Below are 57,157 nucleotides of genomic sequence, written 5' to 3'. Positions count from 1 at the left end.
TACTTAGATGTTTCAGTTCACTGCGTCTTCCTCCTCACATCCTTAACAGATGTGGGTAACAGGTAGTACCTGTTGGGTTCCCCCATTCGGAAATCCCTGGATCATCGCTTACTTACAGCTACCCAAGGCATATCGTCGTTTGTCACGTCCTTCTTCGGCTCCTAGTGCCAAGGCATCCACCGTGCGCCCTTATTAACTTAACCTTATTTTTTGACCTTTCAGTCATAAACTCTTATTAATACTACAGCGTTTTCGGTTTATTTTCTTGTTACTATTTGATATAGATATTCAATTTTCAATGTGCATTACTTGGTGATCTCTCACCAATGGAGCCTAGCGGGATCGAACCGCTGACCTCCTGCGTGCAAAGCAGGCGCTCTCCCAGCTGAGCTAAGGCCCCACAAGACCTCTCAAGACTAAACAAGACCAATGCGCAGTTCCTTATCCTTAGAAAGGAGGTGATCCAGCCGCACCTTCCGATACGGCTACCTTGTTACGACTTCACCCCAATCATCTATCCCACCTTAGGCGGCTGGCTCCTAAAAGGTTACCTCACCGACTTCGGGTGTTACAAACTCTCGTGGTGTGACGGGCGGTGTGTACAAGGCCCGGGAACGTATTCACCGCGGCGTGCTGATCCGCGATTACTAGCGATTCCGACTTCATGTAGGCGAGTTGCAGCCTACAATCCGAACTGAGACTGGCTTTAAGAGATTAGCTTGCCGTCACCGGCTTGCGACTCGTTGTACCAGCCATTGTAGCACGTGTGTAGCCCAGGTCATAAGGGGCATGATGATTTGACGTCATCCCCACCTTCCTCCGGTTTATTACCGGCAGTCTCGCTAGAGTGCCCAACTAAATGATGGCAACTAACAATAGGGGTTGCGCTCGTTGCGGGACTTAACCCAACATCTCACGACACGAGCTGACGACAACCATGCACCACCTGTCACCTCTGTCCCGAAGGAAAACTCTATCTCTAGAGCGGTCAGAGGGATGTCAAGACCTGGTAAGGTTCTTCGCGTTGCTTCGAATTAAACCACATGCTCCACCGCTTGTGCGGGCCCCCGTCAATTCCTTTGAGTTTCAACCTTGCGGTCGTACTCCCCAGGCGGAGTGCTTAATGCGTTAGCTGCGGCACTAAACCCCGGAAAGGGTCTAACACCTAGCACTCATCGTTTACGGCGTGGACTACCAGGGTATCTAATCCTGTTTGCTCCCCACGCTTTCGAGCCTCAGCGTCAGTTACAAGCCAGAGAGCCGCTTTCGCCACCGGTGTTCCTCCATATATCTACGCATTTCACCGCTACACATGGAATTCCACTCTCCCCTCTTGCACTCAAGTTAAACAGTTTCCAAAGCGTACTATGGTTAAGCCACAGCCTTTAACTTCAGACTTATCTAACCGCCTGCGCTCGCTTTACGCCCAATAAATCCGGACAACGCTCGGGACCTACGTATTACCGCGGCTGCTGGCACGTAGTTAGCCGTCCCTTTCTGGTAAGATACCGTCACAGTGTGAACTTTCCACTCTCACACTCGTTCTTCTCTTACAACAGAGCTTTACGATCCGAAAACCTTCTTCACTCACGCGGCGTTGCTCGGTCAGACTTCCGTCCATTGCCGAAGATTCCCTACTGCTGCCTCCCGTAGGAGTCTGGGCCGTGTCTCAGTCCCAGTGTGGCCGATCACCCTCTCAGGTCGGCTATGTATCGTCGCCTTGGTGAGCCGTTACCCCACCAACTAGCTAATACAACGCAGGTCCATCTGGTAGTGATGCAATTGCACCTTTTAAGCAAATGTCATGCAACATCTACTCTTATGCGGTATTAGCTATCGTTTCCAATAGTTATCCCCCGCTACCAGGCAGGTTACCTACGCGTTACTCACCCGTTCGCAACTCATCCGGAGAAGCAAGCTCCTCCTTCAGCGTTCTACTTGCATGTATTAGGCACGCCGCCAGCGTTCGTCCTGAGCCAGGATCAAACTCTCATTAAAAGTTTGAGTTCTCACTCATTTCTGTCACTGACAGATTTATTGTTTTTTCATTGTTCAGTACTATAACCTTAGTTATAGTGCCCTGCACATTGGTTCGTCTTGTTCAGTTTTCAAAGGTCTTTGTCACTTGCTTCTCTCAAGTGACAACTATATTAGTATATCACAGTCGCTTTCGCTTGTCAACACTTTTTTGAAACTTTTTTAACTTTTTTTCATCAAATGCCTCAACCGCAACATACCATAGTCCGTACGGGATTCGAACCCGTGTTACCGCCGTGAAAAGGCGGTGTCTTAACCCCTTGACCAACGGACCAGAGTTGTTATTTTCAACTCTTACTATTATACAGGCTTTTTCTGACTTGTCAACTACTTTTTCTGTTTTTTTCAAATTAAGTAAAAAGAGCCAGAATTATACTGACTCTTCTATTGATTATTAAACTTAGAAGCACGTTCTTCTCCCCACCAATAGGGCATTAGTTCTGCAACTTTAACCGTCTTTCTTGTATCGTAGTCCATCATGACTTCTGCGTCCTTATTTTCAGCGTTCAACTCTAAGAGGAACTCTCTGCAAGCGCCACAAGGCATACCCGAACTTCCACCATAAGGTGGTTGCTCTCGAAAGGCTAAGACTTTTTTAACCTTAGTTTGTCCCGAAAATTGGTACATATTGAAGAGTGCTGCCCGCTCTGCGCAGAGATGGAAAACACCACAGGTTCCCTCCATACAGAATCCTGTAAATATTTGTCCATCTTCTGCTTCTACTGCGGCAACGACATGATTCGCATAAACAAAATCAGATACTTCATGTGGATTATACAATTTCTGTGCTTCTTCGTACATCTTTTCCCAGATATCCATTGTTGCATCCTTCTTATTTAGAGATTTCTTTTAGCATGTTTTCGATATGCTGGATTGATTTTTCACGGCCTAACAAGAAGATAGTATCTGGCAATTCTGGTCCATGCATTTCACCTGAAACTGCGATGCGAATTGGCATGAAGAGATTTTTCCCTTTGATACCTGTTTCTTTTTGAACAGCTTTGATTTGTGGGAAGATATTCTCTGTTACAAATTCATCATCTGTCATCGCTTCAAGTTTTGCTTTGAAGGCTTCAAGAACTGTTGGGACTGTTTCTCCCGCCATGACTTCGCGCTCTGCTTCTGTCAATTCTGGAAAATCTGAGAAGAAGAGATCTGTCAATGGGATAATCTCATCTACTGATTTCATTTGTGGTTTATAGAGCTCAACTAATTTTTCAGCCTTGTCAGTTAAACGGCCTGCTTCCTCTAAGAATGGTTTTGCCATTTCAAAGATAGTTTCTAGGTCTGCATTCTTGATATAATCATTGCTCATCCAGTCGAGTTTTTTCTGGTCAAAGGCTGCTGGAGACTTGCTCAGGCGGTTTTCATCGAAAAGTTTAATGAGTTCTTCACGAGAGAAGATTTCATCTTCGCCACCTGGGTTCCAACCAAGAAGAGCAATAAAGTTAAAGACTGCTTCTGGTAAATAACCTTTTTTACGGTAGTCTTCGATAAACTGAAGGGTGTTGGTGTCACGTTTAGACAATTTTTTCCCAGTTTCAGAGTTGATAATCAAGGTCATATGACCGAACTCTGGAGCTTCCCAACCAAGTGCTTCATAGACCATAAGCTGTTTTGGTGTATTAGCAATGTGGTCATCTCCACGGATTACGTGAGAAATTTGCATATCATGGTCATCGATGACAACGGCAAAGTTGTAAGTTGGGTAACCGTCTTTCTTTTGGATAACCCAGTCACCACCAATATTGCCACCTTCAAATTCGATATCACCTTTAACCATATCATGCCACTTGTAGATACCTGACTCATTGACCGCCAAACGAACTGTTGGAATGATACCAGCTGCTTCACGTTCTGCGATGTAAGCTGCTTTTTCTTCTTCACTCATACCAAGGTATTCGTTAATGTAGCGAGGTGTTTCACCAGCTGCTTCTTGGCGTTCGCGTTCAGTTGCCAACTCTTCTTCTGTAACGTAAGATTTGTAGGCTTTTCCTTCAACTAGCAATTGATCGATGAATTTTTGATACAAGTCCAAACGCTCAGACTGGCGGTAATTTTCATGTGTTTCTGGGCTTTCATCCCAATCCATACCTAACCAACGAAGGTTTTCAAGTTGTGAACGTTCACCATCTTCGACATGGCGTTTACGGTCAGTATCTTCGATACGGATAATAAAAGTTCCACCATGATGACGTGCGTAAAGGTAGTTGAACAATGCTGTACGGGCATTCCCGATGTGTAGTAGTCCTGTTGGACTTGGTGCGTAACGTACGCGGATATCTTTTGACATAGTTTCTCCTATAAAGTCTCTAGGCGTCTGCCTTTTTGCTCTCTATATTATATCACAAGTCTTGGCTGAGGCCAATTTCTATGGATAAAGAGAGTAAAAAGAGTGGACAAGCCACTCTTTTCTTCTATTATAGACGTGCGTTAAGTTCTTTGCTCAATTCTTCAAATCCTGGTTTTCCAAGAAGGGCAAACATGTTACGTTTGTAAGCTTCAACACCTGGTTGGTCAAATGGGTTGATAGCATTCAAGTAACCTGAAAGAGCGATAGCCAATTCGAAGAAGTAGATTGTGTAACCAAGAGTGAAAGCATCTTGCTCTGGAAGAGTCACGTACATGTTTGGTACATCACCATCTGTGTGGGCAAGAAGAACACCGTCAGTTGCTTTTTTGTTTACAAAGTCAACGTCTTTTCCTTGAAGGTAACCAAGTCCATCAAGGTCTTCTTCCAAGCTAGGGATAATCACGTTTTTACGAGGTTTGTCAACACGGACAACTGTTTCAAACATGATACGAGTTCCTTCTTGGATAAATTGACCAAGTGAGTGCAAGTCAGTTGAGAAGTTGGCTGAAGTTGGGTAGATACCTTTTTGGTCTTTTCCTTCTGATTCACCAGCCAATTGTTTCCACCATTCTGAGAAGTATTGAAGTGATGGCTCGTAGTTTACCAAGATCTCAGTTGCATAGCCTTTACGGTAAAGGATGTTACGAACTGCTGCGTATTGGTAAGCTTCGTTTTCAGAGATTTTATCTGAAGTGTAGTCTTTGCGAGCTGCATTCGCACCTTCCATAAGGGCTTTGATGTCAGCTCCTGATGCTGCGATTGGAAGCAAACCAACGGCTGTCAATACTGAGAAGCGTCCACCGATATCATCTGGAACAACAAATGTTTCCCAACCGTTAGCATCTGCTTCAACCTTAACAGCGCCTTTTTGGCGGTCAGTTGTTGCATAGATACGTTTGTTTGCTTCTTCTTGACCGTATTTCTTAACCAAAAGTTCTTTGAAGACACGGAAAGCGATAGCTGGTTCAGTTGTTGTACCTGATTTAGAAATCACGTTTACCGAGAAGTCTTTGTCAGCTACGTACTCTACCAAGTCAGCAAGGTAAGTAGATGAGATTGAGTTTCCTGCGTAAAGGATTTGTGGAGCCTTGCGTTCTTCTTTTGTTTGCAAGTTTGCAAAGTGGTGGTTCAAGAAGTCGATTGCTGCTTTCGCACCAAGGTAAGATCCACCGATACCGATTACAACCAAAACATCGCTGTCTGATTTGATTTGCTCAGCAGCTTTCAAGATGCGGTCAAATTCTTCGCGGTCATAGTTTTCAGGAAGGTCCAACCATCCCAAGAAGTCGCTACCAGCACCAGTTCCTTTACGGATCAATTCATCTGCTGCTGTTACTTGTGATTGCATGTATTCCACTTCATGTGGTGCAACAAATTTGTCTAAAACTTTTGAATAATCAAATTTAATATGTGACATGTTATTCCTCCAATATTTCTTCTTTTCTATCATAACGCTTACCTTCGTTTTTTTCAAGTTTTTTGTCGAATTTCTCCAATTTTTATCAGAATTCAAACGTTTGCGTAAAAATCCCACATTCCAAAAATTTTGAAAAAATAAAAGAAAGAACGACTAGATGTTCCAGTCGTTACAGTTCATTCAATAAATACTCAAATAATTCTAAATTGCCATCTTCTTCATTAACCAGAAACTCTGGATGCCACTGCAAACCAATAATGCGGTGCTCATCGATAGACTCAATCGCTTCGATGGTCTGGTCTCTTGGGTCAATAGCAGTTACACGGAAATTAGGTGCCAAATCTTTAATACTCTGACGATGAACGGAATTAACTTGACTTTCTTTTCCAAATAACTTAGCCACCACACTTCCTTCTACTGTCTCAATAGAATGAGATGTCCCGAAAGGTAGTCCTTGCCAGTGGCCTTCGATTTCTTGATTGAGAGTTCCCCCAAAGGCAACATTGACAAGTTGGACACCGCGACAGATTGCCATGATTGGTTTATTCTGACGAAGCGCTTCTTTCAAGAGCGCCAATTCAAATTCGTCACGCACTAGGTTGTAATCATCACTCTCGATGGTCTTTTTCTCTCCATAAAACTGAGGATGGACATTTTGACCGCCTGTCAAGATAAGTTTGTCAATCATTTCTACATAATCGCGAACAACTGACTCATCACCAACAGGAATGACTAAAGGGAGACCACCGACTTGACGAATGCTCTCTGCGAATCTACAAGATACAGATGAATGAATGTTTTTGCCCTCTGCGTCTACGGGACATAGATTTGCAGCAACTCCTACAACCGTTCTAGCCATGATGCCTCTCCTTTCGAATGTTAACGATAGTCTTATCATATCACTCAAAATGACTTTCGTCTAATATGTTTTTTTAAGGCTGTGATAAATATTTTTTATGGACAAGAAAAAGCTGCCCAAGGGGACAACTTTTTTCTTATTCAAAAACAAATTGATTGTGATAGAGTTCTGAATAGAAGCCACCCAGTTTCAAGAGTTCATGGTGGCTACCGCGTTCAATGACTTCTCCATCTTTAAGGACAATAATCTGGTCTGCATTGAGGATAGTCTTCAAACGATGGGCAATGACGAAACTAGTTCTGCCTGCTACAACCGCCTCCATGGCATGCTGAATCTTGCTTTCTGTCACAGTATCTACGTTCGAAGTGGCTTCATCGAGAATGAGAACCTCTGGATCTGTCATCAGGGTTCGAGCGATAGAAATCAATTGCTTTTGTCCTGTCGAGAAGATGCTCTGGTCATCATCTATAAGAGTATCGTACTTATCAGGCAAGCTTTCGATGTAGTCGTGAATATGGGTTGCCTTGGCTGCTGCCTCAACCATTTCTTGACTAGCATCTGGCACACCAAAACGGATATTGTCTCGAATCGTTCCGCTAAACAAGACCGAATCTTGCAAGACAATTCCCACCTTGCTTCTGAGACTATCTAAATCATAGTCACGGATGTCTTTACCGTCAAAATAAATCCCACCAGCATTAACATCATAAAAGCGATTGATGAGGTTCATAATAGTCGTTTTCCCTGACCCAGTCGGACCAACAACCGCTGTCATCTGGCCTTTAGGAGCAGAAATGCTGACATCTTTCAAAATGGGTTTATCAGGCAAGTATGAAAAATCAATATGACTAATTTCAACACCTTCTTGCAACTGAGTGAAGGTCGGAGCATTTTTAGGTCGAATTTCTTCCTCTGCATCAAACATTTCCTGAATCCGTTCAGCACCTGTAAAGGCTAACTGAAGGCTTCCCCAACTTGCCGCAACTTGAATAATAGGCTGGTAGTACTGCTGTGAAAATTGGGCAAACATAACAATCAAACCTAGGGCTGTACTTGTTTCAATAGACTTATCATTCAAAAGTACAGCTGAACCAGCAAAGATGACGATGGCTGTGTTGACCAGACTCATCCCATTCATGACAGGGAAAAGAATTCCTGAGAACATTCTTCCTTTAAAGGTTGCCTTGCGCACGCGCTCATTTTGTTCAAGAAATCCTGCCATCATATCCTCTTGAATACCTTGCACAATCACGGCTTTTTGACCTGAGATACTTTCATCCATATAGGCATTGAGCTTCCCTACCTCTTTCTGCTGGAGGTTGGTATATTTCCGTGCCATTTTCACGATAAAAATCAGCATGAGAAAGGCCACTGGTGTACTGGCAATAGTGATGAGGGCCAGCGTCACATTTCTCGAAAACATGACAAGAATCAGACCAATGTATAGAACGATGTTGCTCATGACCTGAATCAAGCTTTCGTTAAAAGCTTGGAGGATATTATCCAAATCACTGGTAAAACGAGACAGGATATCGCCATCTTGTCGGCGGTCAAAGAAAGAAACAGTCAACCGAGCAAGCTTGCCAAAGAGGCCTTTGCGCATCTCGTTGGTCGATTCTGCAATCACGCGCGTCATGAGACACATGTATATCACACTGGAGATAAATAGAACCAAAACTAGCAGACCAAGATTGACCATGATTCCTGATAGGCTTTGCCAAACAAGTTCTGGATTGCCATTTTGATAAGCTTGAACTAAATTAGCTAACTCTGTTACCGCTTGTCCAGAAAATACCGGAAAGAGAGCTTGGGCAAGAGTCGCCAGAACAATCATCAGGATAACAACTACAAATGATAGCTTATAGACTTTAAAATAATTCCAAAAAAATTGAACTGTCTTCATTTTACTCCTCCTTTCCTTTCTGTGTTTCGTAGATTTCACGGTAAACGGAATTGTTGGCAACCAAGTCTGCATGCGTACCTTGACCAATCAATCGTCCTTGATCTAGAACCAAGATTTTATCTGCATGAACAACCGAGCTAATCTTTTGAGCGATGATAATGGTTGTCGTTCCCTTCAAGTCCTTATTCAAGGCTTCCTGAACCAGGCGCTCTGACTTGGCATCCAAGGCTGAGGTCGAATCGTCAAAAATCAGAATACGTGGATTGCTGACAATTCCACGGGCAATCGACATCCTTTGTTTTTGCCCACCTGAAAAGTTGGTTCCCCTTTCTTCAACTGGACTTTCAAAGGTTTTCTCCATACGATGAATGAATTCACTGGCTTGAGCAATATTGGCTGCGCGCTCCATTTCAAATAAAGTAGCATCTCCCTTACCCTGTCTCAAGTTATCTGCAATCGTTCCACTAAAGAGAATGGCACGTTGGAGAACGATAGAAACTGTTTTACGCAGGGTTCCTTCACTCACTTCTCGAATATCCTTGCCTCCAATTTTGATAGCACCCTCCTGTGGGTCAAAGAGACGTGGAATCAATTGAGCCAAGGTTGATTTTCCTGCACCAGTCGCTCCAACGACACCAACCATTTGACCAGGTTCGATAGTAAAGCTCACATCTTTCAGCATCGGTTCCTTGTCCATTGGATAGGTAAAGGTTACATTTTCAAAGCTAAGACTTCCTACCAAGTCTTCATCTGGCACATCCTTGAAGGTCATGGCTGGCTCTGCGTCAAGAATTTCTCGAATACGACGCATAGAAATCATAGCACGACTGACAGAATTTCCCAAAAATCCAACCATGACAATGGTAAAGATAATCTGGCTCAGGTAATTGACAAAGGAAGCAATGGAGCCAACAACTGACGGATCCGACTGAACCATCCCCGCAACTAGCCAAATAGAGAAAAATACCGCCCCATAACCGACCAACATCATGAAAGGTTCCACTACTGAAAAGGCATAACCGATGTAAAGATTTTGACCGAGTAGCTCGTCTGAAACCTCCGTAAACTTAGCAAACTGCTCTTTTTCTTGGACAAAGGACTTGACCACACGAACGCCACGCAAATTTTCCTTTGCAATGGCATTGATGCGTTCAAGAAGGGTTTGAAACTTGGCAAAACGAGGCCCCATCATACCCATCATGACAGCAGTCAAACCAAAAATCAAGACTACCATGAGAACAATCACCCACCACAGAGAAGGTAAGGTTTGAACCGCCAAGATAAACGAACCGATGAACAAGAGGGGGAGCCTGAAAAGAATTTGGAAGGTCATCATGACGACGTTCTGAATCTGGTTGATATCATTTGTCATTCGAACGACTAGATTTCCCGCATTAAATTGTTCAATATTAGCATAAGAAAATGTTTGGATTTTACGGAAGGCATCCTCCCGAAGGTCAGATGAAACTCCTTGGGCAATATAGGCTGCGAGGACAACATTGAGCCCACCAGCAACCAAACCGAGCAGGGCCACACCAATCAACCAAGCCCCGATACTATAAATAGCTTCATAGTTCCCAGCAAGGAGGGCATCTAACACTTCCTGCAGATAACGCGGCTGCAGAAGTGAACTAGCAACCATCAAGCCTGTCATCAGGAGCGAAGCCAAGGCCTGCCACTTGTAGGTTTTTATTTTCTGAATCAGCATACTTTCTCCTTAAAAAATAGACAAAAGGGAGCGACAATGTGTCAGCTCCTTCTCATTCTGTTTGTGTGATGTTATTCTAGCAAAAAAGTGAGAACTTGTCAAAGAAGTCTCCTTGATACAGCTAGAATGACTAGTAATTTTCTCTTTATAGTTTCTGTTTTAACTCGACCAAGACATTCATAGCTTGCATGGGTGTCATATTGTAAACATCCAATTTAGCTAATTCTGCTAGGATAGGATGCTCTTCTGCCGTATCAAAGAGTGAAATCTGTTCAGTGACGGCACTTGTTTGTCTCATGGGAGCAGGACTTTCTGTTCCTTGACTCTCTAGCTGAGTCAAAATCTTATCCGCCCTTGCTAAAAGGTCTGCTGGCAAGCCAGCAATCTTGGCAACATGGATACCGTAGGATTTATCGGCTGGTCCTGGTTCAATCTTGTGAAGGAAGGTGACCTGCCCATCCTGCTCCAAGGTTGCCACGTGGACATTGACCAAGTGTTGTAAACTAGACTCCAGACTAGTCAACTCATGGTAGTGGGTCGCAAAGAGGGTCTTGGCTCCGATATGCTCGTGAATGTATTCGATTATAGACTGAGCAAGAGCCATACCGTCGTAAGTTGCAGTTCCCCGTCCCAATTCATCAAAGAGAATGAGAGAGTCCTTGGTCGCATGCGAAATGGCATTGTTGGCCTCCATCATCTCCACCATGAAGGTTGACTGACCTGAAACCAAGTCATCTGCTGCTCCGATACGGGTAAAGATCGCATCAAAAATAGGTAAATAGGCGCTTTCTGCCGGTACATAGGAACCCATCTGGGCCATTATCGCCGTCATGGCTAACTGACGCATATAGGTTGACTTCCCACTCATGTTTGGCCCTGTAATCAGTTGAATACTGGTATCTTCTGCCATCTGAATCGTATTTGGAATATAGGTCTGAGCCCCCATAACCTTTTCAACGACAGCATGGCGCCCTTTCTGGATATCAATTCGCGAATCATCTCCGAATTCAGGTCGAATCAAATGCTGGGTTTCAGCCACAACCGCCAGACTCTGTAAGACATCAACTGTAGCAATTCCTTGGGCTAGAGCTTGTAAACGCTGGATGTACTTGCTAACCTCTTCACGAATACGCATAAAAATTTCGTACTCTAGGTTAGCTGACTTCTCACGTGCCTCCAACATATCTCCCTCGATACGGGCTAATTCTTCGGTTCCAAAGCGTTCTGAGTTTTTCAGCGTCACCTTGCGGAAAAAGTGAGCAGGCACATTTCCCAGTTGCGAATTGGTCACATGGAAATAGTAGCCATCCTTTTTATTGTAGTCAATCTTAAGCGTGCTGATACCAGAGTTTTCTCGCTCCTTAGCCTCAATTTCAGCAATCCAACTAGTCCCTTCTCTGAGAACGCGACGGTACTTGTCTAAGGTCTCATCAAAGCCAGTCCGGATAATTCCTCCATCTGTAATCACATGAGGAGCTTCAGGAGCAATCGCTGCGCTAATCAAACTCTCCAACTCAGGGATTCCATCCAGTTGTTCGATGAGATAAGCTAGAGCAGGTTGCTCCATTCCTTCTAAAATCGCACGAATCCGTGGCACACTAGACAAGGTGGTCGCTAGCTGCAAGAGATCCTTGGGATTGGTTTTGCCAAAAGAAACACGACTAGCCAAGCGCTCAATGTCATAAACACCCTTGAGACTGTCTGTCAAATCACTACGCTCAAAGAAATGGTCGAGAAAGACCTGCACAACTTCTTGGCGTTGGACAATTCGTTCCTTATCAATCAGGGGGCGATGAATCCAAGACCGCAAGAGACGCATTCCCATAGCTGTTTTGGTTTCATCCAAAAGCCAAAAAAGACTACCTTGCTTCTTGCCTGAACGGGCATTCTCAACCAAATCCAGACTAGCCTTGGTCGCATAATCCATCTGCAAAAAATCTTTGATTTCATAGCGGATAACAGGCTTGAGGTGGTTCAATTCCCTCATCTGAGTCCGATGAACATACTGAAGCAGTTTACTAGATGCCGCTTGCTCCACAGCTGCCAATCGTGAATCCAGTAAATGAAGGTCTTCAAAGCCTTCTTTTTCATAGGAAAGTACCAGATTCATCTGACGACTAAGGATCTGTTCTTCTTCCTCAGACAAGTCATAACCCAGCACCACTTCTCGAGCCTTGAGATTGCGGATTTCCCCACAAACCAGCGTAAAATCCAAAAGACCTGTCACATAAAAAACACCCGTCACTAGGTCCATATAAGCGAGGCCAAATTGACTGCCATCACGGTCTATGGCAACCAAGAAATTGTTCTGACTGTCCGGCTTACTACTGTCGACCACTGTTCCTGGCGTAATGACCTGAACAACCTCTCGTTTCACAACTCCAACAGCTTGTTTAGGATCTTCCATCTGCTCTGCGATAGCTACCTTATAGCCCTGCTCAATCAAGACATCAATGTACTGTTGGGCAGAATGATAGGGAACACCCGCCATAGGAATCGGATTGTCCGCATTCTTGTTGCGACTCGTTAAGGAAATTTCCAGAATCTGCGCAGCATTGACCGCATCCTCATAAAATAATTCATAAAAATCACCCATCCGAAAGAGCAAAAAAGCATCTGGATATTGCTTTTTAATATCCACATACTGTTGCATGCCGGGGGATAGCTTTTCTGTCGCCATTTTCCGTCTCTCCTTGTCAAAAATAAGTCTTGAGAGCAACTCCCAAGACCTTACTTATCTTTCATCAAATCTAGCAAACGATCTTCCATGAGTTTGGCAACGTGCTGGTCTCGACAAATGACCAATAAGGTATTGGCACCAGCAACTGTTCCTAAAATCCATTCATCCTTGTTTGCATCTACAATATTTGCCAAAACAGAGGCTTCTCCCAATTTGGTATGAAGTACCAAGGTAAACTCTGCTCTTGCAACACCTTCTAAATGATGAGACAAAAATTCCACTAAATCAATCTTTTCTGTCTCATTTGCTAGTACATAATACACCATATCATTTTTCTTGACCTTGGTCAAGCCGATTTCGCGCAAATCACGAGACAAGGTTGTCTGCGTCACAAAGACATTGTGCGCCTCCAACCGATCTTGAATTTCTTTTTGTGTACTTAATTTCTCCTCAGTAATCATTTTTTTTATTAACTGATGACGATCTCTTTTTCTCATAAAATCCTCTTATATGCATATTTATAACTAATTTTATAACTATATTATACCAAAAAAATAGGAGATTTCAAAAATTTTTTCTTCTTTCTTTAAAATTGTGATAAAATAGTAGAAAAGTCCAAAAAGGAGCTCTTAATGAATACAAAAGAATTGATTGCTAGCGAATTGGCTAGCGTCATTGATAGCCTGGACCAAGAGGCTATTTTAAATTTACTGGAAACCCCTAAAAACTCAGAAATGGGAGACATCGCTTTCCCTGCTTTTTCTCTTGCAAAAGTCGAACGTAAAGCACCTCAAATGATTGCGGCTGAGCTGGCTGAAAAGATTAACAGCCAAGCCTTTGAAAAGGTTGTCGCAACAGGACCTTACGTTAACTTCTTCCTTGATAAAAATGCCATTTCTGCTCAAGTATTGCAAGCTGTTATCACTGAAAAAGAACACTATGCTGACCAAAATATTGGTAAACAAGAAAATGTTGTTATCGACATGTCTAGTCCCAATATCGCTAAACCATTTTCTATTGGTCACCTACGTTCAACCGTTATCGGAGATAGCTTGTCACATATTTTCCAAAAAATCGGTTATCAAACGGTTAAGGTCAACCATTTGGGAGACTGGGGTAAACAGTTTGGGATGTTGATTGTTGCCTACAAAAAATGGGGCGACGAAGAAGCTGTAAAAGCTCATCCAATCGATGAACTTCTTAAACTCTATGTCCGCATCAATGCTGAGGCTGAAAATGACCCTAGCTTGGATGAAGAAGCACGCGAATGGTTCCGTAAACTTGAAAATGGAGACGAGGAAGCTCTCGCACTTTGGCAATGGTTCCGTGATGAAAGTTTAGTGGAATTTAATCGCCTTTACAATGAACTGAAGGTTGAATTTGACAGCTACAACGGAGAAGCCTTCTACAACGATAAGATGGATGCAGTTGTAGACATTCTTTCTGAAAAAGGTCTTCTTGTTGAATCAGAAGGTGCCCAAGTTGTCAATCTTGAGAAATATGGAATTGAACATCCAGCCCTCATCAAGAAATCTGATGGTGCAACTCTCTACATCACACGTGACTTGGCTGCAGCCCTTTACCGTAAAAACGAATACCAATTTGCTAAATCTATCTACGTTGTTGGTCAAGAACAATCTGCCCACTTTAAACAGCTCAAAGCTGTCTTGAAAGAAATGGGCTACGACTGGAGTGACGACATTACTCACGTTCCTTTTGGTTTGGTTACAAAAGAAGGGAAGAAACTCTCTACTCGTAAAGGGAATGTCATCTTGCTAGAGCCTACTGTTGCAGAGGCTGTTAGCCGTGCCAAGGCCCAAATCGAGGCTAAAAATCCTGGACTTGAAAACAAAGACCAGGTAGCGCATGCTGTTGGGGTTGGAGCCATTAAATTCTATGACCTCAAGACCGACCGTACAAATGGATACGACTTCGACCTAGAAGCTATGGTATCCTTCGAGGGTGAAACTGGTCCTTATGTACAATATGCCTACGCTCGTATCCAATCGATCTTACGTAAAGCAGACTTCAAACCAGAAACAGCTGGCAACTATAGCTTGAATGATGCTGAAAGCTGGGAAATCATCAAACTCATCCAAGACTTCCCACGTATTATCAACCGTGCGGCGGATAACTTTGAACCTTCTATCATTGCTAAATTTGCAATTAGCCTGGCTCAAGCCTTTAACAAATACTATGCACATACGCGCATCTTGGATGAAAGCCCAGAACGCGACAGCCGTCTAGCCCTCAGCTACGCAACCGCAGTCGTTCTAAAAGAAGCCCTTCGCTTGCTTGGAGTAGAAGCGCCAGAGAAGATGTAAATCGCCAAAGTTACTTGATTGCAAAGCAATCTAAGTAACTAACGCCAAATCCTGTCAGGAATTTGGCTAGGCACTTCACTAGTAAAGAAACATAAATATTATCGATTTATGTTTCTTTACGTCGTAACCAGAGACACTTGCCTAAACGCCTCACTAAATTGGTCAACCAAATCTATTAATTGGCTTAGTGGCTGGTGGCAATCTTCAAGTCACTAGAATGCAAGGCAATCTAAGCAACGAATGTCAAACCCTATCAGGGATTTGGTTAGGCGCTTCACTAATTCAATCTACTCACTACTACTTCTTTATCATACAGGGAGATATTCTATGAGCCAATATGCTTATATCCTCGTTGTAATTAGCTTGGTGTTCCTTTTTCTGCTCAATAAGTACGAGAAGGAGAGACTGCAAAAACTCTACCAAGAACAACTTTTGAAGGATGAAACATTTAGGACTGATATCAAAGAGAAAATTCACACGACTGAAAATATCAATGATGTCATTGCTTACATCAATAAAACTTATCATCTGGGAATGTTGCTATCAAAAGACATTACAGATCAATTGAAATAAACCGAGTTATTCTTTAAGGAATATAAAAACCGAGTCTAAGAGTTTAATACTTAGGCTCGGTTTTTATATATTTTTCAAGTAACAAAGCAACCACTCCCCCAGCAATGCAAGTGCAAAATCCTCCAGAATATGATAGAATAAGAGAAAGGACTCTATCAAGGAGGAAAACATGGAAAAACAAACCGTCGCCGTCTTGGGGCCTGGTTCTTGGGGAACTGCCCTTTCACAAGTCTTAAATGACAATGGACACGAGGTACGTATTTGGGGAAACATTCCCGAGCAAATCAATGAAATTAATACACACCATACTAATAAACACTACTTTAAAGATGTCGTTCTAGATGAAAATATCATTGCCTACACCGACTTATCAGAGGCACTGAGAGATGTAGATGCGATTTTGTTTGTTGTCCCAACAAAAGTGACACGACTTGTTGCACAACAAGTTGCACAAACCCTAGACCATAAGGCTATCATCATGCACGCTTCAAAGGGATTAGAACCCGATAGCCATAAACGATTATCAACCATCCTTGAAGAAGAAATTCCTGAACATCTCCGCAGTGATATTGTCGTTGTTTCAGGACCTAGTCATGCGGAAGAAACCATTGTACGTGACCTGACTTTAATCACTGCTGCTTCTAAGAATTTACAAACAGCTCAATACGTTCAAGAACTCTTTAGTAATCACTACTTCCGACTTTATACCAATACGGATGTTATCGGGGTCGAAACCGCTGGTGCTCTTAAAAACATTATCGCTGTCGGTGCTGGAGCCTTACATGGTTTAGGATTTGGTGACAACGCTAAGGCAGCCATCATCGCTCGAGGCTTGGCAGAAATTACCCGCCTAGGGGTAGCACTCGGTGCCAATCCATTGACCTATAGCGGCTTATCTGGTGTGGGAGATTTGATCGTAACGGGAACCTCCATCCACTCTCGTAACTGGAGAGCTGGAGATGCTCTTGGTCGTGGAGAATCTCTAGCTGATATTGAAGCCAATATGGGCATGGTGATTGAAGGAATTTCAACAACTCGAGCAGCCTATGAACTAGCGCAAGAACTTGGAGTCTATATGCCAATTACACAAGCCATTTACCAAGTTATTTACCACGGAACCAATATTAAAGATGCCATTTATGACATCATGAACAATGAATTTAAAGCAGAAAATGAGTGGTCTTAACCCTCTAAAGAAAGGATTCTTATGACATCAAAAGTTAGAAAGGCAGTCATCCCTGCCGCTGGACTCGGGACTCGATTTTTACCAGCAACCAAAGCACTTGCTAAAGAAATGTTGCCAATTGTAGATAAACCAACTATCCAATTTATCGTAGAAGAAGCTCTTAAATCAGGTATTGAAGATATTCTGGTTGTCACTGGTAAATCAAAACGTTCTATTGAAGACCACTTTGACTCAAACTTTGAGCTTGAGTACAACCTCAAAGAAAAAGGCAAACATGACTTACTAAAATTGGTAGACGAAACAACTGGCATTCGCCTTCACTTTATCCGTCAAAGCCATCCTCGTGGTCTTGGCGATGCTGTCTTACAAGCAAAAGCTTTTGTAGGGAATGAGCCCTTCGTTGTCATGCTGGGTGACGACCTAATGGATATCACAGATGACCACGCTGTCCCTTTGACAAAACAATTGATGAACGATTACGAGACGACTCACGCATCAACAATTGCTGTTATGCCTGTCCCTCATGAAGAAGTTTCAGCATATGGAGTTATCGCTCCTCAGGGTGAAGGGATTAATGGTCTCTACAGTGTCGAAACTTTTGTTGAAAAACCAGCTCCAGAGGAGGCTCCAAGTGATCTAGCTATTATCGGTCGTTATCTGCTCACACCAGAAATTTTTGAGATCCTCGAAAATCAAGCTCCTGGCGCTGGAAATGAAATCCAGCTTACCGATGCTATTGATACACTTAATAAAACACAACGTGTTTTCGCCCGTGAATTTACAGGAGCTCGTTACGACGTTGGGGATAAGTTTGGTTTTATGAAAACATCTATTGACTACGCCCTCAAGCACCCACAAGTCAAAGATGACTTGAAAGATTACCTCATCCAACTGGGAAAAGAATTGGCTGAGAAGGAATAACAAAAAAAGATAAGGTTCAAAAATGCCTTATCTTTTTTATTACATAACTATTCTTATAAACCTTCACAACCCCATTCCCTTGTAGAGAAGTAAGACTGCAAGTCCTACAAACAAGACTACCGCTCCTAACCTCTGGCTGGTACTATACATCCGTCTTTCTCCTCGAACTGGAAAGATAATTGCTAGAAATGCTCCACCAACTGCTCCCCCGATATGGCCTGCTAGGCTGATTCCTGGAATCAGAACACTTCCAATAATATTAACCACAAAAAGTGTCAGATAGGATTGCCCCAACTGCTGGATATAAGGATTACGCGTAGCATAGCGAAGAATGATAATCGCGGCAAATAGCCCATAGAGAGAAGTAGAAGCTCCTGCTGCTAAGGATTTTGGACTAAATACAAAAACAAAGAGATTGCCCATCATTCCAGATAAGAGATAGAGAAAGAAAAACTTCTTGGATCCGAAAATTTCCTCTACTTGTCTACCAAGATAATAAAGGGAAAACATATTAACAATGAAATGCTCCCAACCAATATGAACAAAAATGGCAGAAAAGAGACGCCAAATCTGCTCGGGAAAGAGCCGAATAGCAGGCCCATACATGGCTCCAAATCGAAATAAGGTATCCGCCCTGTCAAAGTTTCCACCTGTAGTCACCAACATTAGTAGAAACACCAAGGCCGTCACTAAGAGGAAGAAACTCGTCACAGGGTAACGCCTATCAAAGATTTCTTTCATCAATCAGTACCTCCTGAACAGGAATATCATGCTTTTCAGGGATAAAGTCCTGAATTTGACAAGGATAAACCGTACTCAAAGTATGACCAGAAGAATGTTCCAGATAGCGGTCATAATAGCCTCCACCGTATCCAATCCGATATCCTTCCGTCGTAAAAACCAGACCAGGAACATGAATCAAATCAATCTGAGAGGCATCCACCACTTCCAAATCTCCCTGTGGTTCCAGTAATCCAAAGGAAGTTTTGACCAGTTGTTGCGGACGATATACTACAAACTCCATGCGCCCCTTGGGATAGGTTTTGGGTATCAGAACCTTCTTGCCATCCTTCTGCGCCTGCTCAATCAGTTCCTGCGTTTGAAATTCGTGCGGAAAAGAGAGATAGGTTGCGATGATCTTAGCTTCTTGGTAAAAGGGGTGTTGTAAAAGTCGCTCAGTTAAAGCTTGGTCTATAAACTGTTTTTGCTCTCGAGGGTTAGCCTTCATTTCTTGCAAGACTTGCTTCCGTAATTCCGATTTCATAGACAACCCCTCTACTCTGCTGCCTTCTTTTTCAGGAAACTAGAGACCGCATCCACTCCAATAGCTAATGCTTCTTCCTTAGGACTCATCTGAGGGTGATGAAGGGCATAGGGACTATCAATACCTAGCCAGAACATAACGCCATCAACTTTTGAAAGGAGATAACCAAAGTCTTCACCTGTCATAGCAGGTTCGATATCAATCAACTCAATTCCTTCTTTTTCCTCAAAGAAATCCATCAGTTCACGCGCCAAGGCTGGATGGTTCTCAACAGGCAGGTAACCACCTTGTTTGAGTTCCACTTCGACTTCCATATTGAAGGCAGCTGCAACCCCTTCTGCAACTGTTTTGACCCGCTTTTGCACCAAGAGACTCATATCCTGTGTCAAAGCCCGAATAGTTCCATGTAAAAAGGCTGTGTCTGTGATGACATTGTTTGTTGTTCCGGCTTGGAAAAGACCAAAGGTCACCACTGCTCCCTCGATTGGGTTGACATTGCGGCTGACAACTGACTGCACTTGGGTCACAAAGTAACTAGCCGCCACCAAGGCGTCATTAGCTTCATGTGGAAAGGCTGCATGTCCTCCTTTGCCTTTGAAACGAATCTTCACCTCGCAAGTCCCAGCAAAGAGTGTATGAGTATTGGTCGCAATCTGTCCAACCTTCAAATCTGGCCGAACATGAAGTCCATAAAACTGGTCTGGCAACCAGTCTCCAAAAGCGTCATCCTCATACATGAGCATGCCACCAGCTTCATTTTCTTCAGCAGGTTGAAACAGAAAGAGCAGATTGTTCTTTGGTTGCTCCTCAAGGGCGCGCTCAAGACAGCCCAAGGCAATGGTCATGTGGAAATCATGTCCACAAGCATGCATACGACCTTGGTGCTGAGAAGCGAAAGAAAGGCCTGTTTGTTCGACGATAGGCAGGCCATCAATATCTGTTCGCCAACCAATGGTACGCTCTGGCTGACTTCCCTGCAAATAAACCAAAATCCCTGTCCGCCAAGTACGAACTTGAACAAAATTCTTGCCCGCAGTCAATTTCTCAATCACATCTAGCAAATAAGCATGAGTCTTGAACTCCTCCAAGCCAATCTCTGGAATCTGGTGCAAATCTCGTCTAGTCTGAATCAAATCTAACATCTATCTATCCTCCTATATAGCAGAAAGAGGCTGGAAAAAGGGTTCCGCCTCTATTTTTCTTTTACAATTACAAGGTACGAAGCGCATCCTCTAGCGCTGTTTTTTGTTGGGTTTGAGCATCAATTTCTTTGATAATACGAGCTGGAACACCTGCTACTACCACGTTTTCTGGGACATCTTGGGTAACAATAGCTCCTGCTGCGACAACTGAACCACTACCGATTTGAACTCCTTCGATGACCACTGCATTAGCGCCGATAAGAACATTGTCTCCAACACGGACTGGTTCAGCGCTAGCTGGCTCAATCACACCTGCCAAAACTGCACCTGCACCAACGTGGCTGTTTTTCCCAACGATAGCACGGCCACCAAGGATAGCACCCATATCAATCATGGTCCCTGCACCGATTTCAGCACCGATATTGATGACTGCTCCCATCATGATAACAGCATTGTCACCAATTTCAACCTGGTCACGGATAATGGCACCCGGCTCAATACGAGCATTGATAGTACGTTTGTCTAGCAAAGGAACTGCGGAATTACGAGCATCTTGCTCAACAACATAGTCTTGATTTTCTACCAAACCATCGAGAAGCGGAGCCACATCTTTCCAGTCTCCGAATAGAACATTTCCTAGTTTAACAACAGAGCTAGGTACAGCAGTTGCGAGTTGTCCCTCAAAGGTTACTTTCACACTGGTTTTCTTTTCAGCATTGGCGATAAATTGAATAATTTCTTGTGCGTTCATTTTTGTAGCAGTCATAGGCGCCTCCTAGTTCATTTTAATGATACCTATTCTACCAAAAAAGGCCTCAAATTTGAAGCCTTTTTGTTTGTTTTTAGGTATGATTTTTAGGGATGTGAGATAAAACGTGCTGTCGGTAAAAGCAAGCCCCTACCGATACAACCTAAAAACACTCTTCACAACTATCTCCCCGTGTTTTATTGACTATTCTAGTATAGCACACTTTTAGAATTAAGAAAAGACTTTTTATTTACTTTCTTTCGCTTCTTCTATCGATAGGAAAATCATGGGCAAAATAATCAAGGCCATAGCTAGAAGAAGGGACCAATCCACTACCAAGCCTAAAAATAAAACACTCAAAAGGGCAGAAGAGAGAGGTTCACTGGCACTGATAACGGAAACCACCAAAGGAGAAACCAAGGAAACAGCCTTCATGGAAATAAAAAAAGCAAAAGCCGTCCCAAAAAAAGCGATAATGAGACAAATTAAGATACTCCAAATATCAGGAGTAAAGGAAAGCTGATAAACCGGCGAGAGGACATTGCTAAATAAACCAGCCAAAATCATCCCCCACCCAACGGTGGGTACAAAACCATAACGCTTAGCAAAAGGTTGAGGTAAGATAACATTAAACATGACCCCCATGGCACTCAGCAAACCCGTCACAAGTGCTAGTGGTGTCATGGATAATTGAGAGAGATCTCCCTTTGTCGCCATCAGGCAAACACCCAACATGGCAACCAAAACATAAAGAATAGCACTTTTTGACGCTCGTTTTTGATAAACCAAGCGATTGTAAAAGAGGATAAAGACAGGGCTAATAAACTGTAAAATAGTTGCTGTCGCTGCATTAGAATATTCTACGCAGAGGTAGAAAAAATACTGAACTGAAAAAATCCCCAAAATAGCATAGGCTAAAAAGGGTAGGTAATTTTTCTTATCTCGCCAAATATCTAACACTTGCGATTTTAATTGCACTGCAGACCAAATGAGCACAAGACTCCCTGCCAGTGTCAAACGCATAGAGGTAATCCAGCCCGAAGACACCTGGTAATGAGTAAAGAAATACTCTCCTAAAATCCCACAGATTCCCCATATTAAGCCAGATAGAAGCGAATAAATAGTTCCTTTAACAATCTTTTTCTGATACTGATTCATACCTTTATTGTAACATGAAAGGAAAAAAGAAAAAAGTGGCAATCAATACCACTTTCCTATCTTCTACTATTTGATTGTGTTGAAGATGAACTTGATGCACTGCTAGAACTACTACTTGAGCTACTACTTGAACTTGGTGTAGATGAGAAACTACCAATAATACTTGACCAAGCATTTTGGTAATCTGCTTCACTTCCTCCAATAGCAAAGTGATAGCTTGTCGTAGGAGCTCCCGCCTTATTAGCCCAATAACTCGTTACAGTAGCCCCTGAAAGATCCACCGTTTTTCCATTAACGGATACTTTGCCCGGCTTTTGCCCTGTAGATTTGAGGACCTGAGATTGGGTCACACTAGAATCAAGATTAAAGCGTTCATTGCCCCAAACACCAGGCTCAGCCTGTTGGATAGCATTGACCAAGTAAGCCATATATTTGGCATTTCGATAATGCCCAGCCCCCTTAGCCATCGGGCGGTTGTCATCATGCCCTAGCCAACCACCTAGAGTCAATCTTGGTGTTGACAGCATGAGCCACATATTTTCATCTTCATTAGTTGTACCAGTCTTACCAATCCAGTCTGCACGAGCTAAGCTTGAATTGATAGAAGCCAAATCCGTTTGGAAACTTGAAGTGATCCGAGATGAAATCACCTCACGAAGCAAACTCTGCATAATTGTTGCCGTTGCCTTCGAGTACACTTGAACTGGTTTGTCTTGGAATTCATAGATTACTCTACCGTCAGGTGATTCAATCTTAGCAATCACATGTTTCTGATGATAAACACCGTTATTAGCAATTGTTTGATAACCATTGGTATGCTGGGCAACTGTGACTTCAATACCACCGCCCATAGGCAGACTTTCGATACCGTACTCCGGAATCTCGTAACCCATTTTCTCCATGTAACCCTTGACATCAACACCCTTCTCACGAAGCATGCGATAGGTCCAATAGGCTGGGATATTCCACGAATAGTTCAAGGCTTCACCTAGGGTCATCATGCCTGTACCTGGACTATTTACATACATGATAGGATTTCCATTAGAGAATTTTGTCGGATAATTGGACAAGATACTAGCGCTTCCCATCAAACCTTGGTCAATGGCAATACCGTAGGCCAACAAAGGCTTGGTTGTAGAGGCTGGCGAACGCTTGGTGTCGAAGGCGTGATTGTTTTGGTTAGTCTGGTAATTACGACCACCAACAAAGCCTAGAACAGCCCCCGTTTTATTGTCCATCAAAACATTCCCTACTTCAGGCTGCCCAGTCGAATCATCTACCAAACGACCGTAGTTAGCAACTGCATTTTGCATGGCGTTATGGATTTTTTTATTGATCGTTGTCGTGATTTTATAGCCGCCATTACTTAGTTCCTGCTCAGCTCGCTCATGATAAGCCTTTTGAATCGACTCGTTTTTCAACTCTTGGCTAGAGACATTGTCCTGTTGAACTAAGTAATCATACATGCGATCTGTAGCTTCAGCCATAGCTGTAAAGTAGAGATAATCCCTCGAAACAACATTGATAGATCCTGATGGCAAGAAATCTTGCTTGAGATTATAATCCTTGTACTGGTCGTATTCTTCCTGAGTCAGAGCACCCGTACGGTACATGTTGTAGAGAACATCCTTGGCCCGCTTCAAACCAAGTTCTAAGTCTTCATCACTCTTTAACTCTCCAGTATTTTCATAAGGGGAATAAGTAATCGGACTCTGTGGCAAACCTGCTAGGAAGGCAGCTTGGGGAATACTCAGCTTGTTGGCATCGATACCGAAAATCCCTTCAGCAGCTTGCTGGGCACCTGCAATATTCTGCCCTTTATGATTTCGACCAAAGGGAGCAACATTGAGATAAGTAGTCAAGATTTCATCCTTACTCATGCTGCGTTCCAAGGCAAGGGCATCAACAATTTCTGTAGCCTTACGAGCCAAAGTCGGAGCATCTCCAACCACTTGTTGTTTGATTAACTGTTGGGTCAAGGTCGAGCCCCCGCTAGATGAGCCCAAACCTGCAAAGGTTCCCAAAGTCGCCCGAATCACAGCTTTTGGCACAACCCCATTATGTTCAAGAAAATGTTCGTCCTCAGTTGCAACGATAGCCTTTTTGAGATTGTCCGATATTTCCTCAGATGAGACAGAAGTTCTCAGTAAATCACTCTCGATAGAAGCAATGACACTCCCATCTGCATAAACAATTTCTGAGATAGAAGAAATATTTTTAACCTGCTTGACCAAGTCCTCCGATTGGGGAACCTTAGCCTTGTCAAACAAAGCAACTCCATAACCAAGAGCTACACCAGCACCAAAAAGTCCACCGATAAAGCCTAGAATAAAGAGAGTATTCAAAATTCCCTTGATAGCAGCTAAAATGCTACCTAAGATAGCCAGAACTTTCCCACCTGTCCCATCCGACTTCTTCTCTTCTGAGACTTTCTCTGATTTTTTATGATTTATTTTTGATTTTACTAGCTGGAAAAATTCCAGCATTTTTCGTTTTAATTCATTTAATTGATTTTGCATGGATTTCCTCACTTTATCTATTATACCATAAAAGGTAAACTTTCAATAAAATAGCCACTTTCTTCCTTATTCTACTAGGCTATTGCCCAAGTTTGTGATACAATAGTTAGAAACAATATTTTTAAAAAGGAGAAAAGACACATGCACATTTTTGATGAGCTAAAAGAGCGTGGTTTGATTTTTCAAACGACTGATGAAGAAGCTTTGCGTAAAGCCCTAGAAGAAGGTCAAGTTTCTTATTATACTGGCTACGATCCAACTGCTGACAGCCTTCACCTAGGCCACCTTGTCGCAATCTTGACAAGTCGTCGCTTGCAGCTAGCAGGTCACAAACCCTATGCGCTCGTTGGCGGTGCTACAGGTCTCATCGGAGATCCGTCCTTCAAAGATGCTGAACGTAGTCTCCAAACAAAAGACACAGTAGATGGCTGGGTCAAGTCTATCCAAGGACAACTTTCTCGTTTTCTTGACTTTGAAAATGGGGAAAACAAGGCTGTCATGGTCAACAACTACGACTGGTTTGGCAGCATCAGCTTCATTGATTTCCTCCGTGATATCGGAAAATACTTTACTGTCAACTACATGATGAGCAAGGAGTCTGTGAAAAAACGGATTGAAACAGGAATTTCTTACACTGAGTTCGCTTACCAAATCATGCAAGGTTACGACTTCTTCGTCCTTAACCAAGACCACAACGTAACGCTTCAAATCGGTGGTTCTGACCAGTGGGGAAATATGACAGCTGGTACTGAATTGCTTCGTCGTAAAGCTGATAAGACTGGTCACGTTATCACTGTACCACTGATTACCGATGCAACTGGTAAGAAATTTGGTAAATCAGAAGGAAACGCAGTCTGGCTCAATCCTGAAAAGACTTCTCCATACGAAATGTACCAATTCTGGATGAACGTTATGGACGCTGACGCTGTTCGCTTCTTGAAGATCTTTACTTTCTTGTCACTCGATGAGATTGAAGACATCCGTAAACAATTTGAAGCAGCTCCACACGAACGTTTGGCACAAAAAGTCTTGGCTCGTGAAGTCGTTACTCTTGTTCACGGAGAAGAAGCTTACAAAGAAGCTCTTAACATCACTGAGCAACTCTTTGCAGGAAACATCAAAAATCTTTCTGTTAAAGAGCTCAAACAAGGACTTCGTGGAGTGCCAAACTACCAAGTTCAAGCAGATGAAAATCACAATATTGTGGAACTGCTCGTCTCATCTGGTGTGGTTAACTCAAAACGCCAAGCCCGTGAAGACGTCCAAAACGGAGCTATCTACGTCAACGGCGACCGCATCCAAGACCTTGACTATGTCTTGAGTGACGCAGATAAGTTAGAGAACGAACTGACTGTTATCCGTCGTGGGAAGAAAAAATACTTTGTTTTGACTTACTAAACTATTCAACATTTATCTATAAACAAAGGAGTTATCCTCGAGAAAGGTAACTCCTTTTTGCTGTTAATAAATCTCATCTATCTATTTTTAATAGACAGACTACGCAGTACAATGCGCAAGGTTGTTAGATTATGTAAGATAGAGAGATTTGAAGGACTGAGCCAATTAAACAAGCCAAAGCCAATCAAACTACTATTTACGACAACGGTATCTTGAATATTCTTCTTGATGAGTGTTTGCAAAGATGATGATAGCGAATCCAACTCTTGGAAGAAATCCAAGCGATTATCTAACAATAAGATATCACTCATCTGCTTAGAAATATCTGCACTCTCATTCATCACCACACCGATATCTGATAGGGTTAGAGCCGCTGAGTCATTCAAGCCATCTCCAACCATCAAAATAGTGTGACCTGCTTTCTGCAGTTCCTCTACTAACTCAAATTTCCCATCAGGTTTCAAGTCTGTATGGACCTGATCAAAGGGCAAATCTTTGACTAATTCCTCTGTTCTAACCAGGGTGTCCCCTGTTGCCAGAATCAATTTTTTCCCTTGTGCCTTAAGTTTCTCCAAGGCTGCTTTTGCTTCTTTTCTCAAAGGAGTATGAATGCAGAACATTCCAATCAATTCATTCTGATAAGCCAAGAATAAGAGATTATAGTGACTCTTGTACTCTTCAATTAAAGCATTTTGTTCTGAACTGATATGAATTTGCTCATCCTGCATCAAAACATAATTCCCAATAAGAACTGGTTGCCCATCTATATGAGATTTGATCCCCTTGCTTGCGATATATTGGAGTTTCCCATGCATTTCCTCATGTTCAATTCCCTCTATCTCAGCTTGCTTGACGATAGCATTAGCAATAGGATGATAAATGTGTTCCTCAAGACAGGCACTGATTCTGAGAATATCTTCCTCACTATAGTCCCCAAAAGGTAACACCTTTTCAACTATAGGATAGCTAGTTGTGATTGTTCCCGTCTTATCAAACAAGAAAGTATCAACTTCCAGATATTTCTCCAGAACATCCCCATCCTTAATCACCATTTCACGGTTCAACCCCTCCTTGATAGCTGTCAAATAAGCTACAGGAGTAGAGATTTTCAAAGCGCAGGAGAAATCGACCAATAGGAAAGAAATAGCCTTAGAAAAAGAACCTGTTAATAGGTAAGTCAGACCAGCCCCCAAGAAATTATATTTGACGACCTTATCCGCCATCTTGATGAAATAGCGTTGTTTCGTTTTCTTGTTTTCTTCAGATTTCTTCATCAACTCAATCAGCTGTAAAATCCGGCTGTTCATCTGATTATCGGTTACACGAATGCGTAACTCTCCAGTTTCCAATACTGTATTTGCACAAACCAAATCAGACTCTCTTTTTTCAACTGGAAAACTCTCTCCTGTCAAGGAACTTTCGTTGACCATACCTAAACCTGAAACTACTTGTCCATCAAACAGAATTTCATTTCCTTGAGATAGGACCAAGACATCTCCTATTTGAACATCGGAACTCTTGATACTAACAACCGTATCCCCCTGTACTAGAAATACATCGCTCTCTTTTGCAAGAAGGCTTTGTTCTAAATCTGTTGCAGTTTTTTTCAAGGACCACTGATCTAAATGATTCCCCAAATCAAGCATAAACATGATATTGCTAGCTGTCTTGGATTGGTTCATAAACAAGGACAATAAAATCGCCGAACAGTCCAAGACCTCCATCGTTAGTTCCTTACGCGCTAGTGTTTGATAGGCTTCTCTAATATAGCCAAAAGCCTGATAACAAGTCCATATATAGCGAATAGGAGACGGTACAAAACTACGAAAAAGTATACGCTTAATCGCTGCACCTGAAACAATAGAATAAGCACTCTCTTCTCTACGAATGGGAAGAGTCATCAACTCAGAAACTTTCCCTTTATCAATTCTTTTTAAAAAGGCTTCTGCATTATCTAATACAGAAAAGCCTTCTTTTATGCGTAGAGTAAAGTGCTGTTGATCCATGTAAAACTGGATAGACTCAATCCCCTTTTCATCTCTCGCCAAGGAACGAAGATAGTCTTGAATATCCAAGGTGAGTGAAAAAGAAGATGATAGTCGGATATGTTGGTATCCTCTATGTAGCACTTTAAAAGACATATTATTCCCCTATAAGGCTATCTAATTGCTCTTCTTTTTTCTCTTGCTCGTACAAATATTTGGCATCTTGCAAGACATCGTCTCCATGTTGCTTCACAACAGAAACAGATGCATCTAGCTCGTCTTTTAACTTATAAGCCTTAGCCAAAGCTTTAGAATAACCTTTTTTAGCTTCCTTACTTGCCAAGATTTTCAAACCAAGGGTACCAAATGCGACACCACCCAAAAAGAGTGATGATTTTTTCGCAACTTTTGCGACGGTTAATACTTCTTTTAACATACTTATTTCCTCCTTATCATTATTATATAGCAATTTAGATATAAAAGCAATGTCATTTCATAAATTGGAGAATTATACTCAATGAAAATCAAAGAGCAAACTAGGAAACTAGCCGCAGGCTGTACTTGAGTACGGCAAGGCGACGTTGACGTGGTTTGAATTTGATTTTCGAAGAGTATTAGTTTTATTTCTACTGAATCTCCCATCTACTTATTCCTAAAGTTGCTTTCATTTGCCTCTTTTGATACACTTAAACTATGAATACAAATCTCAAACCCAAACTTCAGCGTTTTGCTTCTGCGACTGCCTTTGCCTGTCCCATCTGTCAAGAAAATCTGACTCTGCTAGAGAGTAGTCTCAAATGTAGCAATCGCCATTCTTTTGACTTGGCGAAATTCGGCTATGTCAATCTAGCACCTCAAATCAAGCAATCTGCTAACTACGACAAGGAAAATTTTCAAAACCGTCAACAAATCCTAGAAGCCGGCTTTTATCAGGCTATCTTAGAGGCTGTATCTGACTTGCTAGCCAGTTCAGAAACTAGCACCACAGTCTTAGATATCGGTTGCGGTGAAGGTTTCTATTCTCGCAAACTCCAAGAAAGGCATCCTGACAAAACCTTCTATGCCTTTGATATTTCCAAAGATTCCGTCCAAATCGCTGCCAAGAGCGAACCCAACTGGGCAGTCAACTGGTTCGTTGGTGACTTGGCTCGTCTTCCTATAAAAGACGCTAGCATGGATATCCTGCTTGATATCTTTTCCCCTGCCAACTATGGAGAATTTCGTCGCGTTTTATCCAAAGACGGTATCTTGATAAAGGTTATTCCAACTAAAAATCACCTCAAGGAAATCCGTCAGAAGGTACAAGACCAGCTGACAAACAAGGACTATTCCAACCAAGATATCAAAAATCATTTCCGAGAACACTTTACCATCCTATCTAGTCAAACTGCCTCTCTGACTAAAACTATCACAGCAGAGCAGCTCCAAGCCCTACTCAGTATGACTCCTCTCCTCTTTCACATTGACCAGAGCAAGATTGACTGGAGCCAACTGACAGAGATTACCATTGAGGCTGAGATTCTGGTTGGGAGAGTACTATAATTGACACAAAAAACCGCATTTCAAGAAGATCTGCGGTTTTAAATTTCAATTTTTAAACTATCTATCCCAAAAGTCTAAAACATTTAAAGCTTTTAGCTTCTCCATTTATTTTCGATTCGAAATAAAAAACTTATCAATAAATAGCAAGTGAAATAAGGCAAGTGTAATTCCCGATAAGCACCCATGATAAGAGATTTCTTGATGGGTAAGGGGGTAAAGATTACTATTACCCGCCAAGAGGCATGTTAAAATAACAAATAGAATCCAAAATAAATCCGTCCATTTATATTTTGAAAAATATTTTTTCCACATAAGAACACCTTCTTTCCTATAATCATATTATAATACTTTATGTAAGCGAACACAAGAAATTTGAGGTAATTTTTAAGTAGATTTCGAGGCTTAAAGGTTGTAAAACCAGCATTTTAAGCGTTCAATGTGTCTATGATTTCTCTCTTTTTAATTCAAGATTGACTCAAATCCACAGCATTCAAAAAAAGCGAATTTCAATCGAAATTCGCTTTATAGGAAAGTGTATTAGTATAAATCTTGTATCTTATACTCAATGAAAATCAAAGAGCAAACTAGGAAGCTAGCCGCAGGCTGTACTTGAGTACGGCAAGGCAACGCTGACGTGGTTTGAATTTGATTTTCGAAGAGTATTAGTTCAAGTGCCAGATATCTTCGTTATACTGAGCGATTGTACGGTCAGATGAGAAGAATCCTGCTTTAGAAATGTTAACGATGACTTTATCCAACCATGCGTCACGGTCTTCGTAGTCAGCCAACATTTGTTCTTTAACCTTGATGTAGTCTTCCAAGTCAAGAAGAGTCATGAACCAGTCTTTGTTGATCAATTCATTGTAAAGACGTTCCAAGCGCTCTTTGTTTCCAGCTGCAAGAACTGCATCGCTAACGATGAAGTCAACCAATGGTTTGATAGCTTCACGAGCGTAGAATTCGCTTGATTTGTAAGCTGCTTTTGCGTAAAGGTCGATAACAGTTTCTGAATCTTCACCAAAGATGTAGATGTTTTCGTCGCCAACCAACTCAGCGATTTCCACGTTAGCACCGTCCATAGTACCAAGTGTCAAAGCTCCGTTCAACATGAATTTCATGTTACCAGTACCTGAAGCTTCTTTAGAAGCAAGTGAGATTTGTTCTGAGATATCACATGCTGGGATAAGGAAGCTTGCTGCAGTAACGTTGTAGTTTTCAACCATAACTACTTGCAAGTGTGGAGCTACTGCTGGATCGTTAGCAATAACTTCTGACATGCAAAGGATCAAGTGGATGATGTCTTGAGCAATTGTGTAGGCTGGAGCTGCTTTACCACCAAAGAAGATTGTGATTGGGCGAGCAGGGATGTTACCAGCTTTGATATCAAGGTATTTGTGGATTACGTACAAAGCGTTCATTTGTTGACGTTTGTACTCGTGAAGACGTTTGATTTGGATATCAAAGATAGAGTTTGTATTGATTTCCACACCTTGGTGTTCTTTCAAGTGACGAGCCAATTTACGTTTGTTGTGAACCTTGATGCTTTCCAATTTTTCTTTGACAGCTGCTTTGTCTTCATAAGACAAGAGTTTTTCAAGCTCATCTGCTTCATGGTGCCAACCTTCTCCAATAATCTCATCCAAGTAGTGAGATAGTCTTGGGTTAGCATGCATGAGCCAACGACGGAAAGTGATACCGTTTGTTTTGTTGTTGAATTTTTCTGGGTAAAGGTCGTAGAAAGCTTTCAACTCAGAGTTCTTCAAGATTTCAGTATGAAGTGCCGCTACTCCGTTAACACTGTATCCGTAGTGGATATCCATGTGAGCCATGTGAACACGTCCGCTCTCATCGATAATTTGAACAGCTGGATCTTTGTATTCTGCTTTCACGCGACGATCCAATTCTTCGATGATTGGTACCAAGTGAGGAACCACTTCTTGCAAGAATTCAAGAGGCCATTTTTCAAGGGCTTCAGCAAGGATTGTGTGGTTAGTGTAGGCAGTCATGCTACGAACAATTGAGATCGCTTCGTCAAGTTCGATACCACGAGCAGTCAAAAGACGGATCAACTCAGGAATAACCATTGATGGGTGAGTATCGTTGATTTGGACAACTGCGTAGTCAGCAAGGTCATGCAAGTTGCTTCCTTTTTCGATTGCTTCGTCGATGATCAATTGCGCACCGTTTGAAACCATGAAGTATTGTTGGAAGATACGGAGCAATTCACCTTGACGGTCACTATCATCTGGGTAAAGGAAAAGAGTCAAGTTGCGAGCGATATCTGTCTTGTCAAAGTTGATACCGTCTTTAATGATTGAAGAATCAACTGAATCCAAGTCAAACAAACGCAAGCGGTTCTTAGTTTCTGTCTTGTAACCAGGTACATCGATATCGTAAAGAGTTGATGTCAATGTGAAGTGAGCAAATGGCACTTGGTAGCTACGGCTTGAGCGAACCAACCAGTTTTGCTCTGTCAGCCATGCGTTTGGAATTGTTTCTTGTTGGTTATTTTTAAGAACTTGTTGGAAAAGACCGTAGTGGTAGTTAAGACCAACACCGTCACCGTTCAAACCAAGAGTAGCAATTGAGTCGATAAAGCAGGCAGCCAAACGTCCCAAACCACCATTACCAAGAGATGGTTCCAATTCAACTTCTTCAACTTCGATCAAGTCTTTACCTGCAGCTGCAAGTTCTTTTTTAACATCGTCGTAAAGACCAAGGTTGATCAAGTTGTTTGACAAAAGTTTACCAATCAAGAACTCAGCTGAGATGTAGTAAACTTTTTTCTTACCAGTGTTAACTGGCTTTTGACTACTTGCAAGCTTGCTGTAGTTAAGAAGAGCCAGATAAAGCTCTTCATTGCTACATTCTGCAATGGTTTTATTGTAACGATTTTGTACAAATTCTTGTAGTGATAACATGTTTAAGGTGTCTCCTGATATTGTATTATTTCTTTAATTCCACCAAATTTTCATTGATTCGGCGATAGATTGTTGTCAAGTCAAGCAAGCCTTCCTCGACAGCTGGTGTCAATTGATCTTCAGTCATACGCCAAGACCAGTTTCCACCAAGAGTAGATGGGAAGTTCATACGAGCTGCCTCATCCAATTCTAGCAAATCTTGCATAGTTGCAATTGCCATGAAGCTAACTGATGAAAAGACTGTACGAAGCATAGCATGTGGCACTGTTTCGTATTCTTTACGGTTAGTGTAGCGAGCCATGTATTCACGAGTCGCATCATCGATCTCGTTACGGTACCAACCAAGGACCGTATTGTTATCGTGTGTTCCTGTGTACATAACTGAGTTAGCAGGTGCCAAGTGTGGGCTATCGATGCTTTCGTCTTCTGGGTTGAATGCAAATTGAAGAATCTTCATTCCTGGGAAGCCCGTACGTTCACGCAATTCGATAACTTCGTCTGTCATGAAACCAAGATCTTCTGCGATGATGTTTAACTCACCAAGTTCTTCCTTAACGGCTGCAAAAAGCTTGTAGCCAGGGCCTTTCACCCACTCACCAGGTGCTGCTGTATCAGAACCAGCAGGGATTTCCCAGTAAGATTCGAAGCCACGGAAGTGGTCAATACGAACGATGTCGTAGATTTTGAAGCTTTCACGCAAGCGTTCAATCCACCATTTGTAGCCGTCTTTGTCCATTGCTTCCCAGTCATAGATTGGGTTACCCCAAAGCTGACCAGTTGCAGAAAATTCATCTGGTGGGCATCCTGCGATGCAAGTAGCCTTACCATTGACATCAGTCTTGAAGAGATGTGGATTTGCCCACATATCGCTTGAATCTTCCGCTACGTAGATTGGCATGTCTCCAACGATTTCGATGTGGTTGTCGTTAGCGTAAGCTTTCAATTTCAACCATTGTTGGAAGAAGAAGTATTGAGTCACACGGTGGTATACCAACTTGTCTGCCAATTGCTCACGGTAGCTTTCAAGTGCTGAAGCTTTACGAGCACGAGCATCTGCATCTGGCCATTCAGTCCAAGCAAGATTGTCAAAATGCTCTTTGATAGCCATATACTCTGCAAAGAGTTCAAGCCATGATTGGTTGTCTTGAGCAAATTTCTCAAAATCTTTAACATCTCCTACTTCCAAGAAACGTTTTACCGCTTTTTCTAAAAGAGGACGACGTGCATAGTAGATTTTCGCATAGTCAACTTCAGATGCATCGCTACCAAAGTCAACCCCTTCAAGGTCACTTGCTTGCAACAAGCCTTGTTCCACCAAGATATCTAAATCGATAAAATGAGTGTTCCCTGCAAAGGCTGAGAAAGATTGGTAAGGAGAATCTCCGTAACTAGTTGTTCCTAGTGGAAGGATTTGCCAGTAACGTTGTTTTGTGCGAACCAAGAAATCAACGAAGTCGTAAGCACTTTTACCAAATGATCCGATTCCGTATGCCCCTGGAAGAGAAGAAATGTGCATCAACACACCACTTTGACGTTTTTTCATAATAAGCACCTCATGTGTTTATAGTTAGATATTACATTTTTATGAACGCAAACGTTTGCGCTATTACTAGTATAGCTTATTTTCTTGATAAATGCAAGCGGTTTTAGATAACTTTTTTTATTATTTTTTAAAAAATTTTTCTTCTTACTCGTATATATATTCTTTCAGGAAACAAACAAAATAGGAATAAGGGTTTCACTTATCTCATTAAGCAAAAATAAAGCGAGTATCCTCTCTGGTTTCCATTTGTAAATTAGGCAATCGTTTTCTCAACTTTTTTTAAATTTAAAACAAAACGGATTTTTGGGATTTTCTACTATTATATGACGATGAAGCGTTTACTTTTTTCACAATTTTTTAAAAAATTTTTACAAAAAACACTTGCAACCGCTTTCCGATTGTGCTATACTAGTCCCATAAAGGAAAACGTTTGCGTTTCCTCATTATAAAATTTGTTATTCTTTAGGAGGAATACACTATGTCATCTAAATTCATGAAGAGCGCTGCTGTGCTTGGAACTGTTACACTTGCTAGCTTGCTTTTGGTAGCTTGCGGAAGCAAAACTGCTGATAAGCCTGCTGATTCTGGTTCATCTGAAGCGAAAGAACTCACTGTATATGTAGACGAGGGATATAAGAGCTATATTGAAGAGGTTGCTAAAGCTTATGAAAAAGAAACTGGAGTAAAAGTCACTCTTAAAACTGGTGATGCTCTAGGAGGTCTTGATAAACTTTCTCTTGACAACCAATCTGGTAATGTCCCTGATGTTATGATGGCTCCATACGACCGTGTAGGTAGCCTTGGTTCTGACGGACAACTTTCAGAAGTGAAATTGAGCGATGGTGCTAAAACAGACGACACAACTAAATCTCTTGTAACAGCTGCTAATGGTAAAGTTTACGGTGCTCCTGCCGTTATCGAGTCACTTGTTATGTACTACAACAAAGACTTGATAAAAGAAGCTCCAAAAACTTTTGCTGACTTAGAAAACCTTGCTAAAGATAGCAAATATGCCTTCGCTGGTGAAGATGGAAAAACTTCTGCTTTCCTAGCTGACTGGACAAACTTCTACTATGCATACGGACTTCTTGCTGGTAACGGCGCTTACGTATTCGGTCAAAACGGTAAGGACGCTAAAGATATCGGTCTTGCCAACGACGGCGCTATCAAAGGTATAGAATACGCTAAATCTTGGTATGAAAAATGGCCTAAAGGTATGCAAGATACGGAAGGTGCTGGCAACTTAATCCAAACTCATTTCCAAGAAGGTAAAACAGCTGCTATCATCGACGGACCTTGGAAAGCCCAAGCCTTCAAAGATGCTAAAGTAAACTACGGTGTTGCGACTATCCCAACTCTTCCAAACGGAAAAGAATATGCTGCATTTGGTGGTGGTAAAGCTTGGGTCATCCCTCAAGCCACTAAGAACCTTGAAGCTTCTCAAAAATTTGTAGACTTCCTTGTTTCAACTGAACAACAAAAAGTATTATACGATAAGACTAACGAAATCCCAGCTAACACTGAGGCTCGTTCATACGCTGAAGGTAAAAACGATGAGTTGACAACAGCTGTTATCAAACAGTTCAAGAACGCTCAACCAATGCCAAACATCTCTCAAATGTCTGCAGTTTGGGATCCAGCGAAAAATATGCTCTTTGATGCTGTAAGTGGTAAGAAAGATGCGAAAACAGCTGCTAACGACGCTGTAACATTGATCAAAGAAACAATCAAACAAAAATTTGGTGAATAAAAAATTTGTTCAAGGGGGGTGGAATTCAAATCCCCCTTTGAATTTATCAATAGAAAACATATATAGTTTAGGTTTTAATTAGAAACCAGTATCCTATGAAAGGAGTTATTATGGAAAAGCAACAACCTAGTAAAGCAGCCCTGCTGTCTATCATTCCTGGGTTAGGACAGATTTACAATAAACAAAAAGCAAAAGGTTTTATCTTCCTTGGTGTAACCCTTGTATTTCTCCTCTACTTCCTAGCACTTGCAGCCCCTGAATTGAGTAATCTCATCACTCTTGGTGACAAACCAGGTCGTGACAATTCCCTCTTTATGCTGATTCGTGGTGCCTTCCATTTAATCTTTGTAGTTGTTTATGTACTCTTTTATTTCGCAAATATCAAAGATGCACATACAACTGCCAAACACATTAACAATGGCATACCAGTAGCACTTACCTTTAAAGAAATGGTCAAAGGAATCTATGAAAATGGCTTCCCTTACCTCTTGATCATTCCATCTTATGTTGCCATGACTTTTGCGATCATCTTCCCAGTTATCGTAACCTTGATGATCGCCTTTACCAACTACGACTTCCAACACTTGCCACCAAACAAATTGTTGGACTGGGTTGGTTTGACAAACTTTACGAACATCTGGAGTTTGAGTACCTTCCGTTCTGCCTTCGGTGCCGTTCTTTCTTGGACTATCATCTGGGCTTTATCTGCCTCAACTTTACAGATCGTGATTGGTATCTTCACAGCTATCATTGCTAACCAACCATTTATCAAAGGAAAACGTATCTTTGGTGTTATTTTCCTTCTTCCTTGGGCTGTCCCAGCCTTCATCACTATCTTGACATTCTCAAATATGTTTAACGATAGTGTCGGAGCCATCAACACTCAAGTCTTGCCAATCTTGGCTAAATTTCTTCCTTTCCTTGATGGTGCTCTTATTCCTTGGAAAACAGACCCAACTTGGACAAAAATTGCCTTGATTATGATGCAAGGTTGGCTTGGATTCCCATACATCTACGTTTTGACTTTAGGTATCTTGCAATCTATTCCTAACGACCTTTACGAAGCAGCTTATATTGACGGTGCCAATGCTTGGCAAAAATTCCGCAACATCACTTTCCCAATGATCTTGGCTGTTGCAGCACCTACTTTGATTAGTCAATACACCTTCAACTTTAACAACTTCTCTATCATGTACCTCTTCAATGGTGGAGGACCTGGTAGTGTCGGAGGTGGAGCTGGTTCAACCGATATCTTGATCTCATGGATCTACCGTTTGACAACAGGTACATCTCCTCAATACTCAATGGCGGCAGCTGTTACCTTGATTATCTCTATCATTGTCATCTCAATCTCTATGATCGCATTCAAGAAACTACACGCATTTGATATGGAGGACGTCTAAGATGAATAACTCAATTAAACTCAAACGTAGACTGACTCAAACCCTTACTTACCTCTACTTAATTGGCCTATCAATCGTGATTATCTATCCACTTTTGATTACCATCATGTCAGCCTTTAAAGCAGGTAACGTCGCGGCCTTTAAACTCGATACTAATATCGACCTCAATTTTGATAACTTTAAAGGCCTCTTCACTGAAACCTTGTACGGTACTTGGTATCTCAACACTTTGATTATCGCCTTAATTACTATGGCTGTTCAAACAAGTATTATCGTACTTGCTGGTTATGCTTACAGCCGTTACAACTTCTTGGCTCGTAAACAAAGTTTGGTCTTCTTCTTGATTATCCAAATGGTTCCAACAATGGCCGCTTTGACAGCCTTCTTCGTTATGGCACTTATGTTGAACGCCCTTAACCACAGCTGGTTCCTCATCTTCCTCTACGTTGGTGGTGGTATCCCAATGAATGCTTGGCTCATGAAGGGCTACTTCGATACAGTGCCAATGTCTCTAGACGAATCTGCAAAACTAGACGGTGCAGGACACTTCCGCCGCTTCTGGCAAATTGTTCTTCCACTTGTTCGCCCAATGGTTGCCGTACAAGCTCTCTGGGCCTTCATGGGACCTTTTGGAGACTATATCCTCTCTAGTTTCTTGCTTCGTGAGAAAGAATACTTTACTGTTGCCGTAGGTCTCCAAACCTTCGTTAGCAATGTGAAAAACATGAAGATTGCCTACTTCTCAGCAGGTGCTATCCTCATCGCCCTTCCAATCTGTATTCTCTTCTTCTTCCTACAAAAGAACTTTGTTTCAGGACTTACAAGTGGTGGCGACAAGGGATAATATATCCCCGCCACCCTTTTTCATTTTATACTCTTCGAAAACCTCTTCAAACCACGTCAGCTTCCATCTGCAACCTCAAAACACTGTTTTGAGCAACCTGCGGCTAGCTTCCTAGTTTGCTCTTTGATTTTCATTGAGTATTAGCGATTGTTACTGTAAGTAATATCCTTACAACAAGCAATTTTTCTCCTAGACTTGAAATAAAGCACATTTCTCTATATAATAATACTCATATAGAAAACACCTTTTAGAAAGATACAAATGACTCCATATCCATTTTCCTATTTTTCAAGTATTTGGGGATTTCGTAAGCCCCTGTCCAAACGTTTCGGGCTCAACTGGTTTCAGCTTCTCTTTACCAGTATCTTCCTTATCAGCTTATCTATGGTACCTATTGCCATCCAAAACAGCTCGCAGGAGACTTATCCGCTAGAAACCTTTATCGATAATGTCTATGAACCATTGACAGATAAGGTTGTACAGGATCTCTCTGAACACGCTACAATTGTTGATGGCAAATTAACTTATACTGGAACATCTAGTCAAGCGCCTTCTATTGTGATCGGTCCAAGTCAAAGCAAGGAATTACCTAAGGACTTGCAACTGCATTTCGATACGAATGAGCTCGTCATCAGCAAGGAAAGTAAAGAGCTGACCCGTATCTCTTACCGAGCGATTGAGACTGAGAGTTTCAAAAGTAAAGACAGCTTGACCCAAGCCATTTCTAAAGACTGGTATCAGCAAAATCGTGTCTATATCAGTCTCTTCCTAGTTCTCGGTGCGAGCTTCCTCTTTGGTTTGAATTTCTTTATTGTCTCTCTAGGAGCGAGTCTTCTCCTTTATATCACTAAGAAATCACGCCTCTTTTCATTTAGGACCTTTAAAGAGTGCTACCATTTTATCTTGAACTGTTTAGGATTACCTACTCTGATTACGCTTATTTTGGGACTATTTGGCCAAAATATGACAACTCTCATTACTGTACAAAACATTCTTTTTGTTCTGTATCTGGTCACTATCTTTTATAAAACGCATTTCCGTGATCCAGATTACCATAAATAGGAGATTTTTATGCCCGTTACGATTAAAGACGTGGCCAAGGCTGCTGGTGTTTCGCCTTCAACCGTAACCCGTGTTATTCAAAACAAATCAACCATTAGCGACGAAACAAAAAAACGTGTTCGCAAGGCTATGAAGGAGCTCAATTACCACCCCAACCTCAACGCTCGTAGTTTGGTAAGCAGTTATACCCAAGTTATCGGCTTGGTCCTTCCTGACGACTCAGACGCCTTCTATCAAAATCCTTTCTTCCCATCTGTCCTCCGTGGTATCGCCCAAGTCGCATCTGAAAACCACTATGCAATTCAGATTGCAACAGGTAAAGATGAAAAAGAGCGCCTTAAAGCGATCTCACAGATGGTTTACGGCAAACGTGTAGATGGTTTGATCTTCCTTTATGCCGAAGAGGAGGATCCCTTGGTCAAGCTGGTCGCTGATGAGCAGTTCCCCTTCCTCATCCTAGGCAAATCCATTTCACCCTTTATCCCTCTTGTAGATAATGACAATGTCCAAGCTGGTTTTGATGCAACCGAATATTTTATCAAAAAAGGCTGCAAACGAATTGCCTTCATTGGAGGAACTAAGCGACTCTTCGTAACGCAAGACCGTTTAACAGGCTATGAGTCAGCACTCAAACAATACCAACTGCCTATTGACGGAAATTTGACCTATTTTGCAACGGAGTTCTTAGAAGAAAAAGGGTATCAGTTTAGCCAACTCCTCTTTCAGCATGACCCACAGATTGATGCTATCATTACAACCGATAGTCTCCTAGCTGAGGGGGTCTGTGACTATATCGCTAAGCACCAACTGGATGTCCCTGTTCTCAGCTTTGACTCGGTCAATCCCAAGCTCAACTTGGCGGCCTATGTTGATATCAATAGCCTAGAACTTGGTCGTGTTTCCCTTGAAACTATCCTCCAGATTATCAACGATGCTAAAAGCAATAAACAAATTTGTTATCGCCAGTTGATTGCCCACAAAATTATCGAAAAATAAAAACCAGCTCGAGCTGGTTTTTTTTAGTTACTAATTTTCTGTTTCAACGAATCGTCCCAAAATATGAACATTCTCAGATACAGAGACAAAGGCACCTGGATCCACCTGTTTCATAATCTGTTTAAATTCATTAAACACTGCACGTGTAATGACAGTGATTAAAACTGCCTTTCTTTCGTGATTATAGGTTCCTTCTGCATCGTGGATCATGGTTGCTCCGCGGTGCAATTTTTTATGTATTTTTTCAATTACCTTGTCTGGATGATTGGTCACAATCATGGCCTGCATGCGTTTTTGCTTGGTAAAGACCGCATCTGTCACACGGCTAGAGACAAAGATGGTAATCATAGAGTAGAGAGCGTATTTCCAACCAAAGGTCAAACCTGCTATCAGCATGATGGTCCCATTGACCAAGAAAGAAATACTACCAACATTCTTACCTGTTTTCTTGCGAATGGTCAGGCTAACGATATCCGTTCCACCACTGGAGATATTGTTTCGAAGAGCAAAACCAATCCCCAAGCCCATGACAACACCCCCAAAAAGGGCATTGATAATGGGATCCTCCGTCAAGGTCGCCACAGGGACAAACTGGATAAAGAAGGAACTCATGGATACCGTGATAAAGGTAAAGACGGTGAACTTATGGCCAATCTGATACCAAGCCAAGACCATCAAAGGAAAATTAATGGCGTAGAAGGTCAGCGAAATCGGGATATGAAAACCAAACCAGTGATTACTCAAGGCAGAGATAATCTGTGCCAGACCTGTTGCACCACTCGAATACACATGCCCTGGTTGGAAAAAGAAATTGACCGCCACTGCTGATAAAAAACCATAGACCAGAGAGGCCGAAATCTTCTCATCATACTTTTCGCGAGAGATACTTTGTAAGACACGTAAAATTTTTATCTGATGAGCAAAGCGGCGCAAATAATAGCGCCACCGCTTAATTCGTTTTGCTTGTTTCATCTTCTTCTACTTGTAAGCTGAGTTCCTCTAGTTGTTTGAGAGCTACTGTTGAAGGAGCTTGTGTCATTGGGTCAGTTGCCTTGTTGTTCTTAGGAAAGGCAATGACTTCACGGATATTTTCTTCTCCAGCAAGCAACATAACAAATCGGTCAAGCCCGATAGCCAAACCACCATGTGGTGGGAAACCATAGTCCATGGCTTCAAGAAGGAAGCCAAACTGGTCATTTGCTTCTTCAGCTGAGAAACCAAGAGCCTTGAACATGCGTTCTTGAAGGTCTTTTTGATTGATACGAAGGCTACCACCACCAAGCTCATAACCGTTCAAGACAATATCGTAAGCAATGGCACGAACCTTGGCCAAATCACCTTCTAATTCGTGAGCAGTCTCTTCCTGTGGAAGTGTGAATGGATGGTGGGCACTCATGTAACGGCCTTCTTCTTCAGACCATTCAAACATTGGCCAGTCAACCACCCAAAGGAAGTTGAATTTATCGTTATCAATCAAGCCAAGCTCTTTGGCAATACGTCCACGAAGGGCACCAAGAGTTGCATTGGCCACTTCAAGCGTATCCGCCACAAAGAGAACCAAGTCCTTATCTTCAAGAGCAAGCGCTGTTGTCAATTCTGCTTGGATGCTAGTCAAGAACTTGGCAACTGGTCCGTTTAATTCTCCATCAACCACCTTGACCCAAGCAAGACCTTTGGCACCATACTGTTTGGCTACTTCGGTCATCTTGTCGATGTCTTTACGTGAATAGTTGTCCGCAGCTCCTTTGACCACAATTGCTTTTACAGCAGGTGCTTCTGAAAAGACTTTAAAGTCTACACCTTTGACTACTGCTGTCAGGTCCTGAAGCAACATGTCAAAACGGGTATCTGGCTTGTCAGAACCGTAAAGAGCCATAGCATCATCATATTTCATACGAGGAAATGGAAGCGTCACTTCGATGCCTTTAGTTTCTTTCATCACGCGCGCAATCAAACCTTCTGTGATATCTTGGATTTCTTGTTCAGTAAGGAAAGACGTTTCCAAGTCAACCTGGGTAAACTCAGGCTGGCGGTCACCACGCAAGTCCTCGTCACGGAAACATTTAACGATTTGATAGTAACGGTCAAAACCAGCATTCATCAAGAGCTGTTTCGTGATTTGTGGACTTTGAGGAAGCGCGTAAAAATGCCCTTTATTAACACGAGACGGCACCAAGTAGTCACGCGCCCCTTCAGGAGTTGACTTAGAAAGGAATGGTGTCTCCACGTCAATAAACTCCAACTCATCCAAGTAGTTGCGGATAGAGTGGGTCACCTTGGCACGAAGTTTAAGATTTTCCAACATTTCTGGACGACGAAGGTCAAGGTAACGGTAACGCAAACGTGTATCGTCATTGGCCTCAATGCCATCCTTAATCTCAAATGGGGTTGTTTTAGCTGTATTCAGTACTGTCAGAGCTGTCACGTTTAGCTCGACTGCACCAGTTGGCAACTTATCATTGGCTTGCTCACGCGCAGCGACCTGTCCAGTCACCTCGATAACAAATTCGCTACGAAGGCTTTCAGCTGTTGCCATGACCTCTGCAGATACTTTTTCAGGGTTGATAACCAACTGCATAATTCCTTCACGGTCACGAAGATCGATAAAGATCAAACCACCAAGGTCACGACGACGGCCAACCCATCCTTTCAAGGTTATTTCTTGTCCGATGTGTTCCTCACGAACACGACCAGCATACATACTACGTTTCATTGTTTCTCTCCTCTTTTATTCTGTTACTATTTTACCATAAAAGCGCAGGCTCTTCATGAAAATCATCAGAAAAGTTTGCCAGTCTTTAAAAATCAAGTGAAGACTCTAAAAATTGACGCCCATACAAAAATCCGATGAAGTTCATCGGACTCTTTTATTTTGAATTGTTGCCTGCTTTACGCTTTTCAGCAATTTCGGCTGCCTTTCGAGGCAAGACAATTTCCGTTGTGTAAGCTGTCCCAAAGCGCAAGACACCTGCAATAGGGGCAAAGACGACTGCTAGATAGTTATAGAAGAAATCGCCCTTAAAGGCATAAGCTAGCGCTCCAATGATGAAAAATAGAACAACTGCCTGAATCACTGCTAATAAAATTACTCGTTTCATGTGACCTCCTGACTCTATTATAGCATGAGAATCATCAAAAAGCCGACTAAATTATTTAAAGCGTGAAGAGAAATACTGTAGACCAGACCTTTTCTGCTAATATAAGCCAAGCCCAAGCTAAAACCAAGACTAGCATAAACTAAAAATTGTTGCACATCTCCTGGGAAATGAATCAAGGCAAACAGAACACTAGTTACCAGAAGAAAAATTAGAGTTTGTTTACTATTGTCCTGCTTAGGAAAGAGGTAGCGTGCTAACATCCCTCTAAAGATAAGTTCTTCCGTCAAAGGAGCAAAAATAACGACCGCAAAGAAGGAGAAGAGTGGCTGAGCCAAGGTCAAGTCTGTCGCCATTTGTTGATTTACCGAAGGATCATCTGGCAAGAAAAACTGGACAAGCAGAGATAAGAACCAAACCAGAGCAGGAAGCCAAATAAATCGGTTGAAGCCACTCTTCTCAATATGAACAGGACCTTTCTGATACCATTTATAAATGACGTACACATATACTCCAGCCAAGGCCACATAAAGCAAGGTAGTAGCATAGGGTGAAGCGCCTAGATTCAAAGCTTCTACAGCCCCACTCTGAACGGTACCATAGATAAACACAAAGGATAGAATGGCTAGAAGAAACCAGCCAAGGTTTTTAAGTAGTTTCATAGATAACTCCTATTTGAAATAGCGTTTTACCATAGGTAACTGCATCACATTGATATAAATATGGATTGCTCCTACAAGCAAGAAGCCCAGTAGTTGAATCTCTCCTGTCAATAAAGAAAAGAGATCGATCAGAAAGTAGAGACCTGGCAAGACATAGTTATTTAATTGGAATAAAATCCGAAAACTCTGTTCCAAATTAGCCTTGCGCTCCCCTTCATCGTAAGAATCGAAATAGTCCAAGACATCCTTTGGCGTAGAGAAAAATGCCAAATCAAACTGACGAACAATCGCAATGGTCTTAAAAAGATATTTTTGAACATTGAAAACCAACACTAATAGCAAAAAAGAAAGAGATAAGGTTAGAAAGCTTCCATTTAGTATAATCACTTCACTTCCTGCAATGAAGAGAGCCAATAAAATTGCTACGTTTGCAATATTAAAAGCAATGGTTCCAAACTCAAGATCACGATACATTTGCACATAATAGGTCTCATTCAGATCATCATCCATTTCCTCTTGATACAAGGAGTGAAATTTTCTGCTTTTCTTTAAGAAATTGAACGTCAAAAGAATGCTAATGAAACCTATCAGTAAACAAATAGCTGATATCCATGGTACCAAGACTTTTACATCTAACATAATTCCGTGGGATTCGGCACGTGCTTTAAACATCCCTACAAACATGCCCAAGAAAGCTCCCAAGACAACAGACATTAAAAATAACAATCCATGCTTCTTTTTCATATTCATTCTCCTTATTCACTTGCTAAATTTTTGGATTTCTTTTCAATCCAGTCGATTACTGGTATGAGGGCAAAATAGGCCCAAATAAATTGGTCACTCTGATAGGGACTAAACCAGCCTAAGTCTATCCCAATCAATAGAAATATGCTGACTAATAGAGCTGCGACAACTACATAATAAACCACTTTATACTTGTTCATCACTCGTCCTCCTCCAAGCGAAATACCGATTCGACTGTTTCGTTGAAAATTTGAGATATTTTCAGGGCAATGATAATGGACGGGGTGTATTCATCCCGTTCTAATAGACTAATGGTCTGTCTGGAAACTCCTGCCAGCTTAGCTAGTTCGGTTTGATTGAAACCATCGCGAGCTCGCAGCTCTTTTAGACGGTTTTTTAGTTGCATGTTACACACCTACTCTCCGTCAAATTCAACGGCTTGGATATCCTCAATACGTTGCAACTTGAATTTTTCTTTCCCATTTTTATCGACATGACGTAGTTTGACCCATTCCTCATCAACATCCACAACTTCCCATAAAGATGTTCCAAACACTTGTCCAACGATTGTTGGATTTTTCCCAATTAATTCTTGCAATAATCTTGACATATCTATATTTCCTTTCTCTTTTCTTTCGATTACCTTTAACCTCTTCTCTAACCGCTTGATTTTTTTAGATTGACTACTATAAATCAAGACGAGAAAAGGGAAAAAAATCCATACCCACATGTGGCTCCCTCCTATTTCTTTATTTCTTAACTTGAATTTATTGTAACACATCTTTTTCTTTTTGACAAGCATATTTGTCAAAAAGTTTATGATTTTTGTCATTTTGCAAAAGAAAAAGGTCAGGATTAGGTTCCTGACCAGTTTATCTATCATTAAAATCCTAGTTTTTCAAAGATTTCTGAGAAGTTTTGGCTGATTGTCTCAAGTGACACTTGCACTTCTTCTCGAGTTTGGTTGTTCTTGACCGTTACTTGTCCGCTTTCGACTTCACTCTCTCCTAGGGTGATGAGGGTCTTAGCCGCAAAGACATCAGCTGACTTGAACTGAGCTTTGAGCTTACGGTTGAGGTAATCACGCTCTGCTTTGAATCCTTGTTGGCGAAGAGCCTGTACCAATTCCAAGGCCTTGACATTTGCTCCATCACCCAAGACTGCGATATAGACATCTAGGGCGTTTTCGATAGGGAGAGCCACACCTTGCTTTTCAAGAATGAGAAGCAGGCGCTCTACACCAAGTCCAAAACCAAATCCAGCAGTTTCAGGGCCTCCAAAGTAAGAAACCAAACCATCGTAGCGACCACCCGCACAGACTGTCAAGTCATTGCCCTCAATCTCAGTAATGAACTCGAAAATGGTGTGGTTGTAGTAGTCCAGACCACGCACCATATTGGTATCGATGATATAGTCTACTCCAAGATTTTCCAACATCTGACGCACAGCATCAAAGTGTGCTTGGCTTTCTTCATCAAGGAAGTCTAAGATAGAAGGCGCATTCTCGACTGCTACCTTGTCTTCTTTCTCCTTAGAGTCCAAGACACGAAGAGGATTTTCCTCCAAGCGACGCTGGCTATCCTTAGACAAGGTCTCCTTGAGCGGTGTCAAATAGTCAATCAAGGCTTGACGGTAGGCCGCACGGCTCTCAGGATTTCCAAGAGTGTTAAGGTGCAATTTGACACCTTGGATGCCGATTTCTTTCAAGAAATGGGCTGCCATCGCGATGGTTTCCACATCGGTAGCTGGATTACTAGAGCCAAAGCACTCGACACCAATCTGGTGGAACTGGCGCAAACGTCCTGCCTGTGGACGCTCATAGCGGAACATAGGTCCCATGTAGTAGAACTTACTTGGCTTTTGCACTTCTGGGGCGAAGAGTTTATTTTCCACATAGGAACGGACAACTGGCGCAGTTCCTTCTGGACGGAGGGTGATATGACGGTCACCCTTATCATAAAAGTCATACATTTCCTTAGTTACGATATCCGTTGTATCTCCGACAGAGCGACTGATAACCTCGTAATGCTCAAAAATGGGCGTGCGCACTTCTGCGTAGTTGTAGCGCTTGAAAATCTCACGGGCAAAGCCCTCAACATACTGCCACTTGGCAGACTCAGCAGGTAAAATATCCTGCGTTCCTTTTGGTTTTTGTAATTTCATAGGGAATCCTCTTTAAACTTAATAGTCTTATTTTACCATAAATAGAGGGATTAAAACAGTGAGAAAAAAATTAGGATTTAGATATCATTTTTGAGATTAATAACTGTCAAAAGAATAGCTAGCAAGGAAAGACCAACAAATAGCATCCAAGTCAACTGTATATTCCATACAGCTACAAGTGAAAAACAGGCTGTTCCCACAGGTATGGATAAGGTAAACAATAAACCTAAAAAATTACTGGTACGAGCTAGAACTTCTGGAGCTAGATTTTTCATAAGCATGGCACTAATCTTTGGTTGAACTTTACCAGACACATACAGAGTTGAAAAGAGAAATAGTAAACCAAGTACGACTTGATTGAATAAATTAGCTAGACCAACTAGACTGAGTCCTACGGTCACCCACATCATCAATCTAGGCAAGGACTGCTTCCCAAAATAATCATTGCCCGTAAGGCTACTGATGATGATTGCTAACAAAGCACAGACTTGACTGATAAATAATGCCTCTGTGTAAGAAAAGTCCAAAAGAGAATGGCTCAAAAAGAAGATGTTATAGATGCTTCCTAAAGCGCCACCCAAGGCATTGATAAGCAAGACAGCAAAGATCATGAATCCAAAGTTTTTCTGTCCACCTTTAAGAAAAACGAGACGTAAATTTCGGTAAATTGTTAGGAACTGGTCTTTGATAGAAAGCTTCTCATTTTTTAGAATTTTACCATCAGCAGATGACATTGACAGGCTCAATTTGCTTTTTCCTAAAAAGAGGATAACGGCTGATACTAGGAAAAAACAGGCATTGATTCCCGCAACGAGAGAAAAATTATTGACCGATAGCCCTAAGAGCCAGACTCCGAAAGCTTGACCACCAATAGCTGAAATATAGGTGATGAACTGGGAAAAAGAATAAGCCTCCATCAGATCATCTTCAGCTACTTTTTCCTTAATAAGAGGCATGCGCAAGCCACCTGCAAAATCACTGATAACATCACTAATGACATTGATTAAACACAGGCTAGAAAAGGCAAATAAACTAGCTTGCTGAACAACTAGGGCTGCCAGAAAAAATAAAACCGCCTGAAACAAACCGCTGTAAGTCATCCATTTGACCTTGTCCCTCGTGTAATCTGCCCGAATCCCTACAAAAACTGTAAAGAAAGTCGGAAGAATCATGACAATATTCGCCATAGCAACCGCAAAAGAGGCTTGTGGCAGGGTCGATGCATAGACGATAAATACCAGGTTAAAAATTGAAGCACCAAAGGCATTGAAGAAGCGTGACAAAGTCAAGAGTCGATAAGCTTGATTTCTAAACAATAGTTTCATAGGTAATCTCCCTTCTTGTTCAAATACTCAATGAAAATCAAAGAGCAAACTAGGAAGCTAGCCGAAGGCTGTACTTGAGTACGGCAAGGTGAAGCTGACGTAGTTTGAATTTGATTTTCGAAGAGTATAAGTTCTATATGAAGTATGACTACAGTATAGCACTTAGAAATTGAAAGGGAAAACTTTTGAATATATGCAACACACAAAATAAGCAAAAAAACGATAGAACTTTTGTAATGACCTGAGAGAGATACAGAGTTCTATCGCTTAAAATTTCAAATTATTTTCTTAGTTTGCAGATATTCAACAATCGGTCGTTTTTCGATAGTATTCGGCAGATTTGTTACAACCAAGCATCTCAAAAATATGGACAGCATCCTCCATCTTTTTCTGACCTTCCTTGACTCTGCCTTGCTTGCTATCAAGAAGACCTTCCGCCCACAAATAGACAATTCGGAAATAGGTCTCATTTTCATTGTAGAAATGCTCTTCGATAACACGTTTAAAATAATGGGCATTGGTAAATTCTTCACACTCAATACTGGCTAAAAAGCCATTCAATAGTATAGTGTGAAAAAGGTTTCGATTGCCAGACATTTCCATTAGAAAATCAGATTTACGTACCATTTCTCGTACATATCTAGTAAAAAGTGAAACAGATAAAAATGGTGAACTGACTGAAAATAAATTGAGTTCATAGATCCCCCAAATCTCAGTAGAAAACAAGTAGTCATGAAGGACTCTCCCTTCCTCTGCCGTTAACTCTACCCTTTCATCCATACTCTTCATATAAGACTTGATAATAATGGCATTTAGAATATGTTTCTGTTTGTTTTGAGAATGAGCATGCTTTTGATACTCCCTGCGATACAAGTCCTCAAGTGGAGCTATATTCTTTGGATCGAAAACATCTATGATTTCTTTTCTCAACTCAGAATCTGTATCATACTGAAAACCTCTCGCCAGAAATAGGATTTCCTCTACACTGGCAGATATATTTTCTAGGGCAAATAAAAACTTTTCCACCGAAAGCTCACTCTGACCTGTTTCAAAGCGGGACAACATAGACGGCGAAAATTGTCCCCCAGTTGCTTGTCTCAGCGAGATATTTCTTGACTCTCGTAATTGTCTAAAGACTTTTCCAATCTGCTCCATAGGCTTCCCCTTGATTCAGTATTTTCTTCATTTTATCATATTTTTCAGAAAATTCATCAAAAACTTGCCAAATTGTCAGAATTATGAGAAAATAGAGGATATTTATCACGTGGAGGGACTGTAATGAGAGACGATATCAAAATCAATGACCGCGCTTTGGCCTTACAAGACCAAATTATCGAAAAACTAGAGAAGGTTTTTGATACAGATGTGGAATTGGATGTGTACAATCTAGGATTGATTTATGAAATCAATCTGGACGAAACAGGGCTCTGTAAGATTGTCATGACCTTCACCGATACTGCCTGTGATTGTGCCGAAAGCCTGCCTATCGAAATCGTTGCAGGTCTGAAACAAATCGAGGGTATCGAAGATGTCAAGGTTGAAGTTACCTGGTCGCCTGCTTGGAAGATCACACGAATCAGTCGCTATGGCCGCATTGCCCTTGGACTGCCACCTCGTTAAGCAGGCCAATCACTTTTAAGGATGAAAAAAAGCAAGCCGAAGTTGGCTTGCTTTTTGATACTCAATGAAAATCAAAGAACAAACTAGGAAACTAGCCGCAGGTTGCTCAAAACAGTGTTTTGAGGTTGTAAATAGAACTGACGAAGTCAGTAACATATATACGGCAAGGCGACGTTGACGTGGTTTGAAGAGATTTTCGAAGAGTATGAGTTTATTTTTTACCAGACTTGTCCATATTCCAGAAGTCTGTCACGGCTCCGCGTGAAGCAGATGATACGATGTGAGCGTATTTACCGAGGACACCACGGCTGTAAAGTGGTGGCAAGGTTGTTTCTGCCTTCCGTTTTTCAAGTTCTTCTTCGGATACGGCCATGGAAATTTCTTTGGTATCTTGGTCAACCGTAACGATATCACCTGTACGAAGGTAAGCGATTGGTCCACCATCCTGAGCTTCAGGAGCGATATGTCCAACAACCAGACCATAAGTACCACCAGAGAAACGGCCGTCTGTCAAGAGGGCAACCTTGTCTCCTTGACCTTTACCAACGATCATTGATGAAAGTGACAGCATCTCAGGCATACCAGGACCACCTTTAGGTCCAACGAAACGAACAACGACTACATCGCCATCAACGATTTCATCTGTCAGAACGGCCTGAATCGCATCTTCTTCTGAGTCAAAAACCTTAGCTGGACCAACGTGACGACGCACTTTAACACCTGATACCTTGGCAACCGCACCGTCAGGGGCAAGGTTCCCGTTCAAGATGATAAGCGGACCATCTGCACGTTTTGGATTTTCAAGTGGCATAATGACTTTTTGACCTGGTGTGAGGTCTGCAAAGTCAGCTAAGTTCTCAGCAACAGTCTTACCAGTACATGTAATGCGGTCTCCATGAAGGAAACCATTTGCCAAGAGATATCTCATAACCGCAGGCACACCACCGACTTCGTAGAGGTCTTGGAAGACATACTGACCAGATGGTTTCAAGTCGGCCAAGTGAGGCACGCGCTCTTGGATCGTATTGAAGTCCTCAAGTGACAAGTCAACATTAGCCGCATGGGCAATAGCAAGCAAGTGAAGAGTGGCATTTGTAGAACCACCGAGAGCCATAGTCACAGTAATGGCATCTTCAAAGGCTTCACGAGTCAAGATATCTGATGGTTTGAGACCAAGTTCCAACATCTTAACAACAGCACGTCCTGCTGCTTCGATGTCTTCTTTCTTGTCAGCTGATTCAGCTGGGTGAGAGGATGAACCTGGCAAACTCATACCGAGAACTTCAATAGCTGTCGCCATGGTATTAGCAGTGTACATACCACCACAACCACCAGGGCCAGGGCAGGCATTACATTCAAGACGTTTCACATCCTCAGCCGTCATGTCACCGTGATTCCATTTTCCGATACCTTCAAAAACAGAAACCAAGTCGATGTCTTTGCCATCAAGATTTCCCGGTGCAATGGTTCCACCATAGGCGAAAATAGCTGGGATATCCATATTAGCAATAGCAATCATAGAACCAGGCATGTTCTTGTCACAGCCACCGATAGCGACAAAGGCATCGACGTTGTGACCACCCATCGCCGCCTCGATAGAGTCCGCGATGATATCACGAGATGTCAAAGAGAAACGCATACCAGGCGTTCCCATAGCAATCCCGTCCGCTACAGTGATAGTCCCAAACTGCACAGGCCAAGCACCTGCTGATTTGACACCCTCTTTAGCCAATTTCCCGAAATCATGCAAGTGAATGTTACATGGTGTATTTTCCGCCCAGGTCGAAATAACCCCTACAATCGGTGTTTCAAAGTCCTTATCTGTCATACCAGTCGCACGAAGCATGGCACGGTTTGGTGATTTTACCATGCTGTCATAAATGCTACTGCGGTGACGTTTATCTAATTCAGTCATTTGTTCCCTCCCATTTCAGTTTTTACTATTATAGCACATTTTAAAAGTAATGAACAGAAGAAAATTCTTGAATTTTCAGAAAATTCTATACATATATAAACATTTTAAATTAAAAACAACAAAGCGGATCAGGGCACTTTCTGATTACCAGAATATGCTTTTAATCCGCTTGCTTTAAATAACGTAATGTAATTTTTACAGAAGTTCTTTCAGATAAGTGTATTTAACATCTATCTTGCATTATAAAACTCTAGAACTTTCTCTTTTATATTCGATTCACTCAAACCATACTCATTAAGAAGATAATCCATTTTCCCTACTTGACCGAATCTTTCTTGAACACCCATCCGATGAATTTTTGTTATTCCATCATCAGAGAATAATTCACATAAAGCACTGCCAATTCCACCTATCTGATTGTGGTTTTCTACAGTAAATATAGTTTTTCCACTTAATATTGTTTTTATCTGTTCTGGTATCGGTTTGATTCTAAATAAATCTATCACACCTACTGAATAACCTAATTTAGACAGTTCATCCGCAACTCGAATACTTGGAGCAACCATTATGCCAGAAGCAACTATTACAACATCTTCACCGTGTCTTAACTCAATGTAGCCTTTAGAAAAATCTTCTCCACCTTGATATACAGCCTCTGGAGCTTTTCTAATTGTTCGAATATATTTTAGTCCTTTTAATTCTAATGTCTGGTTCAAGATTTCACGAAATTGGATATCATCAGTTGCTTCAAAAATGATTGATTTAGGAATTAAACGTAACAATCCAATTTCTTCAAATGGCATATGTGTTCCACCATTCATCTCTGCCGTTACTCCTGCATCTGAGCCAATTACAGTGGCATCCAATTGTGCGTACCCAAGAGAAATAAATAATTGATCAAATACTCTTCGTGAAGCAAAAGGGCCAAATGTATGAAGATAAGGTCTAAACCCCTGAATAGATAAACCTGCTGCAAGCCCGACCATTTCTGCTTCCATGATCCCAACATTCACATAACGGTCTCCAAAGTCCTTTTCAAGATTATTAGTAGCCATCGAACTTGACAAGTCTGCTTCTAAAACTACTATATCAGAATAACTTTGGTTAGCTTCTAGAAGGAAATCTCTATACACATGTCGTAATTCTTTCGTACTTCTCATCATTCTGTTTCCTCCAATTCCTGACTTAATCTTTCTACAACTGAAGTTAACATTTGTCTCTCCTCTACAGTAGGGCGAAGATGATGATTGGATTTCATTTCTTCCAGCTCTCGAACTCCTTGACCTTTAATAGTATCTAATACAATACACTTAGGGGATGAATTATTTGACTGTTTTAATTGGATAATCCCTTCATAAATTTCTCTAATATCTGAACCATTGACCCTAATGGATTCAAACCCAAATGCTGAGAATTTTTCTACAAAATCACCTGGATTACAAATATCCTTTGTAAAACCATCTAATTGTTTTTTGTTATCGTCTACAAATACAATTAAATTAGATAACTGTTGATGAGAAGCAAACTGTATAGCCTCCCAACATTGTCCCTCATTTAACTCACCATCTCCAACAATAGCATAGGTATAAAAGGGACTTTTTCTTATTCTCTGACCATATGCAAGCCCGGTTGCAACACTAATTCCCTGTCCTAAAGAGCCAGTTGTCATATCTATGCCCGGCGTTAGATTTCTATCAGGATGAGACGGTAATTTGGTCCCATTTGTATTTAAAGAATGTAAGAATTCTTTGTCAAAGAAACCATTCAAATAGAGTGTGCTGTACAAAGCTGGTCCAGCATGTCCCTTGGATAAAACAAAATAATCTCTATCTCGTGACGCAAATATTTCTGGAGTCATCGGCATTATTTCACCATAAAGCACTGCTAAAACTTCTACTATAGACAGACTCCCTCCATAATGGCCGAATCCAAGATGATTCAATGTTCTAAGAGTATTTAATCGGATTTTTGTTGCAAATTTTCTTAACTCATCTTCTCTATTTTCACTTAAAATCATCCCTTATTCCTCCTTTGCAGATGGCTTTTTAATAAAGGATACTCCAAACATAACTGCTAGAATAAGAACAAGACCAATAACAATGCCTGCTTGTGAGCCAAATTGATTCAACATTCCTAAAATAATTCCTGATAGACCAAAATCTGCATCTGAGAAAGTTGACCCTTGGAAACCAAGTCCTCCCAAAACTGGCATTAAAAAGACTGGAAGAAAACTAATTAAAATACCTTGTAAAAATGCTCCAATAGTGGCTCCACGAACACCACCAGATGCATTCCCAATGACACCTGCAGTCGCTCCACAGAAGAAATGAGGCACAACGCCTGGTAAGATGACAACCGTTCCTGAAGCAATCATAATTGCCATACTTACTAAACCACCAACAAAACTAGAGATAAATCCAATTAGGACTGCATTAGGTGCATAAGTATAAACAATCGGACAATCCAAAGCAGGTTTTGAATTAGGTACAAGACGCTCTGAAATACCTTTAAAGGCTGGAACAATTTCACCCAAAATAAGGCGAACACCTGCTAAAATAACAAATACACCTGCTGCAAATTGACCTGCTAATTGTAAAGCATAAACTAGACCACTTGTACCATTACTGATTTCTTTTTCTATATATTCTGACCCTGCAAAGATAGCTACAATAATGTAAATAACTGCCATAGATAAAGTAATGCTAACAGTACTATCACGTAAAAAAGCTAAACTCTTTGGAAATTTAATGTCCTCTGTTGATTTTGATTTGTCACCGATAAGGCTACCAGTAAAACCACTCAACCAATATCCCAAAGAACTGAAATGACCTAAAGCCACCTTGTCATTTCCAGTTAATTGAACCATATATTTTTGCACAAATGCTGGGGAAATACTCATAATAATACCGAGCGCTAATCCACCTAGTAAGATAAGAGGCAAACTTGTAAAGCCAGCAACTGATAAAATGACCGCAATCATACACGCCATATATAGAGTGTGGTGCCCTGTTAAAAAGATATATTTGAATCGAGTAAAACGAGCAATTAAGATATTGAATACCATACCTGCAAACATAATCATTGCAGTAGCTGAGCCATATGTGGTTAAAGCTACAGCTACAATTGCTTCATTATTCGGTACAACTCCAGATAAATGAAAAGCATGTTCAAACATGGTACCAAATGGATTCAAAGAATTTTGTACAATTCCTGCACCACCAGATACAACTAAGAAACCAACAAAGGTCTTAATTCCACCTTTAATAATATCAGGTAATTTCTTCTTCTGAAGAACTAATCCTAAGATTGCAATTAAAGCTACTAAAATAGCTGGTGTACTAACAATATCCAATATGAACTTCATCATGACGCTAGCCTCCTAAATAAGTCCTTTTTCTTCACAAAGTTTAGTAATTAATTCTCGTAGTTCATCCATATCAATAATACTATTTAAGATACGAACATCTCCAAGATGACTAGCTGAATCAGCTAGATCACGACCCACAATCCAAATATCAGCTGCATTTGGATCTGCTCCACCTAAATCATAGTGTTCAACTTCTACATCTGAAACATTCAAATCACTCAATACAGATTCAATATTCATCTGTACCATAAAACTTGAACCTAATCCTGAACCACAAGCTGTACCAATTCTTAACATTATCTAATCCTCCTGTTTAATTATCATTTCAATGTCATCATAGTTTTTTGATGATATTAAAGTTTGAACATGATTTTTATCTCTTAAAATTGTTGTTAAATGTGACAAAGCCTTTAAATGACTCTCATTATCAATGGCTGCAATACAAATCAACAATCTTACCTCCTGTTCTGGATTATCCAATAAATAAATCGGTTCTTCCAAAACTAACATTGACATTCCTATTTCATTCACACCTTCATCTGGCCGAGCGTGAGGAATTGCTACTCCCTTCCCTAAATTAATAAAAGGCCCAAACTCTTCTACTTTTTGAATCATTGCCTCAGGGTAGTTCTCAGTTATCTTATGTTGATCCAAAAGCGGTTTAGCTGCTAAACGAATTGCCTCCTTCCATCCTAATTTTTCCGAACTAACCTGATAAGTTTCTTTTGTAATTAATTCTTCTAACAATGGTAACACTTCCTTTCTGTTCATTTCTTGATAGAGATACCTCTTTAATGCTAATTTTAACTCTAATTCTTGTGTGATTACACTATATCGTCTTACTATGCTAATTATCTGATTAAGCTCAATATCTCGATAACCTGTATCTGGGAAATCTTTTGATACCAATTCAACTAACTGTGTTGTTTGTTCTTCCGTCATCATAACAGAAACTAGATAATTTGGCTTCTCTGTATCCACCTTTATAGTAGAAAAAACCATATCATAGTCACTACTAGTTTTCGCATATAAATCATCAATCTTTGAGGTTCCTATAAACTCAATTTGAGGGAATAATGCTAATAGATTCTCTTTTATCATCAATGAAGAACTAATTCCATTAGGACAGATAATTGCTGCTTTATAACATTTTTGAGGCAAATTGTCTGCTTTCTTTAAATATCCTCCAAAATGGATAACAAAATATGCTGTTTCACTATCAGGTATGGGCTTGTCAATAGCGTCCATCAAGGGAGTCAAAGAATCTTTTACTAGTTCAAATAAATCAGGATAATGTTCTTTAACATGCAACACATATTCATTTGAGCTAGGTAAGCCGAACTTTAATCTATAGTAAGCCGGTATAAGGTGGCGGCGAAGATTTTCTCTCAATACTTCTCTTTGTTTAAAATGTAACAAAGAAATATCTTCCATTCTACTTATAATAGCCTCTGTTAATTGATTAAAGTAAACCGGAGCAACATCTACTTCACCTTCAAAGCAACTTGATAATAAAACTGTGACATAGCGATAATCATCCTCTGAAAATACCGTATCTATAATTCCCAAATCAACTACTGTATCTAATAAAATAGTCGTTATATCTTGAATAATAGGAGATACTAGTGTCTCTGAAAGACATACTCTTTCAACATCCCTTTGATACCTACATATAATGAATACTAAACCGAAAAGGCAAACTTTTAATTGATTAACAATAGGTACTATCTGTAGCTTTTCATAATAATCTTTAACTACCTGATCAATCAAATCATAAGTTAATGAATACCCCCAACTGGATAAAACATAATCCAACCCCCAAATCCCTATGGAGGATTCCAGCAACTCACTAACCATTTGAAAAGCTAAACGGTGCTTATTCCACTCTGAACCGTGTAAAGTATAACCTTTTGCTCTACTGTACCCTAGCTCCAAATCATTATCTAACATAATCTTTCTTAATGATTGAATATCAGATAAGGTTGTATTCTTACTTACTTTCAAAAAGTCTTGGTAATGATTATTCGATA

Annotated in this window: 48 protein-coding genes, 2 tRNA genes and 2 rRNA genes (2 of these 52 only partly in view); 12 read left to right on the top strand and 40 right to left on the bottom strand. The window is 41.3% G+C overall.

The genetic code is table 11. The features are described 5' to 3' along the window. The 12 genes from SM12261_RS00800 to argR form a co-directional block, all read right to left on the bottom strand. Window positions 1–203 (bottom strand): 23S ribosomal RNA (locus SM12261_RS00800) (it extends 2,699 nt beyond the left edge of the window). Window positions 204–327: 124 nt separating this feature from the next. Continuing rightward, a tRNA-Ala gene (locus SM12261_RS00795) sits at window positions 328–400 on the bottom strand. 51 nt (window positions 401–451) lie between these two features. Beyond that, window positions 452–1,998 (bottom strand): 16S ribosomal RNA (locus SM12261_RS00790). Together the 16S and 23S rRNA genes with 2 tRNA genes alongside form the textbook arrangement of a ribosomal RNA operon. A gap of 241 nt (window positions 1,999–2,239) precedes the next feature. Continuing rightward, window positions 2,240–2,311, bottom strand: a tRNA-Glu gene (locus SM12261_RS00785). A 110-nt stretch (window positions 2,312–2,421) separates the two neighbouring features. Continuing rightward, window positions 2,422–2,856 (bottom strand): cytidine deaminase family protein, encoded by a 435-nt coding sequence (locus SM12261_RS00780; RefSeq protein ID WP_000355915.1) that lies wholly within the window; start codon window positions 2,854–2,856, stop codon window positions 2,422–2,424. Between the two features lie 13 nt (window positions 2,857–2,869). After that, the gene (gene gltX / locus SM12261_RS00775) at window positions 2,870–4,330 is read right to left on the bottom strand and encodes a glutamate--tRNA ligase (RefSeq protein WP_000031049.1); all 1,461 of its coding nucleotides are present in this window, start codon (window positions 4,328–4,330) and stop codon (window positions 2,870–2,872) included. Between the two features lie 127 nt (window positions 4,331–4,457). Then, window positions 4,458–5,807: a glucose-6-phosphate isomerase gene (locus tag SM12261_RS00770; protein ID WP_000018268.1), complete on the bottom strand. Its 1,350-nt coding sequence runs from the start codon at window positions 5,805–5,807 to the stop codon at window positions 4,458–4,460. 169 nt (window positions 5,808–5,976) lie between these two features. Further along, a complete protein-coding gene (locus tag SM12261_RS00760) occupies window positions 5,977–6,666 on the bottom strand; it encodes a gamma-glutamyl-gamma-aminobutyrate hydrolase family protein (protein WP_000124770.1) in 690 nt (229 codons plus the stop codon). Between the two features lie 136 nt (window positions 6,667–6,802). Continuing rightward, window positions 6,803–8,569, bottom strand: a complete 1,767-nt coding sequence (gene patB, locus SM12261_RS00755) for a multidrug efflux ABC transporter subunit PatB (RefSeq protein WP_000859879.1) — start codon at window positions 8,567–8,569, stop codon at window positions 6,803–6,805. A gap of 1 nt (window position 8,570) precedes the next feature. Further along, window positions 8,571–10,277 carry a multidrug efflux ABC transporter subunit PatA gene (gene patA / locus SM12261_RS00750; RefSeq protein ID WP_000908126.1) on the bottom strand — a complete coding sequence of 569 codons (1,707 nt, stop codon included), beginning with the start codon at window positions 10,275–10,277 and terminating at the stop codon, window positions 8,571–8,573. A gap of 145 nt (window positions 10,278–10,422) precedes the next feature. Beyond that, the gene (gene mutS, locus SM12261_RS00745; protein WP_000179940.1) at window positions 10,423–12,957 is read right to left on the bottom strand and encodes a DNA mismatch repair protein MutS; all 2,535 of its coding nucleotides are present in this window, start codon (window positions 12,955–12,957) and stop codon (window positions 10,423–10,425) included. Between the two features lie 50 nt (window positions 12,958–13,007). Next, entirely contained in the window at window positions 13,008–13,454 is a 447-nt protein-coding gene (gene argR / locus SM12261_RS00740) for an arginine repressor (RefSeq protein WP_001231476.1), read from the bottom strand. Window positions 13,455–13,589: 135 nt separating this feature from the next. Between argR and argS the strand changes: the two genes are divergently transcribed. The 4 genes from argS to galU all read left to right on the top strand — a co-directional run bounded on the left by argS (window position 13,590) and on the right by galU (window position 17,961). Then, complete coding sequence (gene argS, locus SM12261_RS00735; RefSeq protein WP_001092724.1) at window positions 13,590–15,281, top strand: arginine--tRNA ligase; 1,692 nt, start codon at window positions 13,590–13,592, stop codon at window positions 15,279–15,281. A 327-nt stretch (window positions 15,282–15,608) separates the two neighbouring features. Next, the gene (locus SM12261_RS00730) at window positions 15,609–15,854 is read left to right on the top strand and encodes a hypothetical protein (protein WP_000084858.1); all 246 of its coding nucleotides are present in this window, start codon (window positions 15,609–15,611) and stop codon (window positions 15,852–15,854) included. A 169-nt stretch (window positions 15,855–16,023) separates the two neighbouring features. Next, window positions 16,024–17,040 carry an NAD(P)H-dependent glycerol-3-phosphate dehydrogenase gene (locus SM12261_RS00725; RefSeq protein WP_000415098.1) on the top strand — a complete coding sequence of 339 codons (1,017 nt, stop codon included), beginning with the start codon at window positions 16,024–16,026 and terminating at the stop codon, window positions 17,038–17,040. Between the two features lie 21 nt (window positions 17,041–17,061). After that, entirely contained in the window at window positions 17,062–17,961 is a 900-nt protein-coding gene (gene galU / locus SM12261_RS00720) for a UTP--glucose-1-phosphate uridylyltransferase GalU (RefSeq protein ID WP_000202214.1), read from the top strand. A 63-nt stretch (window positions 17,962–18,024) separates the two neighbouring features. Here the strand turns inward: galU and SM12261_RS00715 are convergent, their stop codons facing one another. The 6 genes from SM12261_RS00715 to pbp1b all read right to left on the bottom strand — a co-directional run bounded on the left by SM12261_RS00715 (window position 18,025) and on the right by pbp1b (window position 24,792). Then, window positions 18,025–18,702, bottom strand: a complete 678-nt coding sequence (locus SM12261_RS00715; RefSeq protein WP_000658500.1) for a rhomboid family intramembrane serine protease — start codon at window positions 18,700–18,702, stop codon at window positions 18,025–18,027. Continuing rightward, window positions 18,686–19,225 carry a 5-formyltetrahydrofolate cyclo-ligase gene (locus SM12261_RS00710; protein ID WP_000834339.1) on the bottom strand — a complete coding sequence of 180 codons (540 nt, stop codon included), beginning with the start codon at window positions 19,223–19,225 and terminating at the stop codon, window positions 18,686–18,688. Before SM12261_RS00710 ends, SM12261_RS00715 begins: the two co-directional genes overlap by 17 nt. A gap of 11 nt (window positions 19,226–19,236) precedes the next feature. After that, entirely contained in the window at window positions 19,237–20,367 is a 1,131-nt protein-coding gene (locus SM12261_RS00705; RefSeq protein ID WP_000885084.1) for an N-acetyldiaminopimelate deacetylase, read from the bottom strand. A 67-nt stretch (window positions 20,368–20,434) separates the two neighbouring features. Beyond that, entirely contained in the window at window positions 20,435–21,133 is a 699-nt protein-coding gene (gene dapD, locus SM12261_RS00700) for a 2,3,4,5-tetrahydropyridine-2,6-dicarboxylate N-acetyltransferase (RefSeq protein ID WP_000127463.1), read from the bottom strand. Window positions 21,134–21,361: 228 nt separating this feature from the next. Beyond that, window positions 21,362–22,273: a DMT family transporter gene (locus tag SM12261_RS00695; protein ID WP_025169746.1), complete on the bottom strand. Its 912-nt coding sequence runs from the start codon at window positions 22,271–22,273 to the stop codon at window positions 21,362–21,364. A 56-nt stretch (window positions 22,274–22,329) separates the two neighbouring features. Further along, window positions 22,330–24,792, bottom strand: a complete 2,463-nt coding sequence (gene pbp1b / locus SM12261_RS00690; protein WP_001180942.1) for a penicillin-binding protein PBP1B — start codon at window positions 24,790–24,792, stop codon at window positions 22,330–22,332. A 141-nt stretch (window positions 24,793–24,933) separates the two neighbouring features. On the opposite strand from pbp1b, the gene tyrS reads away from it, so the two are divergent. Next, window positions 24,934–26,190: a tyrosine--tRNA ligase gene (gene tyrS / locus SM12261_RS00685; RefSeq protein WP_000546884.1), complete on the top strand. Its 1,257-nt coding sequence runs from the start codon at window positions 24,934–24,936 to the stop codon at window positions 26,188–26,190. 77 nt (window positions 26,191–26,267) lie between these two features. Here tyrS and SM12261_RS00680 read toward each other — a convergent pair whose 3' ends face one another. Further along, on the bottom strand, window positions 26,268–28,331 hold the full coding sequence (locus SM12261_RS00680) for a heavy metal translocating P-type ATPase (RefSeq protein ID WP_000008767.1): 2,064 nt from the start codon (window positions 28,329–28,331) through the stop codon (window positions 26,268–26,270). Window position 28,332: 1 nt separating this feature from the next. Further along, a complete protein-coding gene (locus SM12261_RS00675; RefSeq protein ID WP_000910909.1) occupies window positions 28,333–28,611 on the bottom strand; it encodes a DUF6110 family protein in 279 nt (92 codons plus the stop codon). A gap of 257 nt (window positions 28,612–28,868) precedes the next feature. Here SM12261_RS00675 and SM12261_RS00665 point away from each other — a divergent pair, with 257 nt between their 5' ends. After that, complete coding sequence (locus SM12261_RS00665) at window positions 28,869–29,717, top strand: putative RNA methyltransferase (RefSeq protein ID WP_001095505.1); 849 nt, start codon at window positions 28,869–28,871, stop codon at window positions 29,715–29,717. A gap of 105 nt (window positions 29,718–29,822) precedes the next feature. Here SM12261_RS00665 and SM12261_RS09580 read toward each other — a convergent pair whose 3' ends face one another. From SM12261_RS09580 to malQ, 3 genes are all read right to left on the bottom strand, one after another. Further along, complete coding sequence (locus SM12261_RS09580; protein WP_000265676.1) at window positions 29,823–30,029, bottom strand: hypothetical protein; 207 nt, start codon at window positions 30,027–30,029, stop codon at window positions 29,823–29,825. 350 nt (window positions 30,030–30,379) lie between these two features. After that, window positions 30,380–32,638, bottom strand: a complete 2,259-nt coding sequence (gene glgP, locus SM12261_RS00650) for a glycogen/starch/alpha-glucan family phosphorylase (RefSeq protein WP_000950173.1) — start codon at window positions 32,636–32,638, stop codon at window positions 30,380–30,382. Between the two features lie 25 nt (window positions 32,639–32,663). Further along, on the bottom strand, window positions 32,664–34,181 hold the full coding sequence (malQ, locus tag SM12261_RS00645) for a 4-alpha-glucanotransferase (RefSeq protein WP_000747274.1): 1,518 nt from the start codon (window positions 34,179–34,181) through the stop codon (window positions 32,664–32,666). 478 nt (window positions 34,182–34,659) lie between these two features. Here malQ and SM12261_RS00640 point away from each other — a divergent pair, with 478 nt between their 5' ends. The 5 genes from SM12261_RS00640 (at window position 34,660) to SM12261_RS00620 (ending at window position 40,236) form a co-directional block, all read left to right on the top strand. Next, window positions 34,660–35,931: a maltodextrin ABC transporter substrate-binding protein gene (locus SM12261_RS00640; RefSeq protein WP_000095474.1), complete on the top strand. Its 1,272-nt coding sequence runs from the start codon at window positions 34,660–34,662 to the stop codon at window positions 35,929–35,931. A 110-nt stretch (window positions 35,932–36,041) separates the two neighbouring features. Further along, window positions 36,042–37,334: a carbohydrate ABC transporter permease gene (locus SM12261_RS00635; protein WP_000414973.1), complete on the top strand. Its 1,293-nt coding sequence runs from the start codon at window positions 36,042–36,044 to the stop codon at window positions 37,332–37,334. Between the two features lies 1 nt (window position 37,335). Further along, window positions 37,336–38,178: a sugar ABC transporter permease gene (locus tag SM12261_RS00630; protein ID WP_001065644.1), complete on the top strand. Its 843-nt coding sequence runs from the start codon at window positions 37,336–37,338 to the stop codon at window positions 38,176–38,178. Between the two features lie 261 nt (window positions 38,179–38,439). Then, a complete protein-coding gene (locus SM12261_RS00625; RefSeq protein WP_000189380.1) occupies window positions 38,440–39,240 on the top strand; it encodes a DUF1189 domain-containing protein in 801 nt (266 codons plus the stop codon). 9 nt (window positions 39,241–39,249) lie between these two features. After that, the gene (locus SM12261_RS00620; protein WP_001145422.1) at window positions 39,250–40,236 is read left to right on the top strand and encodes a LacI family DNA-binding transcriptional regulator; all 987 of its coding nucleotides are present in this window, start codon (window positions 39,250–39,252) and stop codon (window positions 40,234–40,236) included. A 30-nt stretch (window positions 40,237–40,266) separates the two neighbouring features. Here the strand turns inward: SM12261_RS00620 and SM12261_RS00615 are convergent, their stop codons facing one another. The 11 genes from SM12261_RS00615 to rgg form a co-directional block, all read right to left on the bottom strand. Beyond that, window positions 40,267–41,208 (bottom strand): YitT family protein, encoded by a 942-nt coding sequence (locus SM12261_RS00615; RefSeq protein ID WP_000806278.1) that lies wholly within the window; start codon window positions 41,206–41,208, stop codon window positions 40,267–40,269. Then, on the bottom strand, window positions 41,186–42,949 hold the full coding sequence (gene aspS, locus SM12261_RS00610; protein ID WP_000830899.1) for an aspartate--tRNA ligase: 1,764 nt from the start codon (window positions 42,947–42,949) through the stop codon (window positions 41,186–41,188). Before aspS ends, SM12261_RS00615 begins: the two co-directional genes overlap by 23 nt. Before the next feature lie 154 nt (window positions 42,950–43,103). Beyond that, window positions 43,104–43,334 (bottom strand): hypothetical protein, encoded by a 231-nt coding sequence (locus SM12261_RS00605; protein WP_000832185.1) that lies wholly within the window; start codon window positions 43,332–43,334, stop codon window positions 43,104–43,106. Window positions 43,335–43,351: 17 nt separating this feature from the next. Then, window positions 43,352–43,993 (bottom strand): CPBP family intramembrane glutamic endopeptidase, encoded by a 642-nt coding sequence (locus SM12261_RS00600; RefSeq protein ID WP_000771205.1) that lies wholly within the window; start codon window positions 43,991–43,993, stop codon window positions 43,352–43,354. Window positions 43,994–44,002: 9 nt separating this feature from the next. Then, window positions 44,003–44,743 (bottom strand): DUF3169 family protein, encoded by a 741-nt coding sequence (locus SM12261_RS00595; protein WP_161969977.1) that lies wholly within the window; start codon window positions 44,741–44,743, stop codon window positions 44,003–44,005. 5 nt (window positions 44,744–44,748) lie between these two features. After that, window positions 44,749–44,937: a hypothetical protein gene (locus SM12261_RS00590; protein ID WP_001046148.1), complete on the bottom strand. Its 189-nt coding sequence runs from the start codon at window positions 44,935–44,937 to the stop codon at window positions 44,749–44,751. Further along, a complete protein-coding gene (locus SM12261_RS00585; protein ID WP_001176226.1) occupies window positions 44,937–45,143 on the bottom strand; it encodes a helix-turn-helix transcriptional regulator in 207 nt (68 codons plus the stop codon). The genes SM12261_RS00590 and SM12261_RS00585 overlap by 1 nt, the downstream gene beginning before the upstream one ends. 9 nt (window positions 45,144–45,152) lie before the next feature. Next, entirely contained in the window at window positions 45,153–45,620 is a 468-nt protein-coding gene (locus SM12261_RS00580) for a hypothetical protein (protein ID WP_161969976.1), read from the bottom strand. After that, window positions 45,620–46,900, bottom strand: a complete 1,281-nt coding sequence (gene hisS / locus SM12261_RS00575; RefSeq protein ID WP_000775866.1) for a histidine--tRNA ligase — start codon at window positions 46,898–46,900, stop codon at window positions 45,620–45,622. Before hisS ends, SM12261_RS00580 begins: the two co-directional genes overlap by 1 nt. 77 nt (window positions 46,901–46,977) lie before the next feature. Beyond that, window positions 46,978–48,225 carry an MFS transporter gene (locus tag SM12261_RS00570; protein ID WP_000770627.1) on the bottom strand — a complete coding sequence of 416 codons (1,248 nt, stop codon included), beginning with the start codon at window positions 48,223–48,225 and terminating at the stop codon, window positions 46,978–46,980. A gap of 303 nt (window positions 48,226–48,528) precedes the next feature. Then, on the bottom strand, window positions 48,529–49,380 hold the full coding sequence (gene rgg, locus SM12261_RS00560) for a quorum-sensing system transcriptional regulator Rgg (protein ID WP_078228434.1): 852 nt from the start codon (window positions 49,378–49,380) through the stop codon (window positions 48,529–48,531). Window positions 49,381–49,503: 123 nt separating this feature from the next. On the opposite strand from rgg, the gene SM12261_RS00550 reads away from it, so the two are divergent. Continuing rightward, the gene (locus SM12261_RS00550) at window positions 49,504–49,845 is read left to right on the top strand and encodes a metal-sulfur cluster assembly factor (RefSeq protein WP_001204052.1); all 342 of its coding nucleotides are present in this window, start codon (window positions 49,504–49,506) and stop codon (window positions 49,843–49,845) included. A gap of 211 nt (window positions 49,846–50,056) precedes the next feature. Here SM12261_RS00550 and ilvD read toward each other — a convergent pair whose 3' ends face one another. From ilvD to SM12261_RS00515, 6 genes are all read right to left on the bottom strand, one after another. Next, a complete protein-coding gene (gene ilvD, locus SM12261_RS00540) occupies window positions 50,057–51,760 on the bottom strand; it encodes a dihydroxy-acid dehydratase (RefSeq protein ID WP_000137346.1) in 1,704 nt (567 codons plus the stop codon). A gap of 230 nt (window positions 51,761–51,990) precedes the next feature. Next, a complete protein-coding gene (locus SM12261_RS00535; RefSeq protein WP_078228436.1) occupies window positions 51,991–52,923 on the bottom strand; it encodes a transketolase family protein in 933 nt (310 codons plus the stop codon). Beyond that, entirely contained in the window at window positions 52,920–53,777 is an 858-nt protein-coding gene (locus SM12261_RS00530; protein ID WP_033687490.1) for a transketolase, read from the bottom strand. The genes SM12261_RS00535 and SM12261_RS00530 overlap by 4 nt, the downstream gene beginning before the upstream one ends. A 3-nt stretch (window positions 53,778–53,780) precedes the next feature. Then, the gene (locus SM12261_RS00525) at window positions 53,781–55,127 is read right to left on the bottom strand and encodes a PTS ascorbate transporter subunit IIC (protein WP_000975289.1); all 1,347 of its coding nucleotides are present in this window, start codon (window positions 55,125–55,127) and stop codon (window positions 53,781–53,783) included. Between the two features lie 12 nt (window positions 55,128–55,139). Beyond that, window positions 55,140–55,424, bottom strand: coding sequence for a PTS sugar transporter subunit IIB (locus SM12261_RS00520; protein WP_023947577.1), 285 nt, complete (start codon window positions 55,422–55,424; stop codon window positions 55,140–55,142). 3 nt (window positions 55,425–55,427) lie between these two features. Continuing rightward, on the bottom strand, window positions 55,428–57,157 hold the 3' portion of the coding sequence (locus tag SM12261_RS00515) for a BglG family transcription antiterminator (protein WP_023947575.1). The gene runs 301 nt beyond the window's last position; only the last 1,730 of its 2,031 coding nucleotides appear in the window; its start codon lies beyond the right edge, outside the window; the stop codon is at window positions 55,428–55,430.

Origin of the sequence: Streptococcus mitis NCTC 12261 (assembly GCF_000148585.2) — a bacterium.
In the GTDB taxonomy this organism is placed as follows: Bacteria; Bacillota; Bacilli; order Lactobacillales; family Streptococcaceae; genus Streptococcus; species Streptococcus mitis.
Note: the sequence above shows the minus strand (reverse complement) of the source record. Positions and strands in the feature narration are given on the sequence as shown.

Excerpts from the sequence above, each read along its gene's own strand:
- SM12261_RS00780 (WP_000355915.1), bottom strand. The coding sequence starts at position 2,856 with ATGGATATCTGGGAAAAGATGTACGAAGAAGCACAGAAATTGTATAAT.
- gltX (WP_000031049.1), bottom strand. The coding sequence starts at position 4,330 with ATGTCAAAAGATATCCGCGTACGTTACGCACCAAGTCCAACAGGACTA.
- SM12261_RS00770 (WP_000018268.1), bottom strand. The coding sequence starts at position 5,807 with ATGTCACATATTAAATTTGATTATTCAAAAGTTTTAGACAAATTTGTT.
- SM12261_RS00760 (WP_000124770.1), bottom strand. The coding sequence starts at position 6,666 with ATGGCTAGAACGGTTGTAGGAGTTGCTGCAAATCTATGTCCCGTAGAC.
- patB (WP_000859879.1), bottom strand. The coding sequence starts at position 8,569 with ATGAAGACAGTTCAATTTTTTTGGAATTATTTTAAAGTCTATAAGCTA.
- patA (WP_000908126.1), bottom strand. The coding sequence starts at position 10,277 with ATGCTGATTCAGAAAATAAAAACCTACAAGTGGCAGGCCTTGGCTTCG.
- mutS (WP_000179940.1), bottom strand. The coding sequence starts at position 12,957 with ATGGCGACAGAAAAGCTATCCCCCGGCATGCAACAGTATGTGGATATT.
- argR (WP_001231476.1), bottom strand. The coding sequence starts at position 13,454 with ATGAGAAAAAGAGATCGTCATCAGTTAATAAAAAAAATGATTACTGAG.
- argS (WP_001092724.1), top strand. The coding sequence starts at position 13,590 with ATGAATACAAAAGAATTGATTGCTAGCGAATTGGCTAGCGTCATTGAT.
- SM12261_RS00730 (WP_000084858.1), top strand. The coding sequence starts at position 15,609 with ATGAGCCAATATGCTTATATCCTCGTTGTAATTAGCTTGGTGTTCCTT.
- SM12261_RS00725 (WP_000415098.1), top strand. The coding sequence starts at position 16,024 with ATGGAAAAACAAACCGTCGCCGTCTTGGGGCCTGGTTCTTGGGGAACT.
- galU (WP_000202214.1), top strand. The coding sequence starts at position 17,062 with ATGACATCAAAAGTTAGAAAGGCAGTCATCCCTGCCGCTGGACTCGGG.
- SM12261_RS00715 (WP_000658500.1), bottom strand. The coding sequence starts at position 18,702 with ATGAAAGAAATCTTTGATAGGCGTTACCCTGTGACGAGTTTCTTCCTC.
- SM12261_RS00710 (WP_000834339.1), bottom strand. The coding sequence starts at position 19,225 with ATGAAATCGGAATTACGGAAGCAAGTCTTGCAAGAAATGAAGGCTAAC.
- SM12261_RS00705 (WP_000885084.1), bottom strand. The coding sequence starts at position 20,367 with ATGTTAGATTTGATTCAGACTAGACGAGATTTGCACCAGATTCCAGAG.
- dapD (WP_000127463.1), bottom strand. The coding sequence starts at position 21,133 with ATGACTGCTACAAAAATGAACGCACAAGAAATTATTCAATTTATCGCC.
- SM12261_RS00695 (WP_025169746.1), bottom strand. The coding sequence starts at position 22,273 with ATGAATCAGTATCAGAAAAAGATTGTTAAAGGAACTATTTATTCGCTT.
- pbp1b (WP_001180942.1), bottom strand. The coding sequence starts at position 24,792 with ATGCAAAATCAATTAAATGAATTAAAACGAAAAATGCTGGAATTTTTC.
- tyrS (WP_000546884.1), top strand. The coding sequence starts at position 24,934 with ATGCACATTTTTGATGAGCTAAAAGAGCGTGGTTTGATTTTTCAAACG.
- SM12261_RS00680 (WP_000008767.1), bottom strand. The coding sequence starts at position 28,331 with ATGTCTTTTAAAGTGCTACATAGAGGATACCAACATATCCGACTATCA.
- SM12261_RS00675 (WP_000910909.1), bottom strand. The coding sequence starts at position 28,611 with ATGTTAAAAGAAGTATTAACCGTCGCAAAAGTTGCGAAAAAATCATCA.
- SM12261_RS00665 (WP_001095505.1), top strand. The coding sequence starts at position 28,869 with ATGAATACAAATCTCAAACCCAAACTTCAGCGTTTTGCTTCTGCGACT.
- SM12261_RS09580 (WP_000265676.1), bottom strand. The coding sequence starts at position 30,029 with ATGTGGAAAAAATATTTTTCAAAATATAAATGGACGGATTTATTTTGG.
- glgP (WP_000950173.1), bottom strand. The coding sequence starts at position 32,638 with ATGTTATCACTACAAGAATTTGTACAAAATCGTTACAATAAAACCATT.
- malQ (WP_000747274.1), bottom strand. The coding sequence starts at position 34,181 with ATGAAAAAACGTCAAAGTGGTGTGTTGATGCACATTTCTTCTCTTCCA.
- SM12261_RS00640 (WP_000095474.1), top strand. The coding sequence starts at position 34,660 with ATGTCATCTAAATTCATGAAGAGCGCTGCTGTGCTTGGAACTGTTACA.
- SM12261_RS00635 (WP_000414973.1), top strand. The coding sequence starts at position 36,042 with ATGGAAAAGCAACAACCTAGTAAAGCAGCCCTGCTGTCTATCATTCCT.
- SM12261_RS00630 (WP_001065644.1), top strand. The coding sequence starts at position 37,336 with ATGAATAACTCAATTAAACTCAAACGTAGACTGACTCAAACCCTTACT.
- SM12261_RS00625 (WP_000189380.1), top strand. The coding sequence starts at position 38,440 with ATGACTCCATATCCATTTTCCTATTTTTCAAGTATTTGGGGATTTCGT.
- SM12261_RS00620 (WP_001145422.1), top strand. The coding sequence starts at position 39,250 with ATGCCCGTTACGATTAAAGACGTGGCCAAGGCTGCTGGTGTTTCGCCT.
- SM12261_RS00615 (WP_000806278.1), bottom strand. The coding sequence starts at position 41,208 with ATGAAACAAGCAAAACGAATTAAGCGGTGGCGCTATTATTTGCGCCGC.
- aspS (WP_000830899.1), bottom strand. The coding sequence starts at position 42,949 with ATGAAACGTAGTATGTATGCTGGTCGTGTTCGTGAGGAACACATCGGA.
- SM12261_RS00605 (WP_000832185.1), bottom strand. The coding sequence starts at position 43,334 with ATGAAACGAGTAATTTTATTAGCAGTGATTCAGGCAGTTGTTCTATTT.
- SM12261_RS00600 (WP_000771205.1), bottom strand. The coding sequence starts at position 43,993 with ATGAAACTACTTAAAAACCTTGGCTGGTTTCTTCTAGCCATTCTATCC.
- SM12261_RS00595 (WP_161969977.1), bottom strand. The coding sequence starts at position 44,743 with ATGAATATGAAAAAGAAGCATGGATTGTTATTTTTAATGTCTGTTGTC.
- SM12261_RS00590 (WP_001046148.1), bottom strand. The coding sequence starts at position 44,937 with ATGAACAAGTATAAAGTGGTTTATTATGTAGTTGTCGCAGCTCTATTA.
- SM12261_RS00585 (WP_001176226.1), bottom strand. The coding sequence starts at position 45,143 with ATGCAACTAAAAAACCGTCTAAAAGAGCTGCGAGCTCGCGATGGTTTC.
- SM12261_RS00580 (WP_161969976.1), bottom strand. The coding sequence starts at position 45,620 with ATGATAGATAAACTGGTCAGGAACCTAATCCTGACCTTTTTCTTTTGC.
- hisS (WP_000775866.1), bottom strand. The coding sequence starts at position 46,900 with ATGAAATTACAAAAACCAAAAGGAACGCAGGATATTTTACCTGCTGAG.
- SM12261_RS00570 (WP_000770627.1), bottom strand. The coding sequence starts at position 48,225 with ATGAAACTATTGTTTAGAAATCAAGCTTATCGACTCTTGACTTTGTCA.
- rgg (WP_078228434.1), bottom strand. The coding sequence starts at position 49,380 with ATGGAGCAGATTGGAAAAGTCTTTAGACAATTACGAGAGTCAAGAAAT.
- SM12261_RS00550 (WP_001204052.1), top strand. The coding sequence starts at position 49,504 with ATGAGAGACGATATCAAAATCAATGACCGCGCTTTGGCCTTACAAGAC.
- ilvD (WP_000137346.1), bottom strand. The coding sequence starts at position 51,760 with ATGACTGAATTAGATAAACGTCACCGCAGTAGCATTTATGACAGCATG.
- SM12261_RS00535 (WP_078228436.1), bottom strand. The coding sequence starts at position 52,923 with ATGATGAGAAGTACGAAAGAATTACGACATGTGTATAGAGATTTCCTT.
- SM12261_RS00530 (WP_033687490.1), bottom strand. The coding sequence starts at position 53,777 with ATGATTTTAAGTGAAAATAGAGAAGATGAGTTAAGAAAATTTGCAACA.
- SM12261_RS00525 (WP_000975289.1), bottom strand. The coding sequence starts at position 55,127 with ATGATGAAGTTCATATTGGATATTGTTAGTACACCAGCTATTTTAGTA.
- SM12261_RS00520 (WP_023947577.1), bottom strand. The coding sequence starts at position 55,424 with ATGTTAAGAATTGGTACAGCTTGTGGTTCAGGATTAGGTTCAAGTTTT.